At 61.4% G+C, this 55,130-nt stretch carries 59 protein-coding genes (1 of these 59 only partly in view); 26 read left to right on the top strand and 33 right to left on the bottom strand.

The window, feature by feature from the left end; genetic code table 11:
• Window positions 1–69: 69 nt before the first annotated feature.
• The 5 genes from GGD57_RS02005 to GGD57_RS01985 all read right to left on the bottom strand — a co-directional run bounded on the left by GGD57_RS02005 (window position 70) and on the right by GGD57_RS01985 (window position 4,118).
• The gene (locus GGD57_RS02005) at window positions 70–543 is read right to left on the bottom strand and encodes a GNAT family N-acetyltransferase (protein WP_184466320.1); all 474 of its coding nucleotides are present in this window, start codon (window positions 541–543) and stop codon (window positions 70–72) included.
• A gap of 72 nt (window positions 544–615) precedes the next feature.
• Window positions 616–1,896 carry a multidrug effflux MFS transporter gene (locus tag GGD57_RS02000; RefSeq protein WP_184466318.1) on the bottom strand — a complete coding sequence of 427 codons (1,281 nt, stop codon included), beginning with the start codon at window positions 1,894–1,896 and terminating at the stop codon, window positions 616–618.
• 49 nt (window positions 1,897–1,945) lie between these two features.
• Window positions 1,946–3,151, bottom strand: a complete 1,206-nt coding sequence (locus GGD57_RS01995; RefSeq protein WP_184466316.1) for a multidrug effflux MFS transporter — start codon at window positions 3,149–3,151, stop codon at window positions 1,946–1,948.
• Window positions 3,152–3,291: 140 nt separating this feature from the next.
• A complete protein-coding gene (grxD, locus tag GGD57_RS01990; RefSeq protein WP_085737390.1) occupies window positions 3,292–3,627 on the bottom strand; it encodes a Grx4 family monothiol glutaredoxin in 336 nt (111 codons plus the stop codon).
• A gap of 239 nt (window positions 3,628–3,866) precedes the next feature.
• Window positions 3,867–4,118 (bottom strand): hypothetical protein, encoded by a 252-nt coding sequence (locus GGD57_RS01985; RefSeq protein ID WP_184466314.1) that lies wholly within the window; start codon window positions 4,116–4,118, stop codon window positions 3,867–3,869.
• Window positions 4,119–4,283: 165 nt separating this feature from the next.
• Here GGD57_RS01985 and GGD57_RS01980 point away from each other — a divergent pair, with 165 nt between their 5' ends.
• The gene (locus GGD57_RS01980) at window positions 4,284–5,450 is read left to right on the top strand and encodes a hypothetical protein (RefSeq protein WP_184466312.1); all 1,167 of its coding nucleotides are present in this window, start codon (window positions 4,284–4,286) and stop codon (window positions 5,448–5,450) included.
• Between the two features lie 16 nt (window positions 5,451–5,466).
• On the opposite strand, the gene GGD57_RS01975 is transcribed toward GGD57_RS01980, so the two are convergent.
• The 4 genes from GGD57_RS01975 to GGD57_RS01960 are packed head-to-tail and all read right to left on the bottom strand — an operon-like array spanning window position 5,467 to window position 8,665.
• The gene (locus GGD57_RS01975) at window positions 5,467–6,183 is read right to left on the bottom strand and encodes a transporter substrate-binding domain-containing protein (protein WP_184466310.1); all 717 of its coding nucleotides are present in this window, start codon (window positions 6,181–6,183) and stop codon (window positions 5,467–5,469) included.
• 12 nt (window positions 6,184–6,195) lie between these two features.
• Window positions 6,196–6,960, bottom strand: coding sequence for a 4-hydroxy-2-oxoheptanedioate aldolase (gene hpaI / locus GGD57_RS01970; RefSeq protein ID WP_184466308.1), 765 nt, complete (start codon window positions 6,958–6,960; stop codon window positions 6,196–6,198).
• A 7-nt stretch (window positions 6,961–6,967) separates the two neighbouring features.
• Entirely contained in the window at window positions 6,968–7,750 is a 783-nt protein-coding gene (gene hpaH / locus GGD57_RS01965) for a 2-oxo-hept-4-ene-1,7-dioate hydratase (protein ID WP_184466306.1), read from the bottom strand.
• Between the two features lie 21 nt (window positions 7,751–7,771).
• Window positions 7,772–8,665 (bottom strand): dioxygenase, encoded by an 894-nt coding sequence (locus tag GGD57_RS01960; protein WP_184466304.1) that lies wholly within the window; start codon window positions 8,663–8,665, stop codon window positions 7,772–7,774.
• 251 nt (window positions 8,666–8,916) lie between these two features.
• Here GGD57_RS01960 and GGD57_RS01955 point away from each other — a divergent pair, with 251 nt between their 5' ends.
• From GGD57_RS01955 to GGD57_RS01910, 10 genes are read left to right on the top strand one after another with little or no spacing between them, the layout of a single operon-like run.
• Window positions 8,917–9,651 (top strand): GntR family transcriptional regulator, encoded by a 735-nt coding sequence (locus GGD57_RS01955; RefSeq protein WP_184466302.1) that lies wholly within the window; start codon window positions 8,917–8,919, stop codon window positions 9,649–9,651.
• Window positions 9,651–10,472, top strand: coding sequence for a sugar phosphate isomerase/epimerase family protein (locus tag GGD57_RS01950; RefSeq protein WP_184466300.1), 822 nt, complete (start codon window positions 9,651–9,653; stop codon window positions 10,470–10,472). The genes GGD57_RS01955 and GGD57_RS01950 overlap by 1 nt, the downstream gene beginning before the upstream one ends.
• 48 nt (window positions 10,473–10,520) lie before the next feature.
• Window positions 10,521–11,189, top strand: a complete 669-nt coding sequence (locus GGD57_RS01945; RefSeq protein WP_184466298.1) for an amino acid ABC transporter permease — start codon at window positions 10,521–10,523, stop codon at window positions 11,187–11,189.
• A 9-nt stretch (window positions 11,190–11,198) separates the two neighbouring features.
• Window positions 11,199–11,849 (top strand): amino acid ABC transporter permease, encoded by a 651-nt coding sequence (locus tag GGD57_RS01940; RefSeq protein WP_184466296.1) that lies wholly within the window; start codon window positions 11,199–11,201, stop codon window positions 11,847–11,849.
• Window positions 11,850–11,892: 43 nt separating this feature from the next.
• Window positions 11,893–12,717: a transporter substrate-binding domain-containing protein gene (locus GGD57_RS01935; RefSeq protein WP_184466294.1), complete on the top strand. Its 825-nt coding sequence runs from the start codon at window positions 11,893–11,895 to the stop codon at window positions 12,715–12,717.
• Between the two features lie 7 nt (window positions 12,718–12,724).
• Window positions 12,725–13,498 carry an amino acid ABC transporter ATP-binding protein gene (locus tag GGD57_RS01930; RefSeq protein ID WP_184466292.1) on the top strand — a complete coding sequence of 258 codons (774 nt, stop codon included), beginning with the start codon at window positions 12,725–12,727 and terminating at the stop codon, window positions 13,496–13,498.
• Window positions 13,499–13,517: 19 nt separating this feature from the next.
• Complete coding sequence (locus GGD57_RS01925; protein WP_184466290.1) at window positions 13,518–14,378, top strand: shikimate dehydrogenase; 861 nt, start codon at window positions 13,518–13,520, stop codon at window positions 14,376–14,378.
• Between the two features lie 15 nt (window positions 14,379–14,393).
• Window positions 14,394–14,762: a 5-carboxymethyl-2-hydroxymuconate Delta-isomerase gene (locus tag GGD57_RS01920; protein WP_184466288.1), complete on the top strand. Its 369-nt coding sequence runs from the start codon at window positions 14,394–14,396 to the stop codon at window positions 14,760–14,762.
• Window positions 14,763–14,793: 31 nt separating this feature from the next.
• Entirely contained in the window at window positions 14,794–15,243 is a 450-nt protein-coding gene (aroQ, locus tag GGD57_RS01915) for a type II 3-dehydroquinate dehydratase (RefSeq protein ID WP_183700278.1), read from the top strand.
• Window positions 15,244–15,246: 3 nt separating this feature from the next.
• Window positions 15,247–16,284: a Gfo/Idh/MocA family protein gene (locus GGD57_RS01910; protein WP_184466286.1), complete on the top strand. Its 1,038-nt coding sequence runs from the start codon at window positions 15,247–15,249 to the stop codon at window positions 16,282–16,284.
• Window positions 16,285–16,423: 139 nt separating this feature from the next.
• Here the strand turns inward: GGD57_RS01910 and GGD57_RS01905 are convergent, their stop codons facing one another.
• The 4 genes from GGD57_RS01905 to GGD57_RS01890 form a co-directional block, all read right to left on the bottom strand.
• Window positions 16,424–16,657, bottom strand: coding sequence for a BolA/IbaG family iron-sulfur metabolism protein (locus GGD57_RS01905; protein WP_085737388.1), 234 nt, complete (start codon window positions 16,655–16,657; stop codon window positions 16,424–16,426).
• A 19-nt stretch (window positions 16,658–16,676) separates the two neighbouring features.
• On the bottom strand, window positions 16,677–18,908 hold the full coding sequence (gene purL / locus GGD57_RS01900; protein ID WP_184466284.1) for a phosphoribosylformylglycinamidine synthase subunit PurL: 2,232 nt from the start codon (window positions 18,906–18,908) through the stop codon (window positions 16,677–16,679).
• A 121-nt stretch (window positions 18,909–19,029) separates the two neighbouring features.
• Complete coding sequence (locus GGD57_RS01895) at window positions 19,030–19,608, bottom strand: acyloxyacyl hydrolase (RefSeq protein ID WP_184466282.1); 579 nt, start codon at window positions 19,606–19,608, stop codon at window positions 19,030–19,032.
• Window positions 19,609–19,729: 121 nt separating this feature from the next.
• Window positions 19,730–21,148, bottom strand: coding sequence for a PLP-dependent aminotransferase family protein (locus GGD57_RS01890; RefSeq protein ID WP_184466280.1), 1,419 nt, complete (start codon window positions 21,146–21,148; stop codon window positions 19,730–19,732).
• An 81-nt stretch (window positions 21,149–21,229) separates the two neighbouring features.
• On the opposite strand from GGD57_RS01890, the gene GGD57_RS01885 reads away from it, so the two are divergent.
• The gene (locus GGD57_RS01885) at window positions 21,230–21,487 is read left to right on the top strand and encodes a DUF1127 domain-containing protein (protein ID WP_184466278.1); all 258 of its coding nucleotides are present in this window, start codon (window positions 21,230–21,232) and stop codon (window positions 21,485–21,487) included.
• 39 nt (window positions 21,488–21,526) lie between these two features.
• On the opposite strand, the gene GGD57_RS01880 is transcribed toward GGD57_RS01885, so the two are convergent.
• The 7 genes from GGD57_RS01880 to GGD57_RS01850 form a co-directional block, all read right to left on the bottom strand.
• A complete protein-coding gene (locus GGD57_RS01880; protein ID WP_184466276.1) occupies window positions 21,527–21,922 on the bottom strand; it encodes a hypothetical protein in 396 nt (131 codons plus the stop codon).
• Window positions 21,923–21,953: 31 nt separating this feature from the next.
• Window positions 21,954–22,625, bottom strand: coding sequence for a phosphoribosylformylglycinamidine synthase subunit PurQ (purQ, locus tag GGD57_RS01875; protein WP_184466274.1), 672 nt, complete (start codon window positions 22,623–22,625; stop codon window positions 21,954–21,956).
• Window positions 22,622–23,176 (bottom strand): RNA 2'-phosphotransferase, encoded by a 555-nt coding sequence (locus tag GGD57_RS01870; RefSeq protein ID WP_184466273.1) that lies wholly within the window; start codon window positions 23,174–23,176, stop codon window positions 22,622–22,624. The genes purQ and GGD57_RS01870 overlap by 4 nt, the downstream gene beginning before the upstream one ends.
• A 44-nt stretch (window positions 23,177–23,220) precedes the next feature.
• On the bottom strand, window positions 23,221–23,463 hold the full coding sequence (gene purS / locus GGD57_RS01865; protein ID WP_184466271.1) for a phosphoribosylformylglycinamidine synthase subunit PurS: 243 nt from the start codon (window positions 23,461–23,463) through the stop codon (window positions 23,221–23,223).
• 35 nt (window positions 23,464–23,498) lie between these two features.
• A complete protein-coding gene (gene purC, locus GGD57_RS01860) occupies window positions 23,499–24,263 on the bottom strand; it encodes a phosphoribosylaminoimidazolesuccinocarboxamide synthase (RefSeq protein ID WP_003568927.1) in 765 nt (254 codons plus the stop codon).
• Between the two features lie 248 nt (window positions 24,264–24,511).
• Window positions 24,512–26,809 carry a putative bifunctional diguanylate cyclase/phosphodiesterase gene (locus tag GGD57_RS01855; protein ID WP_184466269.1) on the bottom strand — a complete coding sequence of 766 codons (2,298 nt, stop codon included), beginning with the start codon at window positions 26,807–26,809 and terminating at the stop codon, window positions 24,512–24,514.
• 97 nt (window positions 26,810–26,906) lie between these two features.
• Window positions 26,907–27,461 carry an RBBP9/YdeN family alpha/beta hydrolase gene (locus GGD57_RS01850; RefSeq protein WP_085738949.1) on the bottom strand — a complete coding sequence of 185 codons (555 nt, stop codon included), beginning with the start codon at window positions 27,459–27,461 and terminating at the stop codon, window positions 26,907–26,909.
• A gap of 176 nt (window positions 27,462–27,637) precedes the next feature.
• On the opposite strand from GGD57_RS01850, the gene GGD57_RS01845 reads away from it, so the two are divergent.
• Window positions 27,638–28,441: a DUF2189 domain-containing protein gene (locus GGD57_RS01845; protein WP_184466267.1), complete on the top strand. Its 804-nt coding sequence runs from the start codon at window positions 27,638–27,640 to the stop codon at window positions 28,439–28,441.
• Between the two features lie 127 nt (window positions 28,442–28,568).
• Window positions 28,569–29,051 carry a low affinity iron permease family protein gene (locus GGD57_RS01840; RefSeq protein WP_184466265.1) on the top strand — a complete coding sequence of 161 codons (483 nt, stop codon included), beginning with the start codon at window positions 28,569–28,571 and terminating at the stop codon, window positions 29,049–29,051.
• Window positions 29,052–29,142: 91 nt separating this feature from the next.
• On the opposite strand, the gene purB is transcribed toward GGD57_RS01840, so the two are convergent.
• The 5 genes from purB to GGD57_RS01815 all read right to left on the bottom strand — a co-directional run bounded on the left by purB (window position 29,143) and on the right by GGD57_RS01815 (window position 33,559).
• Window positions 29,143–30,444 (bottom strand): adenylosuccinate lyase, encoded by a 1,302-nt coding sequence (gene purB / locus GGD57_RS01835; protein ID WP_184466263.1) that lies wholly within the window; start codon window positions 30,442–30,444, stop codon window positions 29,143–29,145.
• A 62-nt stretch (window positions 30,445–30,506) separates the two neighbouring features.
• On the bottom strand, window positions 30,507–30,992 hold the full coding sequence (locus GGD57_RS01830) for a hypothetical protein (protein ID WP_184466261.1): 486 nt from the start codon (window positions 30,990–30,992) through the stop codon (window positions 30,507–30,509).
• 20 nt (window positions 30,993–31,012) lie between these two features.
• On the bottom strand, window positions 31,013–31,738 hold the full coding sequence (locus GGD57_RS01825) for a DUF2259 domain-containing protein (protein WP_184466259.1): 726 nt from the start codon (window positions 31,736–31,738) through the stop codon (window positions 31,013–31,015).
• A complete protein-coding gene (rpe, locus tag GGD57_RS01820; RefSeq protein ID WP_184466257.1) occupies window positions 31,735–32,412 on the bottom strand; it encodes a ribulose-phosphate 3-epimerase in 678 nt (225 codons plus the stop codon). Before rpe ends, GGD57_RS01825 begins: the two co-directional genes overlap by 4 nt.
• Before the next feature lie 64 nt (window positions 32,413–32,476).
• Window positions 32,477–33,559: a branched-chain amino acid ABC transporter substrate-binding protein gene (locus GGD57_RS01815; protein ID WP_184466255.1), complete on the bottom strand. Its 1,083-nt coding sequence runs from the start codon at window positions 33,557–33,559 to the stop codon at window positions 32,477–32,479.
• A gap of 286 nt (window positions 33,560–33,845) precedes the next feature.
• Between GGD57_RS01815 and GGD57_RS01810 the strand changes: the two genes are divergently transcribed.
• Together GGD57_RS01810 and GGD57_RS01805 are read left to right on the top strand one after the other, a co-directional pair.
• A complete protein-coding gene (locus GGD57_RS01810; RefSeq protein ID WP_184466253.1) occupies window positions 33,846–34,340 on the top strand; it encodes a flavin reductase in 495 nt (164 codons plus the stop codon).
• Window positions 34,341–34,374: 34 nt separating this feature from the next.
• The gene (locus GGD57_RS01805; protein ID WP_085737372.1) at window positions 34,375–34,692 is read left to right on the top strand and encodes a TfoX/Sxy family protein; all 318 of its coding nucleotides are present in this window, start codon (window positions 34,375–34,377) and stop codon (window positions 34,690–34,692) included.
• On the opposite strand, the gene GGD57_RS01800 is transcribed toward GGD57_RS01805, so the two are convergent.
• The 5 genes from GGD57_RS01800 to GGD57_RS01780 form a co-directional block, all read right to left on the bottom strand.
• Window positions 34,693–35,118 carry an NUDIX domain-containing protein gene (locus tag GGD57_RS01800; protein WP_184466251.1) on the bottom strand — a complete coding sequence of 142 codons (426 nt, stop codon included), beginning with the start codon at window positions 35,116–35,118 and terminating at the stop codon, window positions 34,693–34,695.
• A gap of 8 nt (window positions 35,119–35,126) precedes the next feature.
• A complete protein-coding gene (locus tag GGD57_RS01795; RefSeq protein WP_184466249.1) occupies window positions 35,127–36,644 on the bottom strand; it encodes a DEAD/DEAH box helicase in 1,518 nt (505 codons plus the stop codon).
• Between the two features lie 157 nt (window positions 36,645–36,801).
• Entirely contained in the window at window positions 36,802–38,115 is a 1,314-nt protein-coding gene (locus GGD57_RS01790) for a peptidoglycan DD-metalloendopeptidase family protein (RefSeq protein ID WP_184466247.1), read from the bottom strand.
• Between the two features lie 105 nt (window positions 38,116–38,220).
• Window positions 38,221–39,048 carry a DUF455 family protein gene (locus GGD57_RS01785; RefSeq protein WP_184466245.1) on the bottom strand — a complete coding sequence of 276 codons (828 nt, stop codon included), beginning with the start codon at window positions 39,046–39,048 and terminating at the stop codon, window positions 38,221–38,223.
• On the bottom strand, window positions 39,045–39,518 hold the full coding sequence (locus tag GGD57_RS01780) for a peroxiredoxin (RefSeq protein ID WP_049735082.1): 474 nt from the start codon (window positions 39,516–39,518) through the stop codon (window positions 39,045–39,047). The genes GGD57_RS01785 and GGD57_RS01780 overlap by 4 nt, the downstream gene beginning before the upstream one ends.
• Before the next feature lie 125 nt (window positions 39,519–39,643).
• Between GGD57_RS01780 and GGD57_RS01775 the strand changes: the two genes are divergently transcribed.
• On the top strand, window positions 39,644–43,042 hold the full coding sequence (locus tag GGD57_RS01775; protein ID WP_184466243.1) for a DUF3971 domain-containing protein: 3,399 nt from the start codon (window positions 39,644–39,646) through the stop codon (window positions 43,040–43,042).
• Window positions 43,043–43,193: 151 nt separating this feature from the next.
• The gene (locus GGD57_RS01770) at window positions 43,194–43,478 is read left to right on the top strand and encodes a hypothetical protein (protein ID WP_184466241.1); all 285 of its coding nucleotides are present in this window, start codon (window positions 43,194–43,196) and stop codon (window positions 43,476–43,478) included.
• Window positions 43,479–43,554: 76 nt separating this feature from the next.
• Here GGD57_RS01770 and tyrS read toward each other — a convergent pair whose 3' ends face one another.
• Window positions 43,555–44,811 carry a tyrosine--tRNA ligase gene (tyrS, locus tag GGD57_RS01765; protein ID WP_184466239.1) on the bottom strand — a complete coding sequence of 419 codons (1,257 nt, stop codon included), beginning with the start codon at window positions 44,809–44,811 and terminating at the stop codon, window positions 43,555–43,557.
• A gap of 129 nt (window positions 44,812–44,940) precedes the next feature.
• Here tyrS and GGD57_RS01760 point away from each other — a divergent pair, with 129 nt between their 5' ends.
• Window positions 44,941–46,059, top strand: coding sequence for an anhydro-N-acetylmuramic acid kinase (locus tag GGD57_RS01760; protein ID WP_184466237.1), 1,119 nt, complete (start codon window positions 44,941–44,943; stop codon window positions 46,057–46,059).
• A complete protein-coding gene (locus GGD57_RS01755) occupies window positions 46,056–46,583 on the top strand; it encodes a GNAT family N-acetyltransferase (protein ID WP_184466235.1) in 528 nt (175 codons plus the stop codon). Before GGD57_RS01760 ends, GGD57_RS01755 begins: the two co-directional genes overlap by 4 nt.
• On the opposite strand, the gene GGD57_RS01750 is transcribed toward GGD57_RS01755, so the two are convergent.
• Together GGD57_RS01750 and GGD57_RS01745 are read right to left on the bottom strand one after the other, a co-directional pair.
• Window positions 46,580–47,755, bottom strand: coding sequence for an acyltransferase family protein (locus GGD57_RS01750; RefSeq protein ID WP_184466234.1), 1,176 nt, complete (start codon window positions 47,753–47,755; stop codon window positions 46,580–46,582). The genes GGD57_RS01755 and GGD57_RS01750 overlap by 4 nt on opposite strands.
• A gap of 144 nt (window positions 47,756–47,899) precedes the next feature.
• Entirely contained in the window at window positions 47,900–48,577 is a 678-nt protein-coding gene (locus GGD57_RS01745; RefSeq protein ID WP_184466231.1) for an alpha/beta hydrolase, read from the bottom strand.
• 217 nt (window positions 48,578–48,794) lie between these two features.
• Here GGD57_RS01745 and GGD57_RS01740 point away from each other — a divergent pair, with 217 nt between their 5' ends.
• The 6 genes from GGD57_RS01740 to GGD57_RS01715 all read left to right on the top strand — a co-directional run.
• Window positions 48,795–49,961 carry a cysteine desulfurase family protein gene (locus GGD57_RS01740; RefSeq protein ID WP_184466229.1) on the top strand — a complete coding sequence of 389 codons (1,167 nt, stop codon included), beginning with the start codon at window positions 48,795–48,797 and terminating at the stop codon, window positions 49,959–49,961.
• A 192-nt stretch (window positions 49,962–50,153) separates the two neighbouring features.
• Complete coding sequence (gene sufB, locus GGD57_RS01735) at window positions 50,154–51,623, top strand: Fe-S cluster assembly protein SufB (RefSeq protein WP_184466227.1); 1,470 nt, start codon at window positions 50,154–50,156, stop codon at window positions 51,621–51,623.
• Window positions 51,624–51,678: 55 nt separating this feature from the next.
• Entirely contained in the window at window positions 51,679–52,020 is a 342-nt protein-coding gene (locus GGD57_RS01730) for a GIY-YIG nuclease family protein (protein WP_184466225.1), read from the top strand.
• A 102-nt stretch (window positions 52,021–52,122) separates the two neighbouring features.
• Entirely contained in the window at window positions 52,123–52,878 is a 756-nt protein-coding gene (gene sufC, locus GGD57_RS01725) for a Fe-S cluster assembly ATPase SufC (RefSeq protein ID WP_184466223.1), read from the top strand.
• 24 nt (window positions 52,879–52,902) lie between these two features.
• Window positions 52,903–54,177, top strand: a complete 1,275-nt coding sequence (gene sufD / locus GGD57_RS01720; RefSeq protein WP_184466221.1) for a Fe-S cluster assembly protein SufD — start codon at window positions 52,903–52,905, stop codon at window positions 54,175–54,177.
• Between the two features lie 13 nt (window positions 54,178–54,190).
• Window positions 54,191–55,130 carry the 5' portion of a cysteine desulfurase gene (locus tag GGD57_RS01715; protein ID WP_184466219.1) on the top strand. The gene runs 302 nt beyond the window's last position, so only the first 940 of its 1,242 coding nucleotides appear in the window; it begins with the start codon at window positions 54,191–54,193; its stop codon lies beyond the right edge, outside the window.

The following is a 55,130-nucleotide window of genomic DNA, read 5'->3' as shown; positions in this document are numbered from 1 at the left end:
GATTTTGCGGCCGTGTCCGATGACGGGGAATGCCGGTTTCATCCGGACAGTCATCGGGGGGCGTGCCCTTTACGCGTAAAGCTTCTCCATGAGGAAGTTTTCCAAGCTTTGACCGCGTTTCTCGACGGTTTGCCTTGATATCAAGCGGAAACCCCTACGCTCGAAAAATGGCCGGGCGGTTCGGCTGGCCTCTGTATAAATTCTCGTGAATCCCCGCCTCAGAGCTTCCGCCTCGACTGTGTTCAAGAGCCGGCTTGCGATACCGAGGCCCTGAAGTTGAGGATGGACGAACATCATGTCCACACAGCCCTCAGCGGTCAGATCGGAAAACCCCACCGGCTCTCCGTCGATTTCCGCAATCCAGGCGGGCCTGCTGATGCGGCGCTCCGCCCATAGGCCGTGATCTTCCACCTTTGCCCAAGCCTCTATCTGAGGCGGCGAATAGTCTTTGGACGAGACTTCCCGGATGGCACGCAGAAAGATGTCAATCGTCGCGCCCGCGTCAGCTGGTGTGTACGGCCTGATCAAAATTCGGTCGTCCATCCCGGATGCCTTTGCTCCTCGGTTCCACAACAGTTTGGCACCGGCCGAATCTCCGCGGCCGGCCGGCTCGCTTCAGAAGTGGCCTGCACCCGGATCGAGTTGCGGGCTGTCGCCTGGATGCGTGAAGAGCTTGCCGTTTTCTGCCCAAAGCGTGGCGGCGATGGTCAGCAGGCCGAAAATCGCAAAACCGCCGAAGAGCGGCTGGATCGTGCCGTTGAACATCTGGCCGACCAGCCCGCCAAGGATGGTGCCGAAGGTCGTCGAGACGAAGCCGGTGATGGCGGTCGCCGTGCCGGCGAGATTGCCCATCGGCTCGAGGCTGATGGCGGTGAAATTCGTGGCGATCAGGGCAAACATCATCAGCACGACGGTGAAGATGCCGTAGGCGACGGCGAAATCCGGCTTGCCGGCCAGCGAAATGACAAAGCCGACAGCCGACAGCGCGGTGAAGATCAGCAGCGCGGCATGCGAGATGCGGCGCATGCCGAATTTGCGGACGAAGAAGCCGTTGGCGAAGTTGGCGACAGCGATGCCGCCGGCGGTGGCGGCAAAGGCGATCGGCAGCCAGTCGCCAAGGCCGTAGACTTCGCCGAAGACCTGCTGCACGGAGATCACATAGCCGCTGATGACGCCGGTGAACATGGTGAGGCCGATCATGTAGCCGCAGGTAATGCGGTTGGTGAGCACGGTCTTGAAACCGTCCATGACGGAGCCGACCGACAGCGGCAGCCGCTCTTCCTGCGGCAGCGATTCCTTCAGCCGCAGGAGTGCCCAGACGAACAGGATGGTGGCGATGACGCCGAGCAGGATGAAGATCCAGTGCCAGTTGGCGTAGAGGATGATCAACTGGCCGACGGAGGGAGCAACGATCGGCACGATCATGAAGACGATCATGACATAGGACATGACGCGGGCCATTTCGCGACCGCCGAAGCAGTCGCGTACAACAGCCATGGTGGTGATCCGCACGGCCGCGCCGCCGACGCCTTGAATGAAGCGCATGACGAGCAGCATTTCGAAGCTGCCGGTTGCTGCGGCGGCAAACATGCCGACTACGTAGCAGACGAGGCCGCCAAGCAGAATGTTGCGGCGGCCGAACGTATCCGAAAGGCTGCCGAAGAAGATCTGCGAGATGCCGAAGCCCAGCAGGAACACGCCGATGATGAGCTGCGCGTCGTTGGTATTGGTGACGCCGAGCGAATGGCCGATATTGGGCAATGCCGGCAGCATGCTGTCGATTGCCATGGCGACGCTGGCGGTCATGATGGCGATGGTGACGACGAATTCGCCAAAGCCCATGCCGATGCGGCGGGAGCCCTGGTTTTCCTGGTGCGGTTTATGCGGCGGCGTCATGTGTTGAAATCCCGGATGCGGAGGAGGTGGCCGTTCAGAGGTGGGCCGTTCAGACGGCCGGATTCTGCTGTTGGAAGAGGCGGCCCTTCTCGGCGATCAGTACGAAGACGAGCCCGATGATCGACACGGTGAAATAGCCGGCGACCATCGGCAGCGCGGTGCCGTCGAAGGCCTGGCCGATGCCGGCGCCGATGAGGGCGCCGCCGACCGTGCTCATGAAACCGAGAACGGAGGAGGCGGTGCCGGCGACATGGCCGAGCGGCTCCATGGCGAGCGAGTTGAAGTTCGAGCCGATCCAGCCGAACTGGAACATGGCAAGGCCGAAGAAGGAGATGAAGAGGGCGAAAGGCATCGGCCCGGAACTCACCATCTGGACGATCAGCCAGATGGTGTTGATGGCGATGAAGCCGAGGAGCGAGCCGTGCGACAGGCGGCGCATGCCGAGCTTGCCGACAAAACGCGAATTGAAGAAGGACGACAGCGACATGAAGATCGCCACGCCGGCGAAGGCGAAGGGGAAATAGACGCCGAGATCATAAATGCCGACATAGACCTGCTGGGCGGAATTGATGAAGCCGAACAGGGCGCCGAAGATGAAAGTGCTGGCGATGGTGTAGCAGAGGGCGATGCGATTGGTCAGGACCAGCTTGAAGGCGCCGAAGATCGAGCGGGCGGTAAAGGGGCGGACATTGGCGGGATGCAGGGTTTCCGGCAGGCGAAGGTAGGCCCAGACGGCGATAGCCGTCGCCATGGCGGCAATGAAGAGGAAGATCAGGTGCCAGTTGCCGAAGGCCATGACGATCTGGCCGGTGCCGGGGGCGATGACCGGGACGATCATGAAGACCATCATGATCAGCGACATGACCTCGGCCATCTGCCGGCCGCCATAGATATCGCGAACGATGGAGACGGTGATGACGCGGGTTGCCGCCGAGCCGATGCCCTGGATGAAGCGCAGCACCAGAAGGCCGGCGAAGGAGGGGACGAAGACGATGCTGACGGCGGAAGCGATATAGACGACGAGCCCGATCAGAAGCGGCGTGCGGCGACCGAAGCGATCGGAGAGCGGGCCATAGAACAGCTGGGCGCAGCCGAAACCGAGCAGATAGGTGGAGACGACGAATTGACGATGATTTTCGCTCTCGACGCCGAGGCTCGCGCCGATCTGCTGCAGGGCCGGAAGCATGATATCGATCGCCAGCGAGTTGACGGCCATCAGGAAGGCAGCGAGCGCGATGAATTCTCGTTTGCCCATGGGCAGGCGGCCCGCGGACACGGCTTGTGATGAATCTGTCACAATGAAATTCCCATAAACAGGCTAAGGCGCTGCTGGCCGCAGCGCCTCGGACGCAAGATTACAGAATTGGAAACCGGGCGGACGCGCCCGGTGACCGATCAGGCGGCGCCGCGCACGGTGACGCCGTTTTCCTGGAGATGCTGCTGCAGTTCACCGGCCTGGAACATTTCCCGGACGATGTCACAGCCGCCGACAAATTCGCCCTTGATGTAAAGCTGCGGAATCGTCGGCCAGTTGGAGTAATCCTTGATGCCCTGGCGGATTTCCGAATCGGCGAGCACATTGATGCCCTTGTAGTCGACACCGATGTAATCGAGAATCTGTACGACCTGCCCGGAGAAACCGCACTGCGGAAACTGCGGCGTGCCCTTCATGAAGAGGACGACGTCGTTGCTCTTGATTTCGTTGTCGATGAATTCGTGAATGCCGCTCATGGGACCTGATCCTTTCAACAGGCGGGTTAAAGGCCCGCCGTTTCAATCGTTGCCTTTAGATAGCATGCGGTGGCAGGAATTCCAGCCGCCCGAACCAAAAAAAGACCAATCTGGTCAGACCACTCCGGCATTGTTGCCGTCGCGTTACGGTTGGCGGGGAGAATCTGAAATCCAAGAGTTGAAAACCTGCGTCATCACGTCGGCTTACGGCCGCCGACGCCCTGCCTATGCGCAGGGGTTCAGCTGCGGCGCTGGCGGCTGCGGCCGGCGGCGGTGCGGCGCTTGCTGACCTGCTTGCGGGCGGGCTTGCGTGTCGCAGCAGTCGTCTTGCGGGTGGTCGGGGCTGGCTTGCGTGCTGCAGCCGTTGTCGATGCGCTGCGTGTTTTCCGCCTCTTGCGCTTCGTGGTGGCGCGGCCGCTGGTTTTCTTGAGGATTTCCTTCAGCACGGTGTCGACGACGCCTGATATCAATTCTTTGACAAGATCGGCCACAAAAACCCTCCGTTCGTGGTGGAAACGACATGGGCACTATTGAATTCCGGAAGGGTTCGGTTAGCAAGACGGCTTCGAGACCATAGCTGCTTTTTCGCCGATTTCGGCGGCGCGGCTGCCGGATCGCATGCAACATGCCGGCCATTTGGCCGGCCGGAAGGTGGAATGAAACTGATCGAGAAGCGGGTCGTCCTGCATTTTCCGGGCTTCGAGCCGCTTGACGGCGTTGCCCACAGGGCGCGCTACGAACGCTCTGCCAGGCAGAGTGCCGCCGTCTGGGGCTATGCGGTTGAGACGGGGGCACCCGACGCAGAAAGCGATCCCCTCAGTTTCGAGGTGACGACGGATAGCGGGGCAGGGACCGGTTCCCCCGGCTGGCAGACGAAGAGCCGGATCCACATGGTCGATCACGATAGGCTCGTAAGCAGTCTGCGCAGCGGCAATACGTTGAGCCAGATCGTTGCGGGTTTTCGAACCTGCGCCCAGATCATGCTGGAAGGCGGCATGGCGGGATATTTTCGCCATGCCTGGCGCTTCGGCCTGTTCTTCCTCTTTCCGTTCCTGCTGACAGCGCTGGCGATCGCGCTGACGGCGCAGATCGCCATCATGCCCTATAGTCTCGGTTTTTCTCCCTGGCACATGCTCTGGAGTGGGCCGCTTGCGCTCTGCTTCTTCATCTTTGCCTTTCTGCCGTTTTCCGAACGCTTTCATACGCTGCATCTTTTTGCCGATTGGAAAATGGCGGTGGCGCTGGGCCGCATGGACCGGGCCGATTTCAACGGCTGGCTGGAAGACCGCGCCACCGCCGTGCGCAAGGCGCTTGACGAAGAGGCGGACGAATATGTGATCTCCTCGCACAGCATGGGATCGAGCGTTGCCGCCCATGTCATCGGCATATTGCTGGAAAGGGAGCCGGAAATCTTCAACGGCAAGCGCGTGGTGTTTGCCACCCTCGGCAGCGCCATCCTGCAATGCGCGCTGCTGTCATCGGCAACGCTGCTGCGCGCCCGTGTCGGGCTGATTGCCCGCTGTCCGGAGATTTCCTGGCTCGACGTGCAGTGCCTGACGGATTCGATCAATTTCTACAAGGTGCCGGTCGTCGCGGTTTCCGGCCACGCGGATGCACCTGAGGCAAAGATGATCCTGATCCGCGTCAAGCAGATGCTGACCCGTGAGCACTACCGCAAAATCCGCAAGGACCAGCTGCGCGTCCACCGGCAATATGTGCTGGGGCCCGATATGAAGGGGTCGTTCGATTTCACGCTGATGACAGCGGGCCCGATGCCGGCCTCGGTGTTTGCCGATGCGGAGCAGGAGAAGTTGCCGGCTTGAGGGCTGGGTCCCGCCATCATTCGAGATCCTTTTCACCATCGCTGGCCAAGTCACGGTCTGCCGCAGCAGTTCCGTTCAGGCGACGTACGAAATCTGCAAAGAAGGCCGAGGCATGAATGGATCTTCGCTGCACGGCGATCGTCTGGGGAATTTCGGAGAACGCTCCCTCCACCAGCCGGAAGCCGGAAGTTCGCTCCGAAGTCTGAACGAGGAATTCCGTCAATCCAGCAGCCGCGTCGCACTGCGAGCTGACAAGGAGATGGACGGCAGCCGCCGGGCTGTCGGTGTGCGAGACAGTGGCTTGTTCAAGGATACGTTCGAGCTGCTTCGTATAGGCGGCACTTCTTGCGGAGGCGATCTTCACGCCTTCGATGTCGACATCAGCGACCGTCCGGAACGCCGAAGCCTCGGGCACCAGGTAGGTCGCTTTGACGGACATGTAGGCGGGCGAGAAGGAAAACAGGGCGGCTCTCGATGGGTCCGAGGCAATGAAAGCAATATCCCACTCGCCGCGATCCGCAGCGGCGAGGATGTCGGCGGCCGAGCCGTACTGGATCAGCGACAGGCCGCAATCCAGTTGCTCGGCAATTTGGCGACCGATCCGAGCGTTCGGACCGACCAAGGCGCCGGCCTGATCGTCCCATCGGGCCAGCGCTGCATTCGACATGTTGACGGCTGCCCGGATTACGCCCGCCGGCGCTATCTCGGACAGAACTTTCTCTCGCGTCGACATCGGTGCGAACTCCTAAGATGCAAACCGGGCTGCGAGGGCCTCCGATCCTCGTGCAAGGAGGGCGACGTCTACGCCAACGGCGGTGAACAACGTCCCGAGCGAAATGCAGCGGGCTGCGAACGTCTCGTCCGGAGTGAGAATGCCTGCCGGCTTTCCAAGGATTTTCAGGCGCCCGATCGCATCTTCGATCGCCGCGACCACCTCGGGATGCCCCGGTTGGCCGGGATGACCGAAGCTGGCCGCCAGATCGGCGGGGCCGATGAATATGCCGTCGACGCCCTCGACCGCGGCGATGGCCTCCAGCCGAGCGAGTGCCTCGCGGGTCTCGATCTGCAGAAGCAGGCAGATCTCTTGTTCAGCATTCCGCGCGTAGTTCGGCACACGCCCGAAGCGGGTGGCGCGCGTCAAGGCGGAGACGCCGCGAATCCCGCGCGGCGGATACCGGATAGCGGCGACCGCTGCCTTGGCTTCCTCTTCGTTCTGTACATAGGGAATGAGGAGCGTCTGGACGCCGATGTCCAGAAAGCGCTTGATCAGTACGGCATCGTTGCAGGCCGGACGTACGACGGGGGACACGTCGTAAGGCGCGACCGCCTGCAATTGCGGCAGGACGGTGAGGACGTCACTAGGAGAGTGCTCGGTATCGAACAGCACCCAATCGAAGCCCGACGGCGCAACGATTTCCGCCGCGTAGCTTCCGGGAAGGCCGCACCAGAGACCGATCTGGCTTTGACCGGCTCTCAGTTTCCGTTTGAAGTGATTGACGGGAAGTTCCATCGGCGCCTCACACGAACGAGACGCCGATGGAGCCGACCGGACCATAGTCGGCTTGGATGACATCGCCCTTGACGATGTCCACAGGGCGGGTGAATGAGCCGGCAAGCACGATCTGGCCCTTCTTCAAGCCGCCTCCGACGGCATGGAGCTTGTTCACGAGCCAGGCGATCCCTGCGGCCGGATGCCCCATGATGGCTGCGGAAACACCCGATTCTTCGATGATGCCGTTTTTCGAAAGCGTCGCGCCGACCCAGCGGATGTCAATATCCATGGGCCGGATGATGCGGCCGCCCACGACGATCGCTCCAAAGGCGGCGTTGTCGGCGATCGTATCGGTGATCGCTCTGGGTACTTCGGTTCGGTAATCGATGATCTCAAGCGCAGGAACGACAAACTCCGTCGCGCGCATGACATCATAGATCCGAGTGCTCGGCCCCGCGAGATCCTCACCCATTACGAAGGCGAGCTCGACTTCGAGGCGAGGCTTGATGAAGAGCGCCGCGCTGATTTGCGCTCCGTCGTTATAGAGGGCGTCGTCGAGAATGACGCCGTAGTCGGGCTCCGTCATTTTCGATGCCATCTGCATCGCCCGCGATGTCAGTCCGATTTTATGCCCCGCGATCCGCGCGCCCTTTGCAATCCGCGCCTGCGCCCAGAGCGCTTGGATCTGATAGGCGTCTTCAATTTCCAAATTCGGATATGTCCTGCTCGGCTGGACGATGGGCCTGCGTTCGGTTTCTGCCTTCAGCAATGCGTCGGCTGCCGTTTGGCGTTCCTTCTCGGTAATCATGATTTGGCTCTGCTGGTTTTGTTACTTGATCGGGGGACGCGGCAGGATGGCCTCGCCCGGCTCCATGACGTAGGTGTAGTCGAGTGAAAACCACGGGCCAGTGACGTCCGTGTCGGACGGGTGCGGCTCGTCATGACGGACAAAGTCGCCTGTCAAAGCCGCGGTGACGCCGAATTGCACATCGGATTCGATGTTCGGATCACTTGGGTCGAAGACCTGGGAGATGAGGGTTTTGTATCCCTGTTTGAAGATCAGCGCGTGCAGATGAGCGGGTCGGTAGGGATGGCGGCCTTGCGCTTGGAGAAGCCGGCCTACGACCCCGCCGATAGGGATGGGATAGCCCACCATTTTGACCGTTCTGAACCAGAACCGACCCTCGTCGTCGGTGGTGAACTTGCCTCGCAGGTTCATTTCCGCCTGGTCCGGGTCCTGGTTTTCGTAAAGGCCGACGGGAGAGGCATGCCATACGTCGATCTCGGCGCCTGGGATGGGTTTGCCTTTCCGATCAACCACCTTCGCATGGACGAACAAGGGTGTTCCCGGCGTTTCCGACCGGATGATCGTTCCGCCGTTTTCGACCTGCGGAGAGTTGAGGCGCCAGAACGGCCCGAGCAGCGACTGCGAAGTCTCGGTCTGTCCATTATCGCCGTTGTTGAGCAGGCAGACGAGCGACGACACCCCAAGTGATCCGGCCATGAGCACGAACTCGTTGTGGCTGTCGGTCTGCAATTGGCCAATTTCGTTGAGGATGGCCGTCGCTTCGCGAAACTCGACTTCCGACAGCCTGACTTCGCGCACGAATGCGTGGAGATGCTTCACCATTGCAACGAGTATTTCCCGGAGCCGTGGATGTTCGGTGCGGTCCATCACGGCGAGAACGGCAGGCGTCAACTCGCTTTCGGTTCTGATTGCCATAAGGCTACCTCCCAATAAGGTTCGAATACAAAAATAATCGATTATCTGTCAAGCGGTCACTTCGCATTCTGGATTAGCAGCTGATGAGGGAATGCCTGGTGTTGAGTATAAATCACTGATTTAAATAAATAAAAATAATCTTTGCAGGCGAAAACTCCGGGGTTCAGTGGTTTTCTGGCGTTCCGAGTTGACATAAATAATCGTTTATTATATCGATCATCGAAACTTAGCCGATTTGCTTGGGAGGAAAGATGGACTCGGCCGACGACAGCTCTCTTGGGCCGTTGACTGAAGACGGGCAATCAGCCGGCTTCCTCGACGATGGCAAGAACACCATCGGCAGTCAGCTCGCATCGCGCCTTCGGGAGGCGATCATCTCCGGTGAACTGGAAGCAGGCAGCAAGATCAATCTCGACAAGGCGCGGAAGACGTTCAACGTCAGTCTGAGCCCGTTGCGGGAGGGCTTGGCCCGGCTCATTTCAGACGGCCTGGTCGAGTTTCAGGATAACAGAGGCTATCGCGTCGCGCCGATCTCGCTGGCTAATCTCGAAGAGGTCACGAGCCTGCGCGAGGAACTCGAGGTTTTCGCGCTGCGTGAATCCATGCGTCTCGGCGACGTCGAATGGGAGGGCAACATCATGCGTGCGCTTCATCGCCTAAACCGCACGGAGCGCGACGCCGCTCGTCCCGAAACGCTGGAGCAGTGGGAAGCGCTTCACCGCGAATTCCATCTCACCCTGATTTCGGGCTGCGGCAAACCTCTGCTACTTCACTTCTGCAGTCTTCTGCTCAATCTCAACGACCGATATCGCCGCGTCTTCCTGATCCGTACGTCGGGGGATCGCAACGTCGGGCAGGAGCACAGCGAGATTGCTCAGGGCGCGGTCGCGCGTGATGTCGACTATGCCTGCGAGAAGCTCCGCCAGCACATTCATCGCACCGGCACCAATCTTCGCAACCATCTCGCGACGAAGGGGATCGAGTGATGACCGCCGCCGCATCGAAATCGGCGCCCCTGATTGGCCTTGCGCATTTCTCGTCGATATTGCTGCCTCCCGTGGAATTCGCGAAGAACGCCGCCCGCGCAGGGTTCTCCAGGATCGGGCTCAGGCTGCATCCGGCGTTCCCCGGTGCGCCTTACTACGAGCTGCCTGTCGGTGGTTCGGCTGCAGGCGAGCTGAAATCCGTGCTTGCCGGCGAAGGTGTCGAGGTTTTCGATATCGAGTTCTTCGTCATCGATCCCTCGTTCGACGCGTCGTCGGTGGAGGTCACCATCGCAGCGGCTGCGAACATTGGAGCACGCCGGCTCAGTGTCTGCGGAGACGATCCTGATTACGCCAGATTGGTATCGAACTTTTCGGATTTCTGCGGCCTCGCGGACCGTTACGGCTTGGCTGTCGACATCGAGAACATGGGTTGGCGGGTAATTAAAACCTTCCAGGACAGCGTCGGCCTTGTGAAGGCGAGTGGTGCCCGCAATGCCGGCGCCCTCGTCGACGGAGTCCATTTCTTCAGGAACGGCGGCACGCTCGCCTCGCTCCGAACCGAGCTCGGCTGGGTAAAGCACGTTCAGTTGTGCGACGTCGCCGGACCGGCGCCGGTGACACCAGGGGAGATGATCGCTGAAGCTAGAGGCGGGCGGTTCGCACCGGGAGAGGGCGAATTGCCGTTGAAGGAACTTGTCGCAGCGGTCGATAGCTCCGCGGCGATCTCGGTGGAAGTCCCACTCACGGGGTCTGCCTCGCCCGAGACGCATTTGAAACATCTGTACGACAGGGCCGAAGAATTATTCGGGCCGGATCGCTGATCCGGCGCTGGCGAGGCGTGAGCCGCGCCGGAGGGAGGAAGTCAACATATGGGTTATAGGTTCGATTTTGGTGCGGTCTTCGACCGCGCCCCGGAATTGTTTTGGGGTTCGCTTGGGACGCTCGGTCTCGCGTTCGCCGGAATGATCCTTGCGCTCGCGATCGGTATTCTCGGCGTCGCTGCAAGAACATCCAAGAACAAACTCGTTCGAGCTCCGGTGATTAGCTTCGTCGAGGTTGTTCGAAACACGCCGTTCCTGGTGCAGATATTCTTCATCTACTTCGCCCTTCCGCTCATGGGAATCCGACTGAGCCCCACCGCTACCGCCATCATCGCGCTGGGGATCAATGGCGGCGCCTATGCGATCGAGATCATTCGAGGCGGAGTGGAAAGCGTAAGCAAGGGCCAGGTCGAGGCAGGCTTTGCGTTGGGCTTGCATAAGGCCGATGTGTTCCGGCTGATCGTTCTGAAGCCGGCTCTGCGGGCGATCTATCCGTCCCTGACCAGCCAGTTCGTGATGCTGACCTTGACGACTTCGGTCTGCACTTCGATCGCCGCCTACGAACTGACCTCGGCAGCGCAGCGGATCGAATCCGACACTTTCCGAAGCTTCGAGGTCTATTTCAGCGTGACCGCAATCTACCTGGTCATCTCGAGCCTGATGATGGGCATCTTCGCCCTTATTTCCCGTCACTACTTCAACTACCCGACCAGATAGGAGGCGTTCATGGGTCCCATCGGCGAAAACGAGCTGTTCTTCCTCATGCAGGGTCTGAAGTGGACTGTGCTGCTGGCCATCATCGGCTTCGTAGGCGGAGGCATATTTGGAGTTCTGATCGCTCTGGTGCGCACGTCGAAGAACCGCTCCGCACGTTTCGTATCGTCGGGCTACATCGCGCTCTTCCAGGGCACGCCGCTCCTGATGCAGCTCTTCGTCGTCTACTACGGGGTCGCGCTGTTGGGCGTCGACGTCAATGCATGGATCGCTGTGGCCATCGCCTTCACCCTCCATGCAAGTGCCTTCCTGGGCGAGATCTGGCGCGGGTCGATCGAGGCCGTTCCGAAGGGCCAGACCGAAGCCGCGAACGCACTCGGGCTGCATTACATCTCGCGAATGAAGGACGTTGTCCTGCCGCAGGCGCTGAAGATTTCGATGCCTGCAACCATCGGATTTCTCGTTCAGCTCATCAAGGGCACATCGCTCGCCGCAATCGTCGGCTTCATCGAGCTGACCCGCGCCGGACAGATCATTTCGAACCAGACCTACCGCCCGCTGCTCGTCTTCGGGATCGTTGGAATAATCTACTTCATCATTTGTTGGCCTCTCTCCCACATCGGGAGCGGCTTCGAAAAACGGATGGCGAAAGCTGTCCGCTAACCTTGCTTCGCCCGAAGCAAAGACCACAGAGGAGGAGAATGGAATGTATAGCAATCGCAGACAACTTCTTGGAATGGCCCTGGCTACGGCCGCCTTCGCCACGCTAGGCGCGGCTGCAGCTTCGGCCGCGACCGTCGAGGAGATCAAGGCCAAGGGCACGATCGTCGTCGGCATTCAGGGCGACAACGCGCCATGGGGCTTCGTCAACACGAGCGGCAAGCAGGACGGGTTCGACGCAGATATCGCGACACTCTTCGCCAAGGAGCTCGGAGTGAAGGTCGAGTTCCAGCCGCTCGCCGTCGCCAACCGCATTCCGGCCCTGACCACCGGCAAGGTCGACATCCTGTTCGCCACCATGGCCATGACGGAGGAGCGTGCCAAGTCGATCCAGTACAGCAAGCCATACGCGGCGAACACGATCTCGCTTTATGCGGCAAAGGCCGATACCGCAAAAACGCCCGCCGATGTTGCCGGCTGGGAAATCGGCGTGCCGAAATCCAGCTCGCAGGACAAGGCCATTACCGATGCCGTCGGATCGACGGCGACCGTCCGCCGCTTCGACGACGACGCCGCAACCATTCAGGCGCTGGTCTCCGGACAGGTCAAGGCCGTCGGAGGCAACATGTTCTACGGACAGCGGCTCGATGCTGCCAGCGCTGGCACCTATGAGCGCAAGATCGACTTCCTGACGACTTACAATGGCGCCGGAACGCGACTGGGCGAGAAGGACTGGAACGAGGCCGCCAATGCCTTCCTCGACAAGATCAAGGGGAATGGCGAACTTGCAGCCATCACCAAGAAGTGGATGAAGATCGATCTGCCGACGTTCCCGGAATCGATCCCCAACATCCCGTTCACCGTCAAGTAAAGCATATATGGAGGGCGCCGTGCTCACTTCCGCTAACGACCAGTCTACATTGATATCCCTTGATAAGGTGGAGAAGTGGTACGGCTCCTTCCATGCGCTGAAAAACATCAGCCTGTCGGTTCGCAAAGGTGAGAAGATCGTCCTTTGCGGGCCTTCGGGTTCCGGCAAGTCGACTTTGATCCGCTGCATCAACGCTCTCGAGCTGATCCAGGAAGGCAGGATCGTCGTCGACGGGCAGTTGCTCGACGGCACCAGCAAGGCGGTTGATGCCATTCGGCGTGAAGTCGGGATGGTGTTCCAAAACTTCAATTTGTTCCCGCACATGACCGTTCTGCAGAACTGCGCGCTTGCGCCCATGAGGGTTCGCGGAACCAGCCGGGCTGACGCCGAGAGGCTGGCGAGAAAATACCTGGAACGGGTTCGAATTCTTGATCAGGCGGAGAAATACCCCGCTCAGCTCAGCGGAGGGCAGCAGCAGCGTGTCGCCATTGCCCGGGCGCTCTGCATGGAACCCAAGGCGATGCTGTTCGACGAGCCGACATCGGCGCTCGATCCGGAAATGGTCAAGGAAGTGCTGGACACTATGATCGGTCTCGCGCGCGACGGCATGACCATGATCTGCGTGACGCATGAGATGGGTTTCGCCCGCCAGGTCGCAGACAGGGTCATCTTCATGGCTTCCGGCGAGATCATCGAGGAGGCCGAGCCCGAGATCTTTTTCAAGTCTCCGAAGCATGAGCGCACCAAGGCTTTCCTCGGCGAGATCCTCGCACATCACTGAGCCGATTGGATTGATCGAGATGAACAACAACATATTCCTGGTGGGTCTCATCGGCGCCGACATCCAGATGTCGAAGTCGCCCGCATTGCATGAAACCGAGGCGCGGCACCTGGAGCTGGATTACCATTACGAACTCGTCGACCTCGCCGTACGCGGTCACACCGCTTCTGCGCTGCCCGGACTACTCGCCGAACTTGAGGACCGCGGCTTCGCGGGAAGCAACATCACGCACCCGTGCAAGCAGACCGTCATCGCCCATCTTACAAGCCTCTCCGAGGATGCTGAGATGCTCGGAGCAGTCAACACGGTCGTCCTTCGGGACGGAAAGCGGATCGGGCACAATACGGACTGGTATGGCTTCTATAAGAATTTCGAGCGGGGCATGCCCGACGCTGCCAAAACGCATGCCGTCCTGCTCGGCGCAGGCGGCGCAGGGGTCGCCGTCGCGCACGCGGCCATCAAGCTCGGTATCGAGATGCTCTCGATCTTCGACCAGGACACAAATCGCGCCGCCGCCCTTGCCGATCAGCTCAACCGGCGCTTTTCAAGAACCTGCGCGCGGCCGATCAGGGACGTCGGCGCGGCGCTCGATTCTGCGGATGGGCTAATCCACGCTACCCCAACCGGCATGCGAAGTCATCCGGGTCTTCCCATCGACCCGGAATGGCTTCATCCACGTCACTGGGTCGCCGATATCGTCTACATGCCGCTCGTGACCGAACTTCTGGCCCTGGCAGAGCAGAAGGGTTGCAGGACATTGCCGGGCGGCGGCATGACCGTGTTCCAGGCCGCGGCGGCCTTTGAACTTTTCACGGGTGTAAAACCGGATGCGGAACGCATGTCGCGCCACTTCGAAGAATTGTGTCGAGCTACAGCCTGACCGGGAGGACATGCCTTGCCGCACATCATTATCGACTATAGCCGGGGTGCTGCCGAACGGGTGGCGATCGATGAATTGACCAGAGCCGTCCACCATCGGGTGCGCGACGGAGGCCTGGTGAAGCCCACTGCCGTCCGGACCTTCGCCAGGGAGGCGACCTTCTCCTGCGTCGGCGACGAGCATCCGGACAATCACTTCATCCAGATCATCGTGCGCATGGCGCCTGGCCGGCCGGCTGAAACGAAGCGGGAGTTGTTGAAGGCGGTCCTCGGAGCTGCGCGCGCTGTCGCAGCCCCCGCGCTGCAAGCAGGCCGGCTGGGGCTGCGGGCCGATCTTTACGAGTCCGATCCGAATTTTGCATTCCAGGAAATAGCGTTCGCCTAAGCTTGGCAACGCCCTCACAAGGAGAATCGCAATGAGCCTAATCTACGTTCTGAATGGCCCAAACCTCAATTTGCTCGGCAAGCGTCAGCCTCACATCTATGGTCACGAGACGCTGGCCGATGTCGAGGCAGACTGCCGGAAAGTGGCCTCAGAACTCGGCCACGAGATCCGTTTCCACCAGAGCAACCGTGAATATGAAATCATCGACTGGATTCACGAAGCGCGCGAAGACGGAGCCGGTATCGTCATCAATCCGGCCGCATTCACGCACACGTCGCTTGCGATCCTCGATGCCTTGAACACGTTTGAAGGTCCCGTCATCGAGATCCATATCTCCAACATGTATAAGCGCGAAAGCTTCCGTCATCATTCCTTCGTTTCCCACCGCGCCGACGGCATCATCACCGGTCTTGGTACGGAGGGCTATCCGCTCGGAATCCGCCGCGTCGCGACGATGCTCACGGCACCCAAGAAGGACTGACAAATGGCTCCTCCGGTCAAACTGGCGGTCCTCGGCGCGGGGCTTATCGGGAAGCGCCACATCAAACACGTGCTGGACGAACCGATGGCGGAGCTTGTCGCTATCGTCGACCCGAGCCCGGTTGGAGAGGCGATCGCCAGCGAGGTTGGCGCCAAATGGTTTTCCACCTTCGCTGAAATGGTCGCCGCAGCGCGCCCTGACGGCGTCATCATCGCGACGCCTAACCAGATCCACGTCAGAAATGGGTTTGAGGCCGTAGAGGCTGGCATCCCGGCATTGATCGAGAAGCCAATCGTCGACGATATTGCCGCTGGCGAGAGGCTCGTTGGGATGGCCGAGGCCAAAGGCGTTCCGCTGCTTACCGGACATCATCGCCGACATAATCCGATGATGCAAAAAGCGAAACAGATCATCGAGAGCGGAAAGCTCGGGCGAATATTGGTCGTGAATGCCATGTTCTGGCTATTCAAGCCGGATGAATACTTCGACACTCCCTGGCGCCGCGAACGCGGCGCGGGACCGGTCTTCCTCAATCTGATCCACGACATCGACAACCTTCGCTACTTGTTCGGGAATATCACGGCGGTCCAGGCGATCGAATCCAACGCAGTTCGCGGAAACGCCGTTGAGGAGACCGCGGTGATCCTCATCGAGTTCAAGAACGGAATTCTCGGCACCGCTTCCGTTTCGGATTCCGTGGTCGCCCCATGGAGCTGGGAGATGACGACCGGCGAAAACCCCGCTTACCCTAAAACTGAGGAGGCCTGCTACATGATCGGCGGCACCCACGGGTCGCTGTCAGTGCCGTCACTCGACATGTGGAGCAATCCCGGCAAAAGGAGCTGGATGGAACCGTTCGAATGTCATCGCGCCGAAATCGAGAACGAGGATCCACTGGTCCTGCAGATACGCCAGCTTTGCAGGGTCGTCAGAGGCGAGGAGGCACCGCTGGTCAGCGGACGTGAGGGACTGGAAACCTTGAAGGTTATCGACGCAGTTAAGCGATCCGCCGCAGCGGGCCAGCGTATCAGCCTGATCTAAATGGTTGCGCGCCAGCTCGCCCAACGAGTCCGACATTCTCATGGGGCACCGCTTTGAAATGAAACAGACCCGGCAGGAAGGAATCCTTCCACCCGGGTCTGTTTCATTTTCAAAGCTTCAACCGGCCGAAGCTGGCATGTCACTCCGGCGCTGAGGTCTGCAGCGCCAGCGCATGCAGCACACCGCCCATATTGCCCTTCAGCGCTTCATAGACCATCTGGTGCTGCTGCACGCGGCTCTTGCCGCGGAAGGCTTCGGCGACGACTTCGGCGGCGTAGTGGTCGCCGTCGCCGGCCAGATCGCGGATCGTCACCTTGGCTCCGGGAATCCCCGCCTTGATCATGTCTTCGATATCACCGGGGTTCATGGCCATGATCGTTACTCCTTGCGCATTATTCCGCGGCCAGTTCGCCGCGGCCTTCCATGAAGTCAGGGAACCACGATTCATGGGCATCGCGCAATTGCTGAATCGGCAGCGAAATGAGATCGCCGACGGTGAGCGTCGTTCCCGCGACGGTGCCGAGGCGGCGGAAGGGAACGCCGGCGCCTTCGGCATTGGCGCAGACGAAATCGGCGACATCGGCCGGAATCGTCAGCACGTAGCGCGCCTGATCCTCGCCGAAGAGCAGCGCATGCGGCGCGCCCTTGCCTTCGCTAAGATCGATCGCCAAACCCTTGTCCGACGCCATGGCCATTTCGGCAAGCGCGACCGCCAGGCCGCCCGAGGAAATGTCGTGGCAGGCGGTCGCCTGGCCGTTGCGGATGACGGAGCGGACGAAATCGCCGTTGCGGCGCTCGGCAAAGAGATCGACCTCGGGTGCGGGACCTTCGCGGCTGGAGAGCACGTCTCTCAGATAGACGGACTGGCCGAGGTGGCTGCCGTCGACGCCGATCATGATCACCTTGTCGCCGTCATTGGCGCTGCCGATGCGGACCATCTTGCGCCAGTCCGGCAGCAGGCCGACACCTGCGATCGTCGGGGTCGGCAGGATGGCGACGCCGTTGGTCTCGTTATAGAGCGAGACGTTGCCGGAGACGATCGGGAAGTCGAGCGCGCGGCAGGCTTCGCCGATGCCCTTCACCGCCTGAACGAACTGGCCCATGATCTCGGGCTTTTCGGGGTTACCGAAGTTGAGATTGTCGGTGGCGGCGAGCGGCTCGGCGCCGGTCGCGGTGATGTTGCGCCAGCATTCGGCAACCGCCTGCTTGCCGCCCTCGAAGGGATCGGCCTCGACATAACGCGGCGTGACGTCGGAGGAGAAGGCGAGCGCCTTGCTTGGATGGCCGTCGACGCGCACGACGCCGGCATCGCCGCCCGGAAGCTGCAGCGAATTGCCCTGGATCAGCGTATCGTACTGTTCATAGACCCAGCGGCGGCTCGACTGGTTGGCGGAGCCGACGAGCTGGAGCAGCGCCTGGCCGTAATCCTGAGGTGCGGCGACGAGATTGGCGGGCAGGGGAGCCTGCTTGCCGGATTCGCGCCAGGGCCGGTCATATTCCGGCGCCTGGTCGCCGAGATCCTTGATCGGCAGGTTGGCGACTTCTTCACCCTGATGCATGACGCGGAAGCGCAGGTCGTCGGTCGTCTTGCCGACGATGGCGAAATCGAGGCCCCATTTGACGAAGATCGCCTTGGCTTCCTCTTCCTTCTCGGGCTGCAACACCATGAGCATGCGCTCCTGGCTTTCCGACAGCATCATCTCATAGGCCGTCATCCGCTCTTCGCGGACCGGCACCTTGTCGAGTTCGAGCAGGATGCCGAGATCGCCCTTAGCGCCCATTTCGACGGCCGAGCAGGTGAGACCGGCTGCACCCATGTCCTGAATGGCGATGACGGCGCCGGTCTGCATCAGTTCGAGGCAGGCCTCGAGCAGGCACTTTTCGGTGAAGGGGTCGCCGACCTGAACCGTCGGGCGCTTTTCTTCGATCGATTCGTCGAATTCGGCCGACGCCATCGTCGCGCCGCCGACGCCGTCGCGACCGGTCTTGGCGCCGAGATAGACGACCGGAAGGCCGACGCCCTTGGCTTCGGAGAGGAAGATGGCGTTGGATTTGGCGATGCCGGCGGCAAAGGCGTTGACGAGGATGTTGCCGTTATAACGGGCATCGAACTCGACTTCGCCGCCGACCGTCGGCACGCCGAAGGAATTGCCGTAACCGCCGACGCCGGAGACGACGCCGGAGACGAGGTGGCGGGTCTTCGGATGATCCGGCTCGCCGAAGCGCAGGGCGTTCATCGCGGCGATCGGACGTGCACCCATGGTGAAGACGTCGCGCAGGATGCCGCCGACGCCGGTCGCGGCCCCCTGGTAAGGCTCGATATAGGAGGGGTGGTTGTGGCTCTCCATCTTGAAGACGACGCAATCGCCGTCATCGATATCGACCACGCCGGCATTTTCGCCCGGGCCCTGGATGACGCGCGGCCCCTTGGTCGGCAGCGTGCGCAGCCATTTCTTCGAGGATTTGTAGGAGCAGTGCTCGTTCCACATGGCCGAGAAGATGCCGAGCTCGGTGAAAGTCGGTTCGCGGCCGATCAGATCCAGGATACGCTGATACTCGTCCGGCTTCAGACCGTGGCTTGCGATGAGTTCCGGCGTGATCGGGATGGTGTTTGGAATGGTCATGAGCGGAGAGTCCCTGGCGCGTTTTGCGCTGTCTTTAGCTTATGTAGCGGCGGCGCGCGACAGGAAAATGCCCGCCGTCAACAGAGGGCGGGCAGACTTTTCCAGCAAAAAGGACAATCGATCAGAACTTGTAGCCGATCTGCAGGCCGGCGCGCGTCATGCCGTCGTTCGGACCGTCGCAAAGATTGGCATGAGAGGAGTGGGCGATCTGGGCCATCACGTTCCATTTGCGGGTAAAACGGTAACCGGCTCCGACATATTCGTGGAAGAGGAGGCGGCAGCCGAGTTCCGGGCCGTCACTATCGCCGTCGAGATCGCCGGTATGGATGACGCCGCCGAAGCCGGCTTCGGCAAAAAGCTTCTCGTTGAAATCGACCGTCCAGGTGAAGCCGGTGAAGAATTGGGTGGCTTCGCCCGATGTACCGATCGAGGTGCCGAGATGGACGCGGGGATGCAACAGCTGCTGCTGCCAGCCGACGGCGGTCTCATATCCGAAAGGGTCGAAGAGGGCGGTGATTTCGGGAAAGACGCCGTCTTCCCTGGAATGTCCCGATTGTACCGAGGCCGAGACCCCGAAGCGCAGCTCATCGAATATCTGCTCGCCGGCATTTGCCGAGTCTGCAGCCGAGATGCCGGCGACCGCTGCCAGTGACGCCGTACTCAAAAAACACAATGCGATTCTTCCGACGTCGACTCTCATTGGCTGTCCTTTGATTCGCGTCAGGCGGGAATACAAAGACGTAGCACGGAGGTTGAGGCGGGACGGTGCTCGAAATGAGCGCCTGCGCTTTTCCTAAATTATGACGTGTATATGCAACAGGTCATATCTCACCATCATAGGCGGAACCGCCATTTTCCAGCAGCCGGCGCAGGATCATCAAGCCGGAGATCAGCTCTTGACTGGTCTTCGGCGAAGAGAAGCCGACGCGAACGCGATGGTAGGATTTCTCGCCGCGCGCCGCCTTGAATTCATCCTCGTCGTCGACGAGCACGCCGTCACGGAGGGCGGCATTCTTGAAGGTGCCGGACATCCAGGGCTCCGGCAGCTTCAGCCAAAGGAAGGGCGCATGCGGGTGTGATGCGAAATCGAAGCCCTGCAACTGCTCGCGGACAAGGCGAACACGCCGGGAGAGCTCTTCGACACTCTGCTTGCGGATCTCATGCGCCATGCCGCTTTCGACGAGGCGCGCACAGGTTTCCGCCAGGATGAAGGGCAGGCCGCCGGTGATCATCCTGTGCGTCACCCTGATGCGCTGGGCAAAATGCGGCGGGCAGGCGACCCAGCCGCCGCGCACGCCGGCGGCGACCGATTTCGACAGGCCATTGACGAGAAAGGTGCGGTCGGGCGCCAGCGAGGCGATGAGCGGTGTATCATCGTCGGCCATGCCGCCGTAGAGATCGTCCTCGATCAGCCAGACACCGTGCTTCCTGGCAATGCCGGCAATTGCCGCACGCCGCTCATAGGGCATGATTGCCACCGTCGGATTGTGGACGGTCGGCATCAGGAAGGCGACTTTCGGATGCTGCTGCTGGCAGACCCGCTCGAAATCCTCGGGGATCACGCCGACATCATCGGAATCGACCGTCAGCGTGCGGCGGCCGAGCAGGCGGGCGCTGCGGCTGACCTGTGTATAGGTGAGGTTCTCGAAGACGATCTTGTCGCCCGGTGCGGAGACGGCGGCGATGACGGCGATTGCCGCCGCATGAGCGCCGAGCGTCGGCACGATGTTTTCGGCCTCCGGCGTCCAGCCGCTGCGGGCAAGCCAGCGGCGGCCGGCTTCGAACCAGTTCGGCGGAAAACTCCGGGAATAGGAAGAGATTTCCGCAAGATGCTGTTCGCCGATCTCGGAAAGGATCCCTGCGATGATCTTGCCCTGGCCGAGATCGGGAGCGGCTGTCGTATCGAAACGGATCTTGTTGGCGGGGGCATCCTGGAAGCGGGTGCCGCCGAGCGAGATGGTCAACGGATCGATCTGTTCACTCGGCGGCGTCTCGGAGCGGTTGAGCACATAAGTGCCGCGCCCGACTTCGCCGGCGACGAGACCGCGCTCGTGAACCAGCGCGTAGGCGCGGCCGATCGTGCCGATCGTCACGCCGATATCATAGGCGAGGTTGCGCTGCGGCGGCAATTTGCTGCCGGCGGGCAGGGCGCCGGTCGATATGGCGGATTCGATGCTGTCGGCAAGCCGGAGGTAGACCGGTCCGGAGCCGCGGGAAATGTCGGGAAGCCAATTTGTCATGGTGACAATTGTATATATTGGCGCATTGTATCAGTCAAGCGTATGAGTCAATTCCAATGGTTGTCCAAAAGGAATCCTGGAATGTCTGCCTTGCCTGAGATCAAAATGCCGATTGTACCAATTGTCTCATACGAAGACAGGAGACAGATTATCCTCCCCGACGCGGCCACCGAGGCCAAGACGCGTTTGGGGCGGATCCGGGCGGCCATTCTTCTCTGGCATCGGAAGCGGGAAGGACGGCGTGCGTTGAGGGAGCTTACGGCAGCCGGACTGAAGGATATCGGGGTGTCGCAGTCCGATGCGGCCCGCGAAATCGGCAAGTCGTTTTTCTGGGACTGACTTTTTCTGGGACTGACGGGCTTCCTGCAGCTGGGATGATCAGCTGCAGGCCTTGTTGCCGCCAGACCAGCGGTTGACGTCGGCGGCGATGCGCCCGGCGACCGGCTCCGACATCATCGGACCGAAGGCCTGGAGATGCGACGGGCTTCCCTCGGCCTGCACGACGAGCAGCGGCCGGGCTTCCGGGCTGCCCTTGTGGACGAGCAGGATACGCGGCCGGCCGGAGAAGGAATTAAGTTCCGGCGCGAGTTTATAGGCTGCAAAGGCCGGGTCGCCCGATTTGAACCAGCAGGCGTTGGCGCCGAGCGCCACGCGTTCCATCGTCGGCAGTGCGGCGCGGTCCGGACCTGTGGGGGCCGGCGACGACTGGCAGGCCGCGATCATGGCTGCGAGAGCGGCGAGCAGGGCGGCGTTTGCGGAAAGGCGAAGGCGCATCGGTCTTGCTCCAGATCCGGATGAAAGGATTTCAGGCAGCGATGACATCGAGCGCCGAGGCAAAGAGGCCGCGGCCGTCCGATCCGCCATGGGCGGCTTCGATCAGGTTCTCCGGATGCGGCATCATGCCGAGCACATTGCCCGTTTCGTTCATCACGCCGGCGATATCGTTGATCGAGCCGTTCGGATTGGTGCCTTCGGCATAACGGAACACCACCTGGCCCTTGCCTTCGATCGCCGCCAGCGTCGCTGCATCGGCGAAATAATTGCCGTCATGATGAGCGACAGGGCTGCGGATGATCTGTCCCTGCGCATAGGCGCGGGTGAAATCCGTCTCGGCATTGACGACCTCGAGCTTGACTTCGCGGCAGACGAATTTCAGCGAGGCATTGCGCATCAGCGCGCCCGGCAGCAGGCCGGCCTCGACGAGGATCTGGAAGCCGTTGCAGACGCCGAGCACCTTCACGCCCTTTGCCGCCTTGTCGATGATCGCCTGCATGACCGGCATGCGGGCGGCGATGGCGCCGCAGCGCAGATAATCGCCGTAGGAGAAGCCGCCGGGGATGACGATCAGATCGACATCGGGGATCTCGGTCTCCGTCTGCCAGATCGTCACCGGCGCCTTGCCGGAGATATTGGTCAAGGCGGCGATCATGTCGCGGTCGCGGTTGAGGCCCGGAAGTTGAACGACGGCTGATTTCATGGGGTCCCTGCGTCTAGCGAAAGATATTGAACTGGAACGCTTTCGGCGAGCCATACTCCATTGTCGGAGACAAAGAAAGAATGACCTTCCGAAAACATGCGGGCCGCATCCACACGCAGGATGATATGTTCACCCTTGCGGCGCATTGCGACGATTTTCGCGGTTTCGACATCCGCCGAGAGATGAACATGGTGCCGCTGCATCTTCTGCAAGCCTTCGCGCTCGATCGACGGCCAGTTCGTCCGAGACGTACCGTGAAACAGAACGGCGGGCGGTTCGACCGGGTTCAAGGCGAGATCGACATCGATGCTGTGACCCTGATTGGCGCGGATTCTGTTATCGGCGAGGGTGAAGCGCCTCTTCGGATTGTTTTCGACAATCTCGGTAATATCGGCGCGGGAAACGTCATATTTCGACGCCACCGCTTTTTCGAGCGTATCGAACGATACCCAGCCCTCGGCATCGAGCGTCAAACCCGCGGCCTCCGGCGCATGACGCAAAACATAGCTCATATATTTCGAGACTTCCGTCTCCAGCTTTGCTTTCATCATGACGCCAAATCCTCAAAGTCCGCCGGACGACGGGGCCGTGATCGTCAGTCGATCGCGATCGCGTAATTCTCGATCACCGTGTTGGCGAGGAGTTTTTCGCACATGGCCTTGAGGTCGGATTCGGCCTTCGCCTTGTCGGCGCCTTCAAGCTCCAGGTCGAAGACCTTGCCTTGTCTTATATGGCCGACGCCCGAGAAGCCGAGGGCGCCGAGCGCGCCTTCGATGGCCTTGCCCTGGGGATCGAGAACGCCGTTTTTCAGCGTGACGGTGACACGAGCCTTGATCACTTTGTCTTTCCTGCCTTACTTGACGAGACGGTCTTTTACTTAACCAAAACGGGCCCGGTGCCGCGCACAGGCTCGTTTTCATTGATGATGCCGAGGCGGCGCGCCACTTCGGAATAGGCTTCGAGCAGCCCGCCGAGATCGCGGCGGAAACGGTCCTTGTCCATCTTCTCGTGGGTCTCGATATCCCACAGCCGGCAGCTGTCGGGCGAGATCTCGTCGGCGAGGATGATGCGCATCAGATCGCCTTCGAAGAGGCGGCCGCATTCGATCTTGAAGTCGACGAGCTGGATGCCGACGCCCAGGAAGAGGCCGGTCATGAAGTCGTTGACGCGGATGGCGAGCGCCATGATGTCGTCGAGCTCGGCGGGATTGGCCCAGCCGAAGGCGGTGATGTGCTCTTCGGAGACCATCGGATCGTCAAGCGCGTCGGACTTGTAATAAAATTCGATGATCGAGCGCGGCAGGACCACGCCTTCATCGATCCCGAGGCGCTTGGCAAGCGAACCGGCGGCGACGTTGCGCACGACGATCTCCAGCGGGATCATCTCCACTTCCTTGATCAGCTGCTCGCGCATATTGAGCCGGCGGATGAAATGGGTGGGGATGCCGATCTTGTTCAGATGGCTGAAGATATATTCGGAAATGCGGTTGTTGAGGACGCCCTTGCCATCGATGACTTCGTGCTTCTTCTTGTTGAAGGCAGTGGCATCGTCCTTGAAGAACTGGATCAAAGTGCCCGGTTCCGGACCCTCATACAGAATCTTTGCCTTGCCCTCGTAAATACGGCGGCGACGGTTCATCGTGGTCATTCTCTATTGTTGGCGCTCTTGGGATAGCGCGAGTGGATCGATCTCGTGGCGTCCCCTTAAAGGAAAAGAGTGGGTTTCACAATCCGCCTGTCGCTCCTTCCCCGGTTTCCGTATTCTGGCCCCGGTTTCGGACTTTACGGAATACCGCCAAGAGAATCGAATGAATTCGCCAGACAAGTCTAGCGCCATTTCCTGTACGGTGAAATGACGGCGAAATGACGGGCTGCTTGCAGCAGGTTTTATTTGGCGCCTCTGCTTCGCAGCGCGCGGCGAAGGTGCGTCTGCAGGGCGCGGGCGGCGATTTGCCCGTGGCGCCAGCTTCCGCCCCGGATGAAGGAAGGGATTTGCATGGCCGGCATCGGCCTTGCGAGCGCGTAACCCTGCAGCGTATCGCAGTCCAGTTCTTCAAGAATGCGGATATGATCGGCCGTCTCTACCCCCTCGGCGATGACGAGAATGTCAAGCGAGCGGCCGATATCGATGATCGAGCCGACCAGTTTGCGCTGCTCGGCCGATTGCGGCAGCATGCGGATCAGCTCGCGGTCGATCTTCAGCGTCTTCGGGCTCAAGCGCAGCAGGCTGACGATCGAGGCGTGGCCGGTGCCGAAATCATCGATCTGGATGTCGATGCCGAGTTTGCGCAGTTTTTTCAGATTGGCGGCCACCGCCTCGTCGCAATCGTCGAGCGAGATCGATTCCAGCAATTCGAAGGAAATGGTGCCGGGCGTAATCTTTAGCGCGCGGAGCTTCTTGCCGAGATCGGGATCGGCAAGCCGCCTGGCGGAAACGTTGACCGATATTTTCGGAACCGACAGCCCGTCCTTGATCCAGGCGCGGCGGTCGGCAAGGGCACGCTCCAGGATCAGGGCATCGATGGTCGAGACGACATCGAGATCCTCGGCGATATCGAGGAAGCGATCGGGCGTCAGCAGCCCGTGCACCGGGTGCTGCCAGCGGGCAAGGGTTTCGACGCCTGTGACATCGAGCGTGCGGGCGTCAAACTGCAACTGATAGAAGGGCACGAATTCATTGCGCTCGAGACCGATCAGGATCTCGTCGGCGAGGTGCTTGGCGGAGATGATGTCGCGGCGGGCAGCGGCCGAGAAAAATTCGAAGCGGTTGCGGCCGAGGCCCTTGGCGCGATAGAGCGCGATATCGGCATCGAGCAGCGTCTGCTTGGCGTCGAGCTTCGGCCCGCTATCGATGGCGATGCCGATGCTGGCGCCGAAACGGCAGTCGTGCCCCTCATATCTGACGGGTTTGCGCAATTCGCGAATGATGCGTTGAGCAAGGCCGGCGATCTTCTTCGAGCCGGGATCGACGGTGCAGAGGATGACGAATTCGTCGCCGCCGATGCGGGCGACGAAATCGGCGGCGCGGACGGAGTTTCTGAGCACGCTTGCTGCATGTTTGAGCATGGCGTCGCCGGCCCGGTGGCCGAGCGTGTCGTTGATCTGCTTGAAACGGTCGAGATCGATATGCAGGACCGCCAGCCCAAGGCCTTTGGCCCGGCACTCGGACGAGCGCTCGTCCAGCATCTTGTCGAGATAGCGGCGGTTCGGCAGGTCGGTGAGGTAATCGTGCAGCGCCAGGCGCTCGATGCTCTCCTTGGCGGCCTCGAGTTCGCGATTGCGGGCCTCGGCCAGATCTCTGGCGCGCTGCAGCTCGTTGCGGAGCGCGACCTCGGCGGTGACATCCCAATTGGCGCCGATCAGCTTGCGGTGGCCGTTGCCGTCGACGAAGAAGGCCGAGCGGGCGCGGATGACGCGTTCGGCGCCGTCGCCGCGGATGATGCGGTATTCCTGCTGGAAATCACTGCCGCTTTCGACGCTGCGGTCGGACAGGCCCAGCACACGCTCGCGGTCCTCGGGATGCAGGCTTTTCGCCCAGGCGTCACTGGCGATCTGGTGTGCGGCGCCTTTCAGTCCGTAGATGGCGATGAGGCGATCGTCCCATTCGACCGTATCATTGTCGATATCCGCCTCGAAAACGCCGATGCGGGAAATCTCCAGCGCCAGATCGAGCCGGCGCGACAGACGCGCCAGCGTCTCCTCGGCCTCCTTGCGGGCGGTGATATCGGTATCCGTGCCGACGATGCGCGTCGGCATGCCGCTCTCGTCCCACTCCACGCAGGCGCCGCGGCAGTCGATCCAGATCCAGTGACCGTCCCGGTGGCGCTCGCGATACTGGAAGATCTGGAAATCCGGATCACCGACGTTTTGCCGCTCGATGGCATGGACGACGAAATCGCGATCATCGGGGTGGACCAGCTGCAGCCAGGCATCGTAATCGCCGGCGGCCTCCTCGTCGGGCGCCATGCCGCGCATGGTCTTCCATGTCCGGGAATAAAATTTCCGCCCGAGACGGAAGTTGTGATCCCATACGCCGAGGCCCGAGCCGACCAGCGCATGGTTCCATCGGCTTTCCCGATCGGCCAGGTCGGAATCGTCGGTCGCTCCGTTGCCTGCGCCTGTCTCGGCCACTGCAGCCTCGCCATGGGGATTGTCGGCCTCTGGATGGGCTTTCTTCACGGGCATTCTCGCTTATTTCAATCTCGGTGCAGTCTGCTGTCATTCCATTAAGAAAAACTTAGAAAGCACTTTCTTAACTAGCGAGAAGGCGCGTTTTCCTCCATCAGCTGGAGAGCCGGCTGAGGAACTGGGCGAAGACCATCGTGCCCTCCGGCCAGGGGCCGTGACCGGAATCGGCATTGATATGACCGGATTCGCCGGCATCGACGAGGAAGGAGCCCCAGCTGCTGGCGATATCGTCGGCATGTTCGTAGCTGCCGAACGGATCGTTGCGGCTGGCCACCGTGATCGACGGGAAGGGCAGCGGATCGCGCGGATAGGGGCCGAAGGTCATCAGGTGCTTCGGGCGGATGTCGGGATTGGCGACATCGGGCGGGGCAACGAGGAAGGCGCCCGCCACCGGCTTGCGGAAAAGCGGGATGGCGTGGATGGCCGAGGCGACGCCAAGCGAATGGGCGACGAGCACGACTGGGCGGGTCGAGGCGTTCACCTCCTCGGCGATCCGGGCGATCCAGTCCTCGCGAACCGGCTTGGTCCATTCGGCCTGCTCGACGCGCCGCGCCGTGCTGAGCTTTGCCTCCCAGCGGCTCTGCCAGTGGCTCGGGCCGGAATTGGTGTAGCCGGGGATGATGAGGATATCTGCGTCTGAGGCTTTCATAGTGCCGCCGATGTGAGAATGCTTGTCCAAGATGTCAAGAGGCGATGTGAAGGGAGAGAGCGACAGGGGCGCTGAGCTTTGCTATATTGCTCCAGTGCCGGTTGCGGATTTCGTGTCGGCTTGCCCGCCGATGCGCGCCCGCCGCCGACCTGGTCTCGGCTGAGGAGGAGAAAGCCATGGCGGCATTTCATGTCATGACGGGTGCAGGCGAAAACTTCGCGCGGCCCGTGGTCAATCGCATCGGTATCGCCGACGTTTTCGACGCGCTGAAGCGCGGGTTCGACGATTTCATGGAGAAACCGTCCCACTACGTGTTCCTGTGCTTGATGTACCCGATCGCCGGCGTCTTCCTGACGCTGTGGACTTCGGGGGCCAATCTTTTGCCGATGGTCTTCCCGCTGATGGCGGGTTTCGTGCTGATCGGCCCGATCGCGGCGATCGGCCTCTACGAGATCAGCCGCCGGCGCGAGGCCGGCCTCGATACGTCATGGACGCATGCACTCGATGTGCGCCACTCGCCGGCGTTGCCGTCGATCGTCGCGGTCGGGCTGATGCTTTGTGCCATTTTCGTCGTCTGGCTGGTCACGGCGCAGACGCTCTACAGCAATCTGCTCGGCGAAGTGTTTCCGCGCAGCATGGCGGATTTCTTCCGCCAGGTCTTCGGCACGCCCGAGGGCATGCAGCTGATCATCTGGGGCAATCTGGTCGGCTTCGTCTTCGCGCTCGTCGTGCTGTCGATATCCGTGATCACCTTTCCGCTGTTGCTCGACCGCGATGTCGGCGCAGTGGCCGCCGTTATCGCCTCGATCCGGGCGACGGTTGCCAATCCGGTGCCGGTGCTGCTCTGGGGCCTGATCGTCGCAGCGCTGCTCGTCATCGGCACGATCCCGGTCTTTGCCGGGCTGGCGCTCGTCATCCCGATTCTCGGCCATGCGACCTGGCATCTCTATCGCAAGCTGATTGCGCGGGAAGCCGCGTAATCAGAGGTTTCCGGGGATCGCGAACGATCGCGATCCCCGGGGTTCAAACCGTCACCGGTTCCCGGAACCTCAAGACCTCCCGCCGCGTTATTTGTGACTGGCTTGTGGGAGGATTTCGGAGGTGACGATGAAGCATCTGTTTGCCCGCTTTGCGACCAAGATATCGGAATGGGCAGGCAAACCCGTCATCTTCATCCTGGCGCTCGTCGCCGTCATCATCTGGGCGGCACTCGGCCCCGTCTTCGACTATTCGGAAACCTGGCAGCTGGTCATCAACACCGGCACGACAATCATCACCTTCCTGATGGTTTTCGTGCTGCAGAACGCCCAGACGCGCGACACGCGGGCGATCCAGGCCAAGCTCAACGAAATCATCCTGACGAGCCACGCCGAAAACCGCTTCATCGGCATCGAAAATCTCGACGAGGAAGAGTTGAAGCGTTTGGACGAACTGGTCGCCAAGGCTGCCAAGGGCAGGGGAGAGACGGAGGCTTGCCTTATATCGGAGGCAGCCAATGCGACGTCGCCTTCGAAAAAGACGGAAGCAGGCAAACGCTCTGCAAATGTCAAAGCGTCGAAGCAGAAACAACGGCCACTTGAGAAAAGCTAACCATCATTCATTCTGCAATCCCAAAAAGACAAAGGCAGAAATGAAAACGGCGCCTGCAAGGCGCCGTCATATCGTTGCAGCCCGCTCACGCCTAGCCAAACACCCGCCGGAAAATCGTATCGACATGCTTCGTATGATAGCCGAGGTCAAACTTCTCCCGAATATCCTCTTCGGATAGCGCAGCGCGAACCTCGGCATCCGCGAGCAGTTCCTCCAGAAAATCCTTGCCCTGTTCCCAAACCTTCATGGCGTTGCGTTGCACCAGCCGGTAGGCGTCTTCGCGGGAAGCGCCGGCCTGGGTCAGTGCCAGGAGGACGCGCTGGGAGTGGACGAGGCCGCGGAATTTGTTGAGGTTCTTCTCCATGTTTTCAGGATAGACCAGCAGCTTTTCGATGACGCCGGCGAGACGCGAGAGGGCGAAATCGAGGGTGACCGTGGCGTCCGGGCCGATCATGCGTTCGACCGAGGAGTGGGAGATATCGCGCTCGTGCCAGAGGGCGACGTTTTCCATCGCCGGCAGGGCGTAGGAGCGGACCATGCGGGCAAGGCCGGTCAGGTTTTCTGTCAGCACCGGGTTGCGCTTGTGCGGCATCGCTGACGAGCCCTTCTGGCCGGGTGAGAAATATTCTTCGGCCTCCAGCACTTCGGTGCGCTGCAGGTGGCGGATTTCGGTCGCCAGGCGCTCGATCGAGGAGGCGACGACGCCGAGGGTGGCGAAATACATGGCGTGGCGGTCGCGCGGGATGACCTGGGTGGAGACCGGCTCGGCCTTCAGGCCAAGGGCCTCGGCGACATGTTCCTCGACGCGCGGATCGATATTGGCGAAGGTGCCGACGGCGCCCGAGATGGCGCAGGTCGCGACTTCCTCGCGGGCGGCGACCAAGCGCTGGCGGCAGCGCTCGAATTCGGCATAGGCGAGCGCCAGCTTGACGCCGAAGGTGGTGGGCTCGGCATGGATGCCGTGCGAGCGGCCGATGGTGACGGTGTCCTTGTGCTCGAAGGCGCGGGTTTTCAGCGCTGCGAGCAGCCGGTCGATGTCGGCGATCAGGATGTCGGTGGCGCGCACCAGCTGGACGTTGAAGCAGGTGTCGAGCACATCAGACGAGGTCATGCCCTGGTGGACGAAGCGGGCATCCGGGCCGACGATCTCGGCGAGATGGGTCAGGAAAGCGATGACGTCATGCTTGGTGACGGCCTCGATCTCATCGATGCGGGCGACGTCGAAGGTGGCGGCGCCACCCTTTTCCCAGATCGTCTTTGCTGCCGATTTCGGGATGACGCCGAGCTCGGCCAGCGCGTCGCAGGCATGCGCCTCGATCTCGAACCAGATGCGGAACTTGGTTTCAGGAGACCAGATGGCGACCATTTCGGGCCGGGAATAACGCGGGATCATGTGCGGCTGCCTTCATTTCGAGAGGTTTGTTAGCGCCCCTGTAGCAAAGACGGGCGGCAATCTCAACGCATGCGTTTGGCAAGATGATAACTGCTGACGACAAGGCAGACGAGGCCGAGCGGCAGGAAAAGGCGCAGGCCGATCACCAGGAACTGGTAGACGGCGCTGATACTGGTGAAGACGAACTGGAAGGCCCAGACGACGCTGCCGAAGGGGGCGTGCCAGCGCGAATAGAAGATCCGGTATTCCATGGCGAAGAGAAAGGCGGTCATCAGGATCGTCGCTGCCGTCAGCGTCACGAAAAAGGCGGCGAACCGCGCTTCCGGCGGCCTGTTATAAGCAAGGAAGCGGGCGACCGGCAGGGCGAAGGGCCAGGAGAGCAGGCCGCCGAGGAAATAGAGGGCGGCGACTTCGCCGAGCCGGCTCGTCTGCAGGCCGTTGCGGAGGTAAAGGCCGAGCATGGCGGCGGCCAGCATTTGCGTGCCCCAGAGCAATGCACCGGCAATCAGATCGGGGTAGGGCGGCTTTGCCGCCCTTAGACGATCCATACTAGAGCGGTCGGGGGCGTTCAGGGATGAACCGGAACGGCGATCCAGCGTCCGTTCCTCTCGGCATCGAAGGCCAGCACGAGGGCGATGTGAACCGGGTTTGCGCCCTCCGGCTGGTAGACCACGGCGCCGCCGATCCTGTATTCGACCGAACAGATGCGTTCGGCCGGAACCGCCGTCGCCTGGCGTGCGGCCTGCCGGTTCGGAGCGCCTTCCTTCTCGATCATCTGCAGGCTGAAGCCGATGACCCGCTTGTCGATCGCGGCGCAATCCTTCGGCGTCGGCACGGGCATCTCTCCGAGCGAAAGCGTGTAAGGCGCCTTCGGCGGACCGTCGGTCGCAAGCGTGGTATAGCGGATCGTCTTTGCGGGAGAGCCGAGTTCGGTCGGCGGATTGAAGGCGGCGATCAGGCCGGGATTGGTCAGCAGATCGTATTTGTCCATCTGGCTGCGTGCCGCCGTCAGGTTCTGCCGCCGCGCCTTGGAAAGATTGGCGTCCTTCTCGGTCAGCTCGGTGCGGAAGGGCGTACCCTCGAGATAGTGGCCGTTTTCGGTATCGATGAAATAGGTTTCGGAATAGGGGACATTCCCGCCCTCCTCGATACCGAACTCCTGAAAGGCGAAGACCTTGCCATCGGCCGAAAAGCCGATCGGCTGGACGCTGGCGATGTCTCCGGCAAGTGACATTGCCGGCAGGCCGGCAAAAGCGGCGGCAAGCATGCCGCCAATGACAAGACCCTTCATCATTTTCGTGCCCCTTCGGCTGCCTGACGCAGATCGGCGACGGTCTTGCGATAATCCTCGACCGTATCGCCCTTGAAAATTGCCGAGCCGGCGACGAGGACGTTGCCGCCGGCGCGCGCGATCGCCGGGGCGGTTTCCACCGTGACGCCGCCGTCGACCTGAAGTTCGATCGGCCTGTCACCGATCAGTGATTTCGCCGCGGCGATCTTGGCGGCCATCGCCGGAATGAATTTCTGCCCACCGAAGCCCGGGTTGACCGACATGATCAGGATGAGATCGACATCGTCGAGCACGTTCTCGATGGCGCTGAGCGGGGTGGCCGGATTGATCGTCACCCCGACCTTCTTGCCGAGATTGCGGATGGTCTGCAGCGAGCGGTGCAGATGCGGCCCGGCTTCGGCATGCACGGTGATGCGGTCGCAGCCGGCCTTGGCGAAGGCTTCGAGATAGTCGTCGACCGGCGAGATCATCAGGTGGCAGTCGAACGTGGCTGAGGTATAGGAGCGCAGCGACTTGATGACGTCAGGGCCGAAGGAGATGTTCGGGACGAAATGGCCGTCCATCACATCGAGATGGATCCAGTCGGCGCCGGCGGCCGTCACGTCGCGCACCTCCTCGCCGAGCCTGGCGAAGTCCGCCGCGAGGATGGAGGGGGCAATACGAATGGGCAGCGTCATCAGGTCTTACTCCGTATGGGCCGCCATTGGTCCGCGGCGGCCGGATTCAAGGCTGGCGCGCCCTTTATTGCGTCGGCGCGCCGGGTGGGAAAAAGCCGTTGCCCCGCCATTCGAGCAGGCGGTAGGGATTTTGCGAAAGCTCATGCGTTCCGTTGAAGGTCACAGCGCCGACAGGCGTCTGGAATGTCGTGCCGAGAAGCGTCTCCTGCAAGGGCTTGCCCGCTTGAGCGGCGGCTTCAACGGCCTGGCCGGCAATGCGTGCCGCAGCCAGCGACGGCAGGACATAACCTTCCGGCTCGATGCCTTTGGCGCGCAGCGTCTCGGCCGCGGCTGCGCCCTCCTGAAGCAGGGCGTATTCCGGCAGAGCGACGGCGCGCACACCCGTATTCAGCGGCAGCGGCTGGTCGGCGGCGCGCATGGCGTCACCGCCGAGAATGGACAGCGGGATGTTTTCCGCCTTGGCGTCGCGGGCGATGACGGCGACATCGTTGCGGTCGCCGCCGATGAAGACCCGGGTGGCGCCAGCCCGTTTCAGGCGGCGGACAAGGGCGATCTGCTGCTCCTGTCCCGGCCGGTAGGTGTCGGTAAAGACCGGCTTCAGGCCGTTCTGCTCCAGCGCATTGCGCACCGCTTCCGTCAGTTCGCGGCCATGGATGGTGCCGTCCTCGATCAGCGCGATCGGATCGGCCGCCCAGTCCTTGAGGATCACTTCGATGATCTTTGCCGCCTCGGTGCCGTCGGCGGGCGCCAGGCGGAAGAGCGGCCAGCCGTTTTTCAGGGCATCCTCCATCAGGATGCGGGAGCGTACCGAGACGGTGATGGCGGGGATGCCGGCGTCCTTCAGCTTCGGCAGCGCGCCTTCCAGCGTCTCGCTGCAGAGAAAGCCGATTGCGATCTGCACCTTGGCATTGACGAGCGCATCGGCAACCGCCGCACCGCTATTGTCCTCACAGGTCTCGTTGACGGCGACGAGCGTATTTCCGGATTGCTGGATCTCGAAACCGCCGCCGGCGGCAATCTGGTTGCCCAGCAAAGCGAGCGGGCCGTTCTGAGGGGCAACGATGCCGATCGTCACGCCGGCCGCATGGCCTTGCGCCGCCGCTCCCAGCAGCACCAGAAAGGCTGCTATCCCTCGCAGGTTGATCATGAAAGGCGGAGATCCCTAGCCATCGTCCATGCCCTTTTATCCGCAAGGCCGCGATCGTCAAAGAAAAACAAGCGGAACGCGACGCTTTTCACCGGTCCTATTGTAGAAAAGGTAACCGATGCTCGCCATATTGGCGCGATAGCAAGTCGAACGGCAGCGACGCGCTTCTTTTCGGATGCGCAGAAAAGGCTGTAGCACTTTCGATTGCTGCATAGTTTTCGTCGTTTAGACGATGCCGATTGAGGGAACTATGCAGTAGACAGAAGAGCGCGCAAGGGAGAAGCAGGTGTTGAACAGGCAGCATATCGACCCTGGCCTTTATCGCGATGCCATGAGCCGTTATGCCGGCCATGTGCAACTCGTGACGACGGCGATGGAAGGCATGCGCCGCGGTGTCACCATCACCGCCGCCTGCTCGGTCTCCGACAATCCCGCCTCTGTGCTGATCTGCCTCAACAACACCAATCCGAAGAACGAGATCTTTTTCCGCAGCGGCATCTTCGTGCTCAACACGCTCGGCGCCCATCATCAGGGCGTTGCCGACGCTTTTTCCGGGCGCACGGCGCTTGCCGATGATGCCCGTTTCGGCAGCGCCCGTTTCGAGACGCTGGTTACCGGCGCGCCGGTGCTTGCCGATGCGCTTGCCGCCTTCGATTGCCGGGTGACCGACATCAAGGAAATGCCGACGCATAACGTCATTTTCGGCGAGGTCGCTGCCGTCCGCTTCAGCGAAAAGCACCCGGCGCTCCTCTATATGAACCGGGATTATCACGCGCTGTGATTTGAGCGGCGACAGGATTTCAAGGGAATAGAGCATGGACAATGCCGGGATCGAGGAAATGTTTCAGGGGCTCGGCCCCGTCACGGTCAAGCGCATGTTCGGCGGCAAGGGCATCTATCATCTCGGGCGCATCATCGCGCTCGAAGTGCGTGACGAGATGCTGCTGAAGGCGGACGAGACGAGCGCCCCGGAATTTGCCGCCGCCGGCGCCACGCAGTGGAGCTACGAGGGAAAGAAGGGCAAGCCGGTTAAAATGCCCTACTGGTCGATCCCCGACGAGGCTTATGACGATCCCGATCTGATGGCGAAATGGGTGCGGCTTGCCTATGAGGCGTCGCTTCGCGCCGAATAACTATTCGTCTCGTCCACCCGGTGGCAGGGCTGCGATCGCCGCCCTGGTGAAGGCCGACAGCGGTTCTGGCAAATCGGTCAGGGGGAACCAGCCGAAATCCGAAAGCTTGTCCGGTTCGGTCAATTGCGGCTCACCCTCTACATCGCGGGCGAGATAGAGAAGTGAAATCCAGTGCTGGCGGTCGGTATCGATGATCTGCTCGGTCATGCCGATGCGCTCGATGCGGCCGATCTTGAGGCCGGTTTCTTCTTCGGCCTCGCGGCGCGCGGCTTGCTCGGCCGGCTCCATATGATCGACCTTGCCGCCGACGATATTCCAGTAGCCGGCTTCAGGCGGGCGCATGCGCTTGTAGAGAAGGATCCTGGCGTCGCGCAGAATCACCAGGCCGACGCCGAAGCCCGGAAAATCGAGACCGGGCCTGGCCATGGCAAGGCTCAAACCTTGGCGCTGCCGGCAATCAGCATGAAAGCGGGGATATCGTCGCCGAAGCCGACCGGGGTCGGGCCGTCATCATGGTCGCGATGGCGGCGGCGGTCGCGGCTGTCGTCGTTTGCCGGATAAGGCCGGCTGTTGCGCGCATTGTTTTGCGGCTTCTGCTCTGCTTTGCGCTCGTGCTTCACGATGTCGGCCTTTACTGGTGCTGCCTGGATCACTTGGACGTCATTATCCTGTATGTCGTTATCAGATTTATGACCCGCTGCGCTGCGATTGCCGCGCCCGCGTCCGCGATCCCTGTCGCCTCGTTCACCCTTTGCGCCACGCTCGCGGCTGTTGCGCCGCGGGCGCTCGCTGTCGGCGCTTTCTTCTGCCGGCGGCAGGGAATTGACATCGCCGTTCAGCCATTCGATCTTTTCGCCGATCAGCTTTTCGATCGCATCGACGAATTTGGTGTCGCGCTTGGTGACGAGCGTGAAAGCGGCGCCGGAGCGGCCGGCACGGCCGGTGCGGCCAATGCGATGGACGTAATCCTCGGAATGGATCGGCACATCGAAATTGAAGACGTGGCTGACATCGGGAATGTCGAGACCGCGTGCTGCGACGTCTGATGCAACCAGCAGTTGGAGATTGCCGTCGCGGAAGCTCTGCAGCGTGGTCGTGCGGGAGCGCTGGTCCATGTCGCCATGCAGTGCGCCGACGGAGAAGCCGTGGCGCTCCAGCGACCGGAAGAGATCGGCAACGTCCTTCTTGCGGTTGCAGAAGACGATGGCGTTCTTGAGTTCGGTCTGGGCGCGGACGAGTTCACGCAGAACCGCGCGCTTCTCGTAATCCTTGCCGTGCGAAGCGACGAAGCGCTGGGTCACGGTCTTTGCGGCCGACGCGGGCTTTGCCACCTCGATGCGCTCGGGATTCTGCAGGAAGCGGTCTGCGAGCTTCTGGATCTCCGGCGGCATGGTTGCCGAGAAGAACAGCGTCTGGCGGGTGAACGGGATCATCTTGGCGATGCGCTCGATATCGGGAATGAATCCCATGTCGAGCATGCGGTCGGCCTCATCGATCACGAGGATCTCGACGCCGCTCATCAGCAGCTTGCCGCGCTCGAAATGGTCGAGCAGGCGGCCGGGTGTGCAGATCAGCACGTCGGCGCCGCGCTCGAGCTTGCGATCCTGGTCCTCGAAGGAAACGCCGCCGATCAGAAGGGCGACGTTGAGGCGGTGGTTCTTGCCATATTTTTCGAAATTCTCGGCGACCTGGGCGGCGAGTTCGCGCGTCGGCTCGAGAATCAGCGTGCGCGGCATGCGGGCGCGGGCGCGGCCCTTTTCCAGAAGCGACAGCATCGGCAGAACGAAGGATGCCGTCTTGCCGGTGCCCGTCTGCGCGATGCCGCAAATATCGCGGCGCTCGAGCGCAAACGGAATGGCTCCCGCCTGAATAGGCGTGGGTATCGTGTAGCCCGCATCGGTAACAGCGGATAGCACTTTTTGGCTCAAGCCAAGGTCAGCGAATGTCGTCAAAGGGAAAACTGTTTCCGTTCCGGTTCGGCCGAGCTCTGAACGAGTCGGCGGGATTGCATGCCGCAATGCAGCGCGACATAACCCCGAATGGCCGGCAAGTCAAGAAATAGAGAGGCCGCACCCCGTGCAGAGTGAAGCGATGGTTACCTGATGGCTGTTACTTGATATAGGTGGCGAGTTTAAGGCCCGCATTCATGAAATATACTGGATCGACGGCGTGGCCGTCCTGGCGCACTTCATAGTGCAGATGCGTCCCCGTCGAGCGGCCGGTGCTGCCGGCAAGGCCGATGACGTCATTGCGATCGACCGTGTCGCCGACCTTGACCAGAACCTCCGACATATGCCCGTAGCGCGTCGAGATGCCGTTGCCATGATCGACTTCGACCATGTTGCCGTAGCCGCCGGTCCAGCCGGCCGCAATCACCTTGCCGGGCGCCGTCGGGCGGATCCTCTCGCCCGGAGCAAAGCGGAAATCGATGCCGGAATGGAGCGCCAGGCGGCCGAGGAACGGATCACGGCGATTGCCGAAGGGGCTGGTCACTTCCTTGCCGATGGCGGGATTGCGGAAGGGCAGGGATTCGGCAGTGCTGCGCACCGCTTCGAGCCGCGTCAGCGCGCTGTCGAGCGCCACCAGCGAATTGTTGAAGTCGTCGTTGCTTTCCGGCTCGACATATGGGCCGCCGACGGCGTCGTCGTCTTTCTCGGCAGCGGTCTCTGCCGGCGTCGGGATTTTGAAGCGGGTCAGCACTGTCGCAATGGCATTGGCGGCATTGCCGGCATCGCTGGTCAACTGCTCGACGCGGTTGCGCTGGTCCTGTTCGACCCCCTTCAGCGACAGCGTCACGTTGGAGAAGATGCGGTCGGCGCGATCGCCGACGGTTTCGGCGGACGGCACATAGGCAAGCGTCGAGTTGTCGGGCGTCGCATCGGCGGGCGCGCCGCTCGCCAGCTGTTTCTCGATTGCCTCGATACCGCCAAGCGAAGCGCGCTTGTCCTTGATATCGGGAGCATAGGACTGCACGGGGGAAGATGGGGCAGGCGGGGCGCCGTCCTTTTCCGTCAGGCCGGAGCTTTCGGCCCGGTCGAGCAGATTGTCGAGCTTGCCGTGGCGCGAGGTCAGCGCCATTTGCTGCTCCATCAGCTTGTCGACCTTGTCTTCGACCACCTGCTGGTCGAGAAGCTGGCGGGAGGTGATGCGATCGACCTGAGCGCGAAGGGCGGCGATGCGATCTTCATAATCGTGCTGCATGCGGGCTTGCCGCGCCATGGTGGCGCCGATCAGATCGTCGCGCAGCACGAGATAGGACGTGGCCAGCAGGTAGCCGATCGAAAAGACGCCGACGAAGCAGAAGGCCACCGCTGCCATCCACGGCCGGACCGTCATGTGGCGGACCTTGTTGCCGCTTGCCAGGATCAGGATATGTTCCTGCGCCCGCCTGCCGAATATCCGGTGCTGATGTCCGCTGTTCACGCAGGCTCTCCCGATTGATGCGCTAGGCCTCTTTCGGAAAATTAGACACGGTTATGGTTAACGAATGCTTTCCCTGCCGGCATCGGATCATAAATTTCAGATACTTCACGCGTGGCTGATCGATGCCAGCGAGCGATAGAAGGACGGCGTCAGTCCGGCTTCGGCGCGGGCGAGATCATTGAAAGGCGGCTTCAGCGGCCCGCGGAAATTGGCGCGCACCAGTTCCTGAAAGGCCTTTGCCGGGTCGCGCTTTTCCCGCGCGCAGAGGAATCGGAACCATTTCGCGCCGACGGCCACATGGCCTTTCTCGTCGTTATAGATGACGTCGAGGACGGCAGCACTTTCGAGATCGCCGGTCTGGCGCATCTTTGCCTGCAGCGACGGCGTGACGTCGAGGCCGCGGGCTTCGAGAATCAGCGGCACGACGGCGAGCCTTGCCGTGAGGTCGTTGCGCGTCGAATGGGCGGCCTGCCACAGCCCGTCATGGGCGGGAAGATCGCCGTAATCGGCGCCGAGATCGTTGAGGCGGGCGCGGACCAGGCGGAAATGTTTCGCCTCCTCGAAGGCAACCTGCATCCAGCCGTCGAAGAAGGAATTCGGCACCTGTTCGGTTGCGAAACGCGCGACGATATCGAGCGCCAGATCGACGGCGTTGAGCTCGATATGGGCGATGGCATGGAGCAGGGCGATCCGGCCTTTCAGCGTATGCAGCGAACGTTTCTCCACCTGGGTCGGCGGCGTCAGAACCGGCTTTTCAGGACGGCCGGGCCTGTCCGGCAATGCGGCATCGAGTGGCGAGCGCAACGACACCCGGCGTTCGAACCAGCGGGTGGCGCTCTCCTGCGCAAGCGCCGTCTTGCGGTCGAGATCGGCGGAGCGGATGGCATCGATGGCGCCGCCACGCAGCGACGTTATCCTCAGGTTGCCGGTCACGCCGCCAGATTCCGCACGGCCTCGAGCACGGTTTCGGCATGGCCCTGCACCTTCACCTTCTGCCAGATGGTGGCGATCGTGCCGTCCTGGCGGATCAGGAAGGTAGTGCGCTCGACGCCCATGAAGTTGCGGCCGTACATGCTCTTTTCCTTCCAGACGCCATAGGCCTGCAGCGTGGTCTTTTCCTCGTCCGAGGCCAGCGCCACCGAAAGACGGTGCTTCCTGATGAACTTGTCGTGGCAGGCGGCCGAATCGGGCGACATGCCGATGACGGCGGCACCAGCCGCCTCGAACTCGCTTGCCAATGCGGTGAAAGCCAGTGATTCGGCGGTGCAGCCAGTCGTGTCGTCCTTGGGGTAGAAGAACAGGACGAGCGGCCTGCCCTGGAATTCGGCCAGCGAGACGCGGCCGCCGCCATCGCGGGGAAGGTTGAAATCAGGAGCCGTGGCGCCGATGCCGGGAACCGCCATTTGGGAAAACCTTTCTTTTGCCGGGTTTGTGGATGACACTGTCTCTCCCCGAATTATATAGTGGATGGAAACCCGTCCAGCATTGCCGGGTTCAATTCTTCACTTAAGGGAGAGCCCGAAGGCGCATGTCAGCCATCCGCGGCGAAAAGGTCACGTTTCGCAAGAAGGATATCGTTGCGCTGGACCGCTTGCCGTCCGCTCAGGCCGAGGATCCGATCATCGTCCATTGCCCGCCGCCGCGTTCGCCAATGCGGCGCACGGCGAAGCTGACCTCGGGATTTCTGGGACTGATTCTGCTTATTCTCGCTGCCATCGTCTTCACCGTCGAGAGCGGCATGTTCGACAAGCCGCTGTCGCAGCAGGCGCAGGCAGCGCTGAACGGCGTGGCCGGACCGCGCTACCGCGCCGAGGTCGGCTCCACCGTCATCCGCTTCACCTCGGATTTCCGGCTGGCGCTGGAGGCGCGCAACGTCAACATGATCGACCGGGAGAGCGGTCAGCACCTGTCGACGACGGGTTCGGTGCGCCTCGGGCTCGATCCGCTGCAGCTTTTCCGCGGCCGCATCGCCGTTTCGGACATTGAAGCGGAGGATATCGCCCTCGATACAGCGCTTCTTCCATCGGGCAATCCCATCAAACTCGACGATCTGCGCATCGACGCCATGCCGGCGGCGATGGAAAGGATCTTCTCGCAGTTCGACATGTTCGACAGCATCGTCACACGCGGCTCGACGAATTCGGTGCGCATCTCCGGCATCAACATCAAGCTTGCCGATACCGCCAATGGTCCGCTGTCGCTCGTCATCGACAATCTTGTCTTTGCCCATGCCGGCCCGTCCTCGCTGCAATTGAGCGGCGAAGTCGCGCTCAACGGCGAGGTGGCCGAGCTCGATGTGCTCGCTGAGAAAGAAGACCGCCACGTGTCGAAGGTCGTGGCGACGCTCAAGCATGCCGATCTCACGCCCTTCGCGCTGAAACGCAACGATCAGGGCGTAATACGCCAGGGGCTCAACGCCTTTGCCGACCTGACGGTATCGGCCTCCAGGGCGCGCGATGGCGTGCAGCCGGCGCTGGCGGCGACGGTCGACATCGGTTCCGGGCTGATCTATGCGGATGGCGATGCGCAGGAGCTGTCCGGCGGGCAGATCAACCTCGTCTACGATTTCGACAAGCAGACGCTCGAAATTGCCCGGTCGAACGCCCGGTTCGGCGCGACCACGGTGCCGATCAACGGTGCGCTTATCGATCTCGACAAGCTCGATCCGCAGGCCGGCAAAGGTTTCGGCATCGACCTGCTCGTCAGCGGCGGCACGGCCGCCCCCGGCGGCTCCGGCGAGCAGCCGCTCTCCTTCGACATCCAGGCGACCGGGCGCTACATGGTCAGCGGGCGGGAATTCCTGTTTCCCAACATGACCGTCTCCAGCCCGCTCGGCGCACTTTACGGAGCGCTGCATATCAAGCTCGGCGACAAATCGCCGGAGATCAGCTTTGCCGGCCAGTCGGCACAACTGCAGACGACCGCGATCAAGCAGCTCTGGCCCTTCTGGATGGCGCCGAAGGTGCGCACCTGGGTACACGGCAATCTCTTCGGCGGCACCGTCACCAACGCCGCTATATCCGTCTTCATTCCTTTCGGCAGGCTGGACGAGGCCGCCGGCGGCAGGGGATTGAAGCTCGATGCCAACCAGATCCGCATCGGCTTCGACATTGCGGGAGCGCGGATGAACGTCGCCGGCGAGATCCCGCCGATCCGTGACACGTCGGCACATTTCGACCTGACCGGCCCGGTTGCGACGATCGCGATCAAGAGCGGCGCGTCCTATTTCCCTTCCGGCCGATCCGTCGTTCTCGGGCAGGGAACCTTCATCATGCCCGCCACCTACGACAAGCCGCTGATGGCGGATATCGATCTTGCGGTCTCCGGGGCAGCCGACGCCGTTGGCGAACTTCTGACCTACAGGCCGATCCGGGTGCTGCAGCGCGCCGGCTTTGCGCCCGACGATTTCAAAGGCCGGATCGAGGCCCACGTCAAGGCGCATTTCGGCCTGCTCTCCTCGCAGAACCCGCCGCCGGCCGAATGGGCGGCGGAAATGAAGCTGACCGACATCGATCTTGCCAAGCCGTTTTCCGGCCGGACGATCAGCAATCTCAACGGCACGCTGAACGGCAATCCGAAACAGATCACGCTTGACGCCAAGGCCCAGATCGATGGCGTCCCGGCCGACATCGATCTTGCCGAACCGGTCGAAGCATCCGACAGCGCGAAGCGGCAGCGAGTGATCAGCGCGACGCTGTCCGAAGACCAGCGCAACAAGCTGATACCCGGCCTTTCCGGCATCATCGGCGGCAGCGTGAAGATGGTGCTGACGCGGATCGACGATGACCGGCAGGACGTCCAGCTTGACCTCACCAAGTCGCAGCTCGACCTGCCGTGGATCGGCTGGTCGAAGGGCAGCGGCATTGCGGCGACGGCCGAATTCGAAACATCCGGCCCGGTCGACAATACCGAGATCAAGAATTTCCGGCTGAAGGGCGACGGTTTCGGCGCCACCGGCTCTCTGAATGTCGGCAAGGCCGGGCTGATCTCGGCCGATTTCGACAGCGTCAAACTTTCCTCGCTCGACGATTTCGCCCTGTCGGTGAAACGCAGCAAGGGCAATTTCGACGTCTCCGTTTCCGGCGACAGCGCCGATGCGCGGCCGGTGATCGCGCGGTTGAAATCGGGCTCGGGCGGTGACGATGAGGGGGACGCCGGCGATACCGGCGTGTCGGTGCGCGCCCGGCTGAAAAACGTCATCGGCTTCAACGACGAGAAGATCGGCAATTTCCAGGCGCAGGTGTCGCTGCGCGGCGACAAGCTGCAAGCGCTGAACTTTTCCGCCGTTACCGACAGCGGCGAGGCCGTCGTCAGCCAGATGAAGGATGGCGGCGTCATCAATATCACCAGCGGTGATGCCGGCGCGGTCTCGCGTTTCGCCGATCTCTATCAGCACATGCAGGGCGGCCTGCTCAATCTGGCGATCCGGCTATCGCCGCAGGGCGGCTGGGACGGTTCGCTCGACGTGCGCCGTTTTGCGATCGTCAACGAACAACGGTTGCGCTCGATCGTCTCGACGCCCGTCGGAAACGAGCAGCGCAGCCTCAACGAAGCCGTCAAGCGCGACATCGATACTTCGTCGCAGCGTTTCCAGCGCGGCTTTGCCCGCGTCGTGTCGCGCAATGGCATGGTCGGCATCGAGAACGGCGTGCTGCGTGGCGACCAGATCGGCGCGACTTTCCAGGGGGTGGTGCGCGACCGCAAGGGCAACATGGACATGACCGGCACCTTCATGCCGGCCTACGGCCTCAACCGGCTCTTTGCCGAACTGCCGCTGATCGGCGTCATCCTCGGCAATGGCAGCGACCGAGGCCTGATCGGCATCACCTTCAAACTCACCGGCAAGTTCGACCAGCCGAACCTGCAGATCAACCCGCTGTCGATCATTGCACCCGGTGTTTTCCGGCAGATCTTCGAATTCCAATGAAGCAGGCTGAGACGATCGTCGAGGCTTCCGACGTCGTCGCGCCGCTGCCGGACAACTCCGGCAGACAATTTCATCGTCGATGCCTATGTATTTTAGCAAATTCTGATGTAATGTGGGCTTTCGGCCCTGAAAGCGGCTGGCGGAGAATGCCATGCAGCGCGTTCGGACAGTCTCTCTTGCATCCGCTATCGTGATTGCCGTCACGATCGGCCATCAGGCTTCGTATTCCGCGGAGAAGGGCGACCGGCCAAAGCCGCCCGCGAGCACCCGCTCCGGCCACATCCTCGCCGTTCCCCTCGATGCGACGGTGACGCCGCCAATCTTCTCGATCAGTTGGTGGTCGCGGGTGAAGCCCGCTTCAAACATCGATCCGCCGGGCTATCTGCTTCGAGAGACCAAAGGGAATGACGTTGAAGGCCGGCAAAGCGCTGAATGATTTTGATCGCTGCGGCTAAACAAAGAAAAAGCCGGCGCGGGCGCCGGCTTTGGTATCCGTTCACACTTGAAGCCGTTTACGCCGCGCGGCGGATCAATATGTGCTTCTTCTTGCCGAGCGAAAGCTTGATGACGCCATCGGCGGTGATCTCGCCGCTGCCGATCAACTTGCGCTCGTCGCTGACCGCCTGGTCGTTGATGCGCACCGCGCCGCCCTGGACGTGACGGCGGGCTTCACCGTTCGAGCCGGCAAGTCCGGCACGAACGATCAGCGACAGCAAGCCAATGCCGGCGTCGAGTTCGGATGCGGGAACCTCGACGGACGGCAGGTTGTCGGAGAGGCCACCTTCCTCGAAGGTCTTGCGCGCCGTTTCGGCGGCCTGTTCAGCGGCCTCGCGGCCGTGCAGGATCGCGGTGACTTCGGTCGCCAGGATCTTCTTGACCTCGTTGATCTCCGAACCTCCGAGCGCCGAAAGACGAGCGATTTCATCCATCGGCAGTGTCGTGTAGAGCTTCAGGAAGCGCGAGACGTCGGCGTCCTCGGTGTTGCGCCAATATTGCCAGAAATCATAGGCCGAGAGCATATCGGCGTTCAGCCAGATAGCGCCCGTCGCCGACTTGCCCATCTTGGCGCCCGACGATGTGGTCAGCAGCGGTGAGGTCAGGGCGTAGAGCTGCGGCGTCCCCATGCGGTGACCGAGATCGATGCCGTTGACGATATTGCCCCACTGGTCCGAACCGCCCATCTGCAGGCGGCAGTCGTAGCGTTTGGCGAGCTCGACGAAGTCGTAGGCCTGGAGGATCATGTAGTTGAATTCCAGGAAAGACAGTGACTGTTCGCGGTCGAGACGCGTCTTGACGCTGTCGAAGGACAGCATGCGGTTGACTGAGAAATGCTTGCCGACGTCGCGCAGGAATTCGAGGTAGTTCAGCGAGCGCAGCCATTCGGCATTGTTGATCATCAGCGCGTCCTTCGGACCGTCGCCGTAGTTCAGGTAATTGGAGAAGACGCGCTTGATCGAGGCGATGTTGCCTTCGATCGTATCGACCGTCATGAGCTGGCGGGCCTCTTCCTTGAAGGATGGGTCGCCGACCATGCCGGTGCCGCCGCCCATCAGCGAGATGGCCCGATGACCGGTCTTCTGCATCCAATGCAGCATCATGATCTGGATCAGCGAGCCGGCATGCAGGCTGGGTGCCGTCGGATCGAAGCCGATATAAGCCGTCACGGTTTCCCTGGCGAACATGTCGTCGAGGCCGCTTTCATCAGAGATCTGATGAATGAAGCCGCGCTCTTTCAGCGTGCGGAGGAAATCGGACTTGAACTCGGACATGGCGTTCGTCTCTTGGTGTCTGCGCTCGACCTGTGGGGCTCGCGCAACTTCGTTGTTGTTGATCTGTCGCGGCGCGTTTAGCACTGTTTTTATAAAAGTGCATCCGGGAATCGCAGGGAGGCAAGCCGCATGGATGTCATCAGGACTGCGATCGGCCTGATGAGCGGCACGTCGATGGACGGAATCGACGTCGCGCTGATCAGGACCGACGGCCGCGGCTTCATCGAACGCGGGCCTTGCATGGGCGTGCCCTACGACGCCGATTTTCGTGGGCGGCTGAAACGGGCGCTGGAACTGGCGCGTCCACTGCGTGACAGGCACGAACGGCCGGCCGAACTTCGCGATATCGAGCTTGAACTGACCGAACGGCATGCAATTGCCGTTACGGCATTCCTGGAACGTTTCGAGATCTCTGCCAGTGCCGTCGATGTTCTGGGTTTCCATGGCCAGACAGTGCTTCATCGGCCGGACGAGGGGCTGACGATCCAGATCGGCGACGGGCGGCAACTCGCCCGGAGAACCGGCCTGTCGGTGGTCTACGATATGCGCGCCAGCGATATGGCGCACGGTGGGCAGGGCGCGCCGTTGGTGCCGGTCTATCACGCAGCGCTTGCGGGGAAATTCCAGCAGGCGGGACAGGCGGTCTGCTTCGTCAATATCGGCGGCATCTCCAATCTGACCTTCATCGGCTGGGATGGGCGGATCGTGGCCTTCGACAGCGGGCCGGGCAATACGCTGATCGACCAATGGGTGGAGATGCAGACCGGCAAAGCCTATGATCCCGGCGGCGAGATCGGCGGACGCGGCAAGGTCGTCACCGCTCTTGCGGAACGCTATCTCGCAAGCCCGTTCTTCCGCGGCAATATCCGCCGTTCGCTCGACCGCGGCGATTTCGCGCCGCTTCGGCCGGAGGATGCAAGCCTCGAGGACGGCGCCCGGACGCTCGCCCATGTCGCTGCCGCCTCGATCGTCAAATCCGCCGGTTTCCTTCCCGAGACCCCATCGATCTATATCGTCTGCGGCGGCGGGCGGCTGAATGGCACGCTGATGGGCGAGTTTTCCGTCATGGCCGAAGGACTGGGATCGAAGGTGTTGACCGCCGAGCAGGCCGGTTTCGATGGTGACGCGATGGAGGCCGAAGCCTGGGCCTATCTCGCCGTCCGCTCGCTGGACGGATTGCCATTGACGTTTCCCGGCACCACCGGCGTCGGCGCTCCCGTCGGCGGTGGGGTGCTGGCAAGACCATGACGCGGGAAAACGTCATCCTGAAGACGCCGCGGCTCAGCTTCGTCATGTGGGACGAAAGTGATGCGGGCTTGGTGCAGCAACTGCATTCGACGATGGCGACGACCCGATATCTTTCCGGCTATGCACCGTGGAGCCTTGGCAAGGCCGAGGAGCGGCTGCGGGGTTGGTTCGAGGAACAGGCACGCGACGGCACGACCAAATACAAGCTGCTCGCCGAAGACGGCAGCTTCGTCGGCCGTGCCGGCATTTCGCGGTTCCGGAGCGAAGAATTCGAACTCGGTTATTCCCTACGCGAGGAGGCGTGGGGCAAGGGCCTGGCGACGGAAGCCGCAAGTGCGCTTGTCGACTGGTTCTTCGAACGGAAGCTTGCATCAGGCTTCATCGCCTTCACCCATCCCGAAAACACCGCCTCGCAACGTGTCCTCCGGAAGATCGGCATGCGCGAACGCGGGCCGATCCAGATCGATGGAATGCCGGGCCTGGCTTTCGAACTCACCGCCGACAGGCGGTCGGCAGAGCTTTAGCTCTTGACGGCGAGCGGGCGAACATCGGCTTCACGTCCGCCGTGATTGTCATCCTCGACGCCCCGAACCTGGGCGATGAACGAGAACTTCTTGCGAAGGCCGAGGATCGGCTTCTCGATGAAATGCCAGGACAGCACCGCGACGGCGAGAGCCGAGGGCAGGCCGACCATGTAGAGCGCCAAGGCCCCATATTTCGGGTAGAGAAAGACTGAGGGGAATGAGCTGATCCAGATCTGCAGGAACGGATCATGGTAGAGATAGACCCCGTAGGAATAGTCGCCTTTTCTGAAAAAGGCCGGAATGGGTACCTCCGACAGGCCGATGAAGACTGTGATGTAGACGAGCGAGGTGATGACGATCGGCCGGTTGATCACCGACTCGGTCGCGCGGCTGTCGAGGGTGAGGATGGCGACGATGCAGATCAGGCAGGCGGCGGCGAAAAGCCAGCGCGAATGCGGGATGACCGCTTTGAACTGAAAGGCGACGATGCCCATCATGAACGCCGTTATCAGCTGGGAGCCGCGGCTCATGAACAGGAAGCGGGCGATCGGCTTGATTGAACCAGGCAACAGATAGGGCATCTTCTGGATGACAAGGCCGATGAAGATGTAGGCGATCGTCACGCCAAGCAGCTTATAGCGTGTCTTCACGATGGCGGTGACCATCAGCAACGACATGATGATGTAGCAGAAGATCTCCCAAGGAACCGTCCACAGAGCGCCGTTGACGCGCTGGCTCGGATTGTCGTGGAAGACGCCCGGCAGCTCGTAATGAATCCAGCCGACGATATTCAGGAAGTATTTGAAAAAACGCGGATCGGTAAAATAGTCGGCGTGATAGACGATCGTGACGATCGGTCCGATGATCAGCGAACAAACGACGATATCGACGGCCAGCGCCGGCACGATACGCAAGCCACGATTGATCAGAAAGTTCCGCAGACTCAGGCGCTGGGCGCTGCCGGCGATCAGAAATCCGCTCAAGGCAAAAAACATCGGAACAAGAGCGTATTCGGTAAACCAGAATACCGAGCCCCTGATGAAGGCATCATTCCTGGTCAGCAGAAATGAATGGGTCAATACGATAGAAAAGGCGAGCCCAATTCGAAGAAAGTCGAACCCCGGACCGATACCCCTATACTTATCCAGGACTTCCCCGAACGACTTGGTCATTGCGGACCTCGCTTTAGTTAGGATCGCGAGGACCCTACCGCACTGCAATATATATTGCAACACGATAGGTGATCTGTTCCGGCACAATCGGCGGGTGGCGTCCCGGCTCGCCTTCTCTGGGGAAGACGAGCCGGCGCTATGGCGTCAGCGAATCCGCTTGGCGGCCGGCTCCGGCACCAGTTCGCCATTCAGGCGGCGATCGAGGTAATCTTCACATTCGCCCATCAGCGTTTCCACCTGGCCGTTGAAGAAGTGGTTGGCGTTGGAAACGGTGCGATGGGTGATGAGGATGCCCTTCTGGGTCTTCAGTTTCTCCACAAGGCCGTTGACATCCTTTTCCGGCGCCACCTTGTCGGCTTCGCCGTTGATGATCAGGCCGGAGGAGGGGCAGGGCGCCAGGAAGGAGAAGTCGTAGGTATTCGGCTGCGGGGCGATCGACAGGAATCCCTCGATCTCAGGCCGGCGCATCAACAGCTGCATGCCGATCCAGGAGCCGAAGGAATAACCGGCGACCCAACAGGTCTTCGAATCGGGATGCAGGCTCTGCACCCAGTCGAGCGCCGAGGCGGCATCCGAGAGTTCGCCGGCGCCGTGGTCGAATTCGCCCTGGCTGCGGCCGATGCCCCGGAAATTGAAGCGCAGCGTCGTGAACCCGCGCTTCTGGAACATGTAGAAGAGCTGGTAGACGATCTGGTTGTTCATCGTGCCGCCGAACTGCGGATGCGGATGCAGGATGAGAGCGATGGGCGCGCTTTTTTCCTTGGAGGGCTGGTAGCGGCCTTCAAGACGGCCGGCTGGGCCGTTGAAAATAACTTCGGGCATTGGTACTCCGGGTTTTATTTCGCGTTCGCCCTGCGTTGGACGACAACATGACTTGACTCGGGTTGTCAGCTTTTCTAAAACGCAGTTTAGAACAATTCGAAACTTGCATGGCGATCCACGCATCGTGGAATGTGTCATAAGGCAAGCCCGGCGGAAATTTCAAGAAAAATGAGCCGCGGGTGCTGAAGCAAGCTCGTCAAGCGCAGGACTGAAGATCATGGCGCCGCCACGCCTTTATCTCGACTGGAATGCCACAGCGCCGCTGCACCCCGCAGCACGCGAGGCGATCATGCGCGCCATCGACATTTTCGGCAATCCGAATTCCGTTCACGGCGAAGGCCGTGCCGCCCGCGCTGCGATCGAATGTGCGCGGCGCAAGGTGGCGGCACTGGTGGGCACCGACGCCGGCAATGTGGTCTTTACCAGCGGCGCGACCGAGGCCGCCAATCTGGTGCTGACGCCGGATTTCCGCATGGGCCGCACGCCGCTCCGGCTCGGCCAGCTTTATTTTTCGGCGATCGAGCATCCGGCTGTGCGCGAAGGCGGCCGTTTCGCCAGGGAGAAGATGACGGAGATCCCGGTCACGGAAGCCGGCATCGTCGATCTCGATGCGCTCGCTGCCATGCTCAATGCCCATGACAAGGCCGCCGGCCTGCCGATGGTCGCCATCATGCTCGTCAACAATGAGACGGGCATCGTCCAGCCTGTGGAGGCCGCGGCAAAAATCGTTCACGCCCATGGCGGACTTTTCGTGGTCGATGCCGTGCAGGCAGCGGGGCGTATCCCGCTCGACATCGGCAGGATCGGCGCCGATTTCATGATCGTTTCCTCGCACAAGATCGGCGGGCCGAAGGGTGCGGGCGCGCTGATTGCGCGCGGCGAGGCGCTGATGCCGCGGCCGCTGATCCAGGGCGGCGGACAGGAGCGCGGTCACCGGTCGGGGACGCAGAATTCGCTAGCGCTGATCGGCTTCGGCGCGGCGGCGGAGGCGGCAGCCGACGAACTCGAGGCACGCAATGCGGCGATCGGCGCGTTGCGCGAGCGGCTGGAAGCCGGCATGCGCCGGGCGGCATCGGATGTGATCGTGCATGGCGAGGATGGCAAGCGTGTCACCAACACGATTTTCTTCACCCTGCCGGGGCTGAAGGCGGAGACCGGACAGATCGCCTTCGATCTCGAAGGCGTGGCGCTTTCGGCGGGTTCGGCCTGCTCGTCCGGACGGCTCGGCGAAAGCCATGTGCTGACGGCGATGGGACGCGACGCCAAACTCGGGGCATTGCGCATCTCGCTCGGTTTTTCCACAACCGAAGAAGATATCGACAGGGCGATTGCCGCCTTCGCGAAGATCGCCTGCCGGCGCAGGTCGGCCGGCGAGGCGGCCTGAACCACGTCAAAACTTGCGGAAACACAAATTTCCGCTTGCCAATCGGGCTGAAAAGTCCCTTTTGGCCTCTTACATCTAGGGCAAGGAATTGCCCGGCATCAGGGCAAGAGAATTGCCCGACATAAAGGGCAGGACAATTGCCCAAACGCTACAAGCTGCCGGACCTTGTATCCGGCGAGATTGGAGAATGAGATGGCTGCCGTGCAGGAAACGATCGACCAGGTGCGCCTGATCGATGTGGACCAGTACAAATACGGTTTCGAGACCGTCATCGAGATGGACAAGGCACCGAAAGGCCTGTCCGAGGATATCATCCGCTTCATTTCCGCCAAGAAGCAGGAACCGGAATGGATGCTGGAATGGCGTCTGGAGGCCTATCGGCGCTGGCTGACGCTGGAAGAGCCGACCTGGGCGCGTGTCGATTATCCGAAGATCGATTTCAACGACATCCATTATTATGCCGCGCCGAAGAGCACGCCCGGCCCGAAATCGCTCGACGAGGTCGATCCGGAACTGCTCAAAGTCTATGAGAAGCTCGGCATTCCGCTGCGCGAGCAGGAGATCCTGGCCGGCGTCGAGAAGCCGAAGATCGCCGTCGACGCCGTTTTCGACAGCGTTTCGGTCGTCACCACCTTCAAGGCGGAGCTGAAGAAGGCCGGCGTGATCTTCATGTCGATCTCAGAAGCCATCCGCGAGCATCCGGAACTGGTGCAGAAATACCTCGGCTCCGTCGTGCCGACGAGCGATAACTATTATGCGACGCTGAATTCGGCTGTTTTCACCGACGGCTCCTTCGTGTTCATTCCGAAGGGCGTTCGCTGCCCGATGGAACTGTCCACCTATTTCCGTATCAACGAGAAGGGCACAGGCCAGTTCGAGCGCACGCTGATCATCGCGGAAGAGGGCGCCTACGTCTCCTATCTCGAAGGCTGCACGGCGCCGCAGCGCGACGAAAACCAGCTGCATGCGGCCGTGGTCGAACTGGTTGCACTCGACGATGCCGAGATCAAATATTCCACCGTCCAGAACTGGTATCCGGGCGATAAGGAAGGCAAGGGCGGCATCTACAATTTCGTGACCAAGCGCGGCGATTGCCGCGGCGACCGCTCGAAGATTTCCTGGACGCAGGTCGAAACCGGCTCGGCGATCACCTGGAAATACCCGTCCTGCATCCTGCGCGGCGACGACAGCCGCGGTGAGTTCTACTCGATCGCCGTGTCGAACGGCCATCAGCAGATCGACAGCGGCACCAAGATGATCCATCTCGGCAAGAACACGTCGAGCCGCATCGTCTCCAAGGGTATCGCCGCCGGCGTTTCCAACAACACCTATCGCGGCCAGGTCTCGGCCCACCGCAAGGCCTCGAACGCGCGCAATTTCACCCAATGCGATTCGCTGCTGATCGGCGACAAGTGCGGCGCTCATACCGTGCCCTACATCGAAGCGAAGAATTCGACGGCGCAGTTCGAGCACGAAGCGACGACCTCGAAGATTTCCGAGGACCAGCTGTTCTACTGCCTGCAGCGCGGCATCCCCACCGAAGCGGCGATCGCACTGATCGTCAACGGCTTCGTCAAGGAAGTCCTGCAGGAACTGCCGATGGAATTCGCCGTCGAGGCGCAGAAGCTGATCAGCATTTCGCTGGAAGGGAGTGTTGGCTGAGCGGTTTCCGTCATCCTCGGGCTTGTCCCGAGGATCTAAGCACGTCGGAGGATGGATGAGCGGGTTTGTCTACATGATGTCCGACAAACCAAGAGGTGTAATCTACACCGGCGTCACCAGCGATCTGCAAGGGCGCATATGGGAACACCGCAATAAAATCCACAAGGGTTTTACGGAGAAATACAGAGCGAAAAACCTGGTCTGGTTTGAGTATCATCCCAACATTGTGTTGGCGATCCAGCGGGAGAAGTCGCTGAAGCGCTATTTGCGCGAATGGAAAATCAAGCTCGTCGAGGAGCTCAATCCGACCTGGATGGACCTCTACGAGCGCATCGATGAAATTGAGAATGTCTATCGACCGCATCCGAATACGCGGGAGTGGAGCGATTACAATTGAGGGCTTAGATCCTCGGGACAAGCCCGAGGATGACGGATCGAGGCCGGCGCGAACGGTCAATCAGGCGGCCCTTGAAGCCGCTTTATGAACAGGAAAAACAAGATGCTTGAAATCAGAAACCTCCATGCCCGCATCGCCGAAGACGGCACCGAGATCATCCGTGGCCTGAACCTGACGGTAAAGGCCGGCGAAGTTGCAGCGATCATGGGGCCGAACGGCTCGGGTAAGTCGACGCTCTCCTATGTGCTGTCCGGCCGCAGCGATTACGAAGTCACCGAGGGCGACATTCTCTATAACGGCGAGAGCATTCTCGAACTCGATCCGGCCGAACGCGCCGCCAAGGGTATCTTCCTCGCCTTCCAGTATCCGGTCGAAATTCCGGGCGTCGCCACCATGCAGTTCCTGAAGGTGGCGATGAACGAGCAGCGCAAGGCGCGCGGCGAGGACGAGTTGACGACGCCGGATTTCATGCGCCGCGTCAAGGAATCTGCGGCCAAGCTGCAGATCAACACCGAGATGCTGAAGCGGCCGCTCAACGTCGGCTTTTCCGGCGGCGAGAAGAAGCGCGCCGAAATCCTGCAGATGGCGCTGCTGGAGCCGAAGCTCTGCGTGCTCGACGAAACCGATTCCGGCCTCGATATCGATGCGCTGAAGATCGTTGCCGATGGGGTCAATGCGCTGCGCTCTCCGGATCGCGCCGTCGTCGTCATCACCCATTATCAGCGCCTGCTCGACTATATCGTGCCCGATACCGTCCACGTTCTTTACAAGGGCCAGGTGATCAAGTCGGGCGACAAGACGCTGGCGCATGAGCTGGAAGCCAACGGTTACGCCGACATCATCGGCGCAGCGGCCTGAGTTCGGGTGGAAAGGACGACGTCCATGAACATGCAGACGACGAGCCGCCTGACCGCGGCCGAAGCGGCGCTGATCGAAGCCTTCAACCAGCAGATCGGCGATCTGCCGGGCAACGGCGCGGTGACGGCCCTGCGCGACCGGCTTCTCGACGACCTGAAGAAGGCCGGCCTGCCGACGCGGCGCATCGAAGCCTGGCATTATACCGATCTCAAAAATCTTCTGCGCAATGTCCCGCAGCAGGTTGGTGATGCCGGCTCAGAGGCTTTGGAGCCGCTTGTTGCCGATTCCGCGGTGCTGGCGGTGATCCAGGGCCATTCCAACCAGAAGGCCGCTGTCGCCGACCTCGGCATTTCCACATATTCTGAACGTCTGCTCGACGGCTCAGCCGCGGAAAGCCTCGATGCGCTCGGCAGCGACGATGCGATCGGCCGCATCAATGGCAGCTTCGTGCGCGACGGCTATGTCGTCGATGTGCCAGCCGATACCGAACTTGAAAACCCACTGGAAATCCAGTTCGTTCACGCTGGCGGCCAGACGCATACACGCCTTCCGGTTTCCTTCGGGGCACACGTCAAGGCGACCGTCATCGAGCGTCACCGTGCGGTGACCGGTGATGCCGCGCTGGTGTCCCACATCAGTGACATCTCGATCGGCGAAGGCGCGGAACTGACTTGGATCATCCTGCAGCAGCAGGCGGCAGAGGATACGCATCTCGGCCAGATCCGCATCGATCTCGGCGCCGATGCCAAGCTTCGGCTGTTCGTCATCAACGCCGGCGGCAAGCTGGTGCGCCAGGAACTGCATATCAAGGTGACGGGCGAGGGCGCCGATCTGACGCTGCGCGGCATCAACCTGCTCGGCGCCGAAAGCCATACAGACGTCACGATGGTGCTCGGCCACGACGTGCCGCATACCGGCTCGACCGAAGTGATCCGCAACGTCGTCTTCGACCGCGCCAAGGGCGTCTTCCAGGGCATGATCCGGGTTGCGCCCGATGCGCAGAAGACCGATGCCAAGATGGCCTGCAATACGCTGCTGATGTCCGACGACGCCGAGTTTTCGGTCAAGCCCGAGCTCGAAATCTTCGCCGACGACGTTCAGTGCGGCCACGGCGCGACGGTGACCGATATCGACGCCAACCATCTTTATTACCTGATGGCGCGCGGCATTCCGGAGAACAAGGCGCGGGCAATGCTGGTCAACGCCTTCGTCGCCGAAATCGTCGAGGAACTGGAAGACGAAGCCCTGGTCGAGGCGCTGGAAGGCGTGATTTCGGCCTGGCTCGAAAAGCACGCCTGATCGGATATATCAAATGGACAAGATCGTGCCGGCCACGCCATACGATGTCGAAGCCATCCGCCGGGATTTTCCGATCCTGGCGGAGAAGGTCCATGGCAAGCCGCTGGTCTATCTCGATAACGGCGCTTCGGCACAGAAGCCGCAGGTGGTGATCGACGCCATCTCGCATGCCTACACCCATGAATATGCCAATGTGCATCGCGGCCTGCACTATCTCTCCAATGCAGCGACGGATGCCTATGAGGCGGCGCGCGAGAAGGTGCGCCGTTTTCTCAACGCCCCTTCGGTCAACGACATCGTCTTCACCAAGAATTCGACGGAAGCGATCAACACCGTCGCCTACGGCTGGGGTATGCCTGAGATCGGCGAGGGCGACGAGATCGTCCTGACGATCATGGAGCACCATTCCAACATCGTGCCCTGGCACTTCATCCGCGAGCGGCAGGGCGCCAAGCTCGTCTGGGTGCCTGTCGATGACGAGGGCGCCTTCCACATCGAGGATTTCGAGAAGAGCCTGACGGAGCGCACCAAGCTCGTCGCCATCACCCATATGTCGAATGCGCTCGGCACGATCGTTCCCGTCAAGGAGGTCTGCCGCATCGCGCATGAGCGCGGTATCCCGGTCTTGATCGACGGCAGCCAGGGCGCGGTGCATCTGCCGGTCGACGTGCAGGATATCGATTGCGACTGGTACGTCATGACCGGCCACAAGCTCTACGGCCCGTCGGGTATCGGCGTGCTCTACGGCAAGAAGGAGCGGCTTTCCCAGATGCGCCCCTTCCAGGGCGGCGGCGAGATGATCTTCGAAGTCGCCGAGGACACTGTCACCTACAACGATCCGCCGCATCGCTTCGAGGCCGGCACGCCGCCGATCGTCCAGGCGATCGGGCTCGGTTATGCGCTCGATTACATGGAGAAGGTCGGCCGCGAGGCGATTGCCCGCCATGAGGCCG

This window comes from Rhizobium esperanzae (genome assembly GCF_014197615.1).
GTDB lineage: Bacteria > Pseudomonadota > Alphaproteobacteria > Rhizobiales > Rhizobiaceae > Rhizobium > Rhizobium esperanzae_A.
This window is presented reverse-complemented; position numbering and strand designations above follow the sequence as displayed.

Excerpts from the sequence above, each read along its gene's own strand:
- GGD57_RS01870 (WP_184466273.1), bottom strand. The coding sequence starts at position 23,176 with ATGATGAAAGCAAAGCTGGAGACGGAAGTCTCGAAATATATGAGCTAT.
- purC (WP_003568927.1), bottom strand. The coding sequence starts at position 24,263 with ATGAACCGTCGCCGCCGTATTTACGAGGGCAAGGCAAAGATTCTGTAT.
- aroQ (WP_183700278.1), top strand. The coding sequence starts at position 14,794 with ATGAGCCTAATCTACGTTCTGAATGGCCCAAACCTCAATTTGCTCGGC.
- GGD57_RS01885 (WP_184466278.1), top strand. The coding sequence starts at position 21,230 with ATGTCTGCCTTGCCTGAGATCAAAATGCCGATTGTACCAATTGTCTCA.
- grxD (WP_085737390.1), bottom strand. The coding sequence starts at position 3,627 with ATGAGCGGCATTCACGAATTCATCGACAACGAAATCAAGAGCAACGAC.
- GGD57_RS01855 (WP_184466269.1), bottom strand. The coding sequence starts at position 26,809 with ATGCCCGTGAAGAAAGCCCATCCAGAGGCCGACAATCCCCATGGCGAG.
- GGD57_RS01975 (WP_184466310.1), bottom strand. The coding sequence starts at position 6,183 with ATGTCGACGCGAGAGAAAGTTCTGTCCGAGATAGCGCCGGCGGGCGTA.
- rpe (WP_184466257.1), bottom strand. The coding sequence starts at position 32,412 with ATGACGCTGCCCATTCGTATTGCCCCCTCCATCCTCGCGGCGGACTTC.
- tyrS (WP_184466239.1), bottom strand. The coding sequence starts at position 44,811 with ATGTCCGAGTTCAAGTCCGATTTCCTCCGCACGCTGAAAGAGCGCGGC.
- GGD57_RS02005 (WP_184466320.1), bottom strand. The coding sequence starts at position 543 with ATGGACGACCGAATTTTGATCAGGCCGTACACACCAGCTGACGCGGGC.
- GGD57_RS01770 (WP_184466241.1), top strand. The coding sequence starts at position 43,194 with ATGCAGCGCGTTCGGACAGTCTCTCTTGCATCCGCTATCGTGATTGCC.
- sufD (WP_184466221.1), top strand. The coding sequence starts at position 52,903 with ATGAACATGCAGACGACGAGCCGCCTGACCGCGGCCGAAGCGGCGCTG.
- GGD57_RS01890 (WP_184466280.1), bottom strand. The coding sequence starts at position 21,148 with ATGACAAATTGGCTTCCCGACATTTCCCGCGGCTCCGGACCGGTCTAC.
- GGD57_RS01745 (WP_184466231.1), bottom strand. The coding sequence starts at position 48,577 with ATGCCCGAAGTTATTTTCAACGGCCCAGCCGGCCGTCTTGAAGGCCGC.
- GGD57_RS01895 (WP_184466282.1), bottom strand. The coding sequence starts at position 19,608 with ATGAGAGTCGACGTCGGAAGAATCGCATTGTGTTTTTTGAGTACGGCG.
- GGD57_RS01755 (WP_184466235.1), top strand. The coding sequence starts at position 46,056 with ATGACGCGGGAAAACGTCATCCTGAAGACGCCGCGGCTCAGCTTCGTC.
- GGD57_RS02000 (WP_184466318.1), bottom strand. The coding sequence starts at position 1,896 with ATGACGCCGCCGCATAAACCGCACCAGGAAAACCAGGGCTCCCGCCGC.
- GGD57_RS01750 (WP_184466234.1), bottom strand. The coding sequence starts at position 47,755 with ATGACCAAGTCGTTCGGGGAAGTCCTGGATAAGTATAGGGGTATCGGT.
- GGD57_RS01930 (WP_184466292.1), top strand. The coding sequence starts at position 12,725 with ATGGAGGGCGCCGTGCTCACTTCCGCTAACGACCAGTCTACATTGATA.
- GGD57_RS01940 (WP_184466296.1), top strand. The coding sequence starts at position 11,199 with ATGGGTCCCATCGGCGAAAACGAGCTGTTCTTCCTCATGCAGGGTCTG.
- GGD57_RS01815 (WP_184466255.1), bottom strand. The coding sequence starts at position 33,559 with ATGATCAACCTGCGAGGGATAGCAGCCTTTCTGGTGCTGCTGGGAGCG.
- purL (WP_184466284.1), bottom strand. The coding sequence starts at position 18,908 with ATGACCATTCCAAACACCATCCCGATCACGCCGGAACTCATCGCAAGC.
- GGD57_RS01730 (WP_184466225.1), top strand. The coding sequence starts at position 51,679 with ATGAGCGGGTTTGTCTACATGATGTCCGACAAACCAAGAGGTGTAATC.
- GGD57_RS01775 (WP_184466243.1), top strand. The coding sequence starts at position 39,644 with ATGTCAGCCATCCGCGGCGAAAAGGTCACGTTTCGCAAGAAGGATATC.
- GGD57_RS01980 (WP_184466312.1), top strand. The coding sequence starts at position 4,284 with ATGAAACTGATCGAGAAGCGGGTCGTCCTGCATTTTCCGGGCTTCGAG.
- GGD57_RS01830 (WP_184466261.1), bottom strand. The coding sequence starts at position 30,992 with ATGGATCGTCTAAGGGCGGCAAAGCCGCCCTACCCCGATCTGATTGCC.
- GGD57_RS01800 (WP_184466251.1), bottom strand. The coding sequence starts at position 35,118 with ATGGCCAGGCCCGGTCTCGATTTTCCGGGCTTCGGCGTCGGCCTGGTG.
- GGD57_RS01910 (WP_184466286.1), top strand. The coding sequence starts at position 15,247 with ATGGCTCCTCCGGTCAAACTGGCGGTCCTCGGCGCGGGGCTTATCGGG.
- GGD57_RS01960 (WP_184466304.1), bottom strand. The coding sequence starts at position 8,665 with ATGGCAATCAGAACCGAAAGCGAGTTGACGCCTGCCGTTCTCGCCGTG.
- GGD57_RS01850 (WP_085738949.1), bottom strand. The coding sequence starts at position 27,461 with ATGAAAGCCTCAGACGCAGATATCCTCATCATCCCCGGCTACACCAAT.
- GGD57_RS01935 (WP_184466294.1), top strand. The coding sequence starts at position 11,893 with ATGTATAGCAATCGCAGACAACTTCTTGGAATGGCCCTGGCTACGGCC.
- purQ (WP_184466274.1), bottom strand. The coding sequence starts at position 22,625 with ATGAAATCAGCCGTCGTTCAACTTCCGGGCCTCAACCGCGACCGCGAC.
- GGD57_RS01905 (WP_085737388.1), bottom strand. The coding sequence starts at position 16,657 with ATGGCCATGAACCCCGGTGATATCGAAGACATGATCAAGGCGGGGATT.
- GGD57_RS01955 (WP_184466302.1), top strand. The coding sequence starts at position 8,917 with ATGGACTCGGCCGACGACAGCTCTCTTGGGCCGTTGACTGAAGACGGG.
- GGD57_RS01995 (WP_184466316.1), bottom strand. The coding sequence starts at position 3,151 with ATGGGCAAACGAGAATTCATCGCGCTCGCTGCCTTCCTGATGGCCGTC.
- GGD57_RS01805 (WP_085737372.1), top strand. The coding sequence starts at position 34,375 with ATGGACAATGCCGGGATCGAGGAAATGTTTCAGGGGCTCGGCCCCGTC.
- GGD57_RS01950 (WP_184466300.1), top strand. The coding sequence starts at position 9,651 with ATGACCGCCGCCGCATCGAAATCGGCGCCCCTGATTGGCCTTGCGCAT.
- GGD57_RS01825 (WP_184466259.1), bottom strand. The coding sequence starts at position 31,738 with ATGATGAAGGGTCTTGTCATTGGCGGCATGCTTGCCGCCGCTTTTGCC.
- sufB (WP_184466227.1), top strand. The coding sequence starts at position 50,154 with ATGGCTGCCGTGCAGGAAACGATCGACCAGGTGCGCCTGATCGATGTG.
- GGD57_RS01945 (WP_184466298.1), top strand. The coding sequence starts at position 10,521 with ATGGGTTATAGGTTCGATTTTGGTGCGGTCTTCGACCGCGCCCCGGAA.
- purB (WP_184466263.1), bottom strand. The coding sequence starts at position 30,444 with ATGATCCCGCGTTATTCCCGGCCCGAAATGGTCGCCATCTGGTCTCCT.
- GGD57_RS01740 (WP_184466229.1), top strand. The coding sequence starts at position 48,795 with ATGGCGCCGCCACGCCTTTATCTCGACTGGAATGCCACAGCGCCGCTG.
- GGD57_RS01760 (WP_184466237.1), top strand. The coding sequence starts at position 44,941 with ATGGATGTCATCAGGACTGCGATCGGCCTGATGAGCGGCACGTCGATG.
- hpaH (WP_184466306.1), bottom strand. The coding sequence starts at position 7,750 with ATGATTACCGAGAAGGAACGCCAAACGGCAGCCGACGCATTGCTGAAG.
- hpaI (WP_184466308.1), bottom strand. The coding sequence starts at position 6,960 with ATGGAACTTCCCGTCAATCACTTCAAACGGAAACTGAGAGCCGGTCAA.
- GGD57_RS01880 (WP_184466276.1), bottom strand. The coding sequence starts at position 21,922 with ATGCGCCTTCGCCTTTCCGCAAACGCCGCCCTGCTCGCCGCTCTCGCA.
- GGD57_RS01925 (WP_184466290.1), top strand. The coding sequence starts at position 13,518 with ATGAACAACAACATATTCCTGGTGGGTCTCATCGGCGCCGACATCCAG.
- GGD57_RS01840 (WP_184466265.1), top strand. The coding sequence starts at position 28,569 with ATGAAGCATCTGTTTGCCCGCTTTGCGACCAAGATATCGGAATGGGCA.
- sufC (WP_184466223.1), top strand. The coding sequence starts at position 52,123 with ATGCTTGAAATCAGAAACCTCCATGCCCGCATCGCCGAAGACGGCACC.
- GGD57_RS01780 (WP_049735082.1), bottom strand. The coding sequence starts at position 39,518 with ATGGCGGTTCCCGGCATCGGCGCCACGGCTCCTGATTTCAACCTTCCC.
- GGD57_RS01845 (WP_184466267.1), top strand. The coding sequence starts at position 27,638 with ATGGCGGCATTTCATGTCATGACGGGTGCAGGCGAAAACTTCGCGCGG.